At 73.6% G+C, this 57,671-nt stretch carries 49 protein-coding genes (2 of these 49 running past the window's edge); 35 read left to right on the top strand and 14 right to left on the bottom strand.

Annotation, left to right across the window (positions count from 1 at the left end; all coding sequences use genetic code 11):
- The 5 genes from BM237_RS05955 to BM237_RS05935 all read left to right on the top strand — a co-directional run.
- Positions 1-728 carry the 3' portion of an NAD(P)/FAD-dependent oxidoreductase gene (locus tag BM237_RS05955; protein WP_093848435.1) on the top strand. It extends 523 nt beyond the left edge of the window, so 728 of the gene's 1,251 nt are visible here — the last part of the coding sequence; its start codon lies off the left edge, out of view; the stop codon is at positions 726-728.
- A gap of 33 nt (positions 729-761) precedes the next feature.
- Positions 762-1,127, top strand: a complete 366-nt coding sequence (locus tag BM237_RS05950) for an Rv2175c family DNA-binding protein (RefSeq protein ID WP_093848434.1) — start codon at positions 762-764, stop codon at positions 1,125-1,127.
- Positions 1,128-1,262: 135 nt separating this feature from the next.
- Positions 1,263-1,910 (top strand): thiamine phosphate synthase, encoded by a 648-nt coding sequence (gene thiE / locus BM237_RS05945; protein WP_093848433.1) that lies wholly within the window; start codon positions 1,263-1,265, stop codon positions 1,908-1,910.
- A 109-nt stretch (positions 1,911-2,019) separates the two neighbouring features.
- Positions 2,020-2,937 (top strand): methylenetetrahydrofolate reductase [NAD(P)H], encoded by a 918-nt coding sequence (metF, locus tag BM237_RS05940; RefSeq protein ID WP_093848432.1) that lies wholly within the window; start codon positions 2,020-2,022, stop codon positions 2,935-2,937.
- A gap of 22 nt (positions 2,938-2,959) precedes the next feature.
- Positions 2,960-3,928, top strand: coding sequence for a hypothetical protein (locus tag BM237_RS05935; protein ID WP_093848431.1), 969 nt, complete (start codon positions 2,960-2,962; stop codon positions 3,926-3,928).
- A 91-nt stretch (positions 3,929-4,019) separates the two neighbouring features.
- Here the strand turns inward: BM237_RS05935 and BM237_RS05930 are convergent, their stop codons facing one another.
- Entirely contained in the window at positions 4,020-5,531 is a 1,512-nt protein-coding gene (locus BM237_RS05930) for a phytoene desaturase family protein (protein WP_093848430.1), read from the bottom strand.
- Between the two features lie 600 nt (positions 5,532-6,131).
- On the opposite strand from BM237_RS05930, the gene BM237_RS05925 reads away from it, so the two are divergent.
- The 3 genes from BM237_RS05925 (at position 6,132) to BM237_RS05915 (ending at position 8,164) form a co-directional block, all read left to right on the top strand.
- A complete protein-coding gene (locus tag BM237_RS05925) occupies positions 6,132-6,641 on the top strand; it encodes an SAV_6107 family HEPN domain-containing protein (protein ID WP_245793431.1) in 510 nt (169 codons plus the stop codon).
- Positions 6,642-6,747: 106 nt separating this feature from the next.
- Complete coding sequence (locus BM237_RS05920) at positions 6,748-7,530, top strand: methyltransferase (protein WP_093848428.1); 783 nt, start codon at positions 6,748-6,750, stop codon at positions 7,528-7,530.
- Positions 7,531-7,753: 223 nt separating this feature from the next.
- On the top strand, positions 7,754-8,164 hold the full coding sequence (locus tag BM237_RS05915; RefSeq protein WP_093848427.1) for an SCO2097 family morphological protein: 411 nt from the start codon (positions 7,754-7,756) through the stop codon (positions 8,162-8,164).
- Positions 8,165-8,402: 238 nt separating this feature from the next.
- On the opposite strand, the gene BM237_RS05910 is transcribed toward BM237_RS05915, so the two are convergent.
- The 4 genes from BM237_RS05910 to BM237_RS05895 all read right to left on the bottom strand — a co-directional run bounded on the left by BM237_RS05910 (position 8,403) and on the right by BM237_RS05895 (position 13,834).
- Positions 8,403-10,754 carry a transglutaminaseTgpA domain-containing protein gene (locus BM237_RS05910; RefSeq protein ID WP_093848567.1) on the bottom strand — a complete coding sequence of 784 codons (2,352 nt, stop codon included), beginning with the start codon at positions 10,752-10,754 and terminating at the stop codon, positions 8,403-8,405.
- On the bottom strand, positions 10,751-12,136 hold the full coding sequence (locus BM237_RS05905) for a DUF58 domain-containing protein (protein ID WP_093848426.1): 1,386 nt from the start codon (positions 12,134-12,136) through the stop codon (positions 10,751-10,753). Before BM237_RS05905 ends, BM237_RS05910 begins: the two co-directional genes overlap by 4 nt.
- Positions 12,136-13,161 carry an AAA family ATPase gene (locus tag BM237_RS05900; protein ID WP_093848425.1) on the bottom strand — a complete coding sequence of 342 codons (1,026 nt, stop codon included), beginning with the start codon at positions 13,159-13,161 and terminating at the stop codon, positions 12,136-12,138. The genes BM237_RS05905 and BM237_RS05900 overlap by 1 nt, the downstream gene beginning before the upstream one ends.
- Before the next feature lie 142 nt (positions 13,162-13,303).
- A complete protein-coding gene (locus tag BM237_RS05895; RefSeq protein ID WP_093848424.1) occupies positions 13,304-13,834 on the bottom strand; it encodes a beta-class carbonic anhydrase in 531 nt (176 codons plus the stop codon).
- Positions 13,835-14,252: 418 nt separating this feature from the next.
- Here BM237_RS05895 and rsmH point away from each other — a divergent pair, with 418 nt between their 5' ends.
- The 16 genes from rsmH (at position 14,253) to BM237_RS05815 (ending at position 32,430) form a co-directional block, all read left to right on the top strand.
- A complete protein-coding gene (gene rsmH, locus BM237_RS05890) occupies positions 14,253-15,209 on the top strand; it encodes a 16S rRNA (cytosine(1402)-N(4))-methyltransferase RsmH (RefSeq protein WP_093848423.1) in 957 nt (318 codons plus the stop codon).
- Between the two features lie 128 nt (positions 15,210-15,337).
- The gene (gene ftsL, locus BM237_RS05885; protein WP_425443656.1) at positions 15,338-15,649 is read left to right on the top strand and encodes a cell division protein FtsL; all 312 of its coding nucleotides are present in this window, start codon (positions 15,338-15,340) and stop codon (positions 15,647-15,649) included.
- Entirely contained in the window at positions 15,646-17,601 is a 1,956-nt protein-coding gene (locus tag BM237_RS05880; RefSeq protein ID WP_245793430.1) for a peptidoglycan D,D-transpeptidase FtsI family protein, read from the top strand. Before ftsL ends, BM237_RS05880 begins: the two co-directional genes overlap by 4 nt.
- A 25-nt stretch (positions 17,602-17,626) precedes the next feature.
- Positions 17,627-19,345: a UDP-N-acetylmuramoyl-L-alanyl-D-glutamate--2,6-diaminopimelate ligase gene (locus BM237_RS05875; protein WP_425443655.1), complete on the top strand. Its 1,719-nt coding sequence runs from the start codon at positions 17,627-17,629 to the stop codon at positions 19,343-19,345.
- Positions 19,342-20,772, top strand: a complete 1,431-nt coding sequence (locus BM237_RS05870; protein WP_093848421.1) for a UDP-N-acetylmuramoyl-tripeptide--D-alanyl-D-alanine ligase — start codon at positions 19,342-19,344, stop codon at positions 20,770-20,772. Before BM237_RS05875 ends, BM237_RS05870 begins: the two co-directional genes overlap by 4 nt.
- On the top strand, positions 20,772-21,830 hold the full coding sequence (gene mraY / locus BM237_RS05865; protein ID WP_093848420.1) for a phospho-N-acetylmuramoyl-pentapeptide-transferase: 1,059 nt from the start codon (positions 20,772-20,774) through the stop codon (positions 21,828-21,830). Before BM237_RS05870 ends, mraY begins: the two co-directional genes overlap by 1 nt.
- The gene (gene murD / locus BM237_RS05860) at positions 21,827-23,272 is read left to right on the top strand and encodes a UDP-N-acetylmuramoyl-L-alanine--D-glutamate ligase (protein WP_093848419.1); all 1,446 of its coding nucleotides are present in this window, start codon (positions 21,827-21,829) and stop codon (positions 23,270-23,272) included. Before mraY ends, murD begins: the two co-directional genes overlap by 4 nt.
- Positions 23,273-23,324: 52 nt before the next feature.
- Positions 23,325-24,923, top strand: coding sequence for a putative lipid II flippase FtsW (ftsW, locus tag BM237_RS05855; RefSeq protein ID WP_245793428.1), 1,599 nt, complete (start codon positions 23,325-23,327; stop codon positions 24,921-24,923).
- Between the two features lie 6 nt (positions 24,924-24,929).
- The gene (murG, locus tag BM237_RS05850) at positions 24,930-26,024 is read left to right on the top strand and encodes an undecaprenyldiphospho-muramoylpentapeptide beta-N-acetylglucosaminyltransferase (RefSeq protein ID WP_093848418.1); all 1,095 of its coding nucleotides are present in this window, start codon (positions 24,930-24,932) and stop codon (positions 26,022-26,024) included.
- Positions 26,025-26,056: 32 nt separating this feature from the next.
- Positions 26,057-26,953 (top strand): cell division protein FtsQ/DivIB, encoded by an 897-nt coding sequence (locus BM237_RS05845; protein ID WP_093848417.1) that lies wholly within the window; start codon positions 26,057-26,059, stop codon positions 26,951-26,953.
- 276 nt (positions 26,954-27,229) lie between these two features.
- Positions 27,230-28,489 carry a cell division protein FtsZ gene (gene ftsZ / locus BM237_RS05840; RefSeq protein ID WP_093848416.1) on the top strand — a complete coding sequence of 420 codons (1,260 nt, stop codon included), beginning with the start codon at positions 27,230-27,232 and terminating at the stop codon, positions 28,487-28,489.
- A gap of 11 nt (positions 28,490-28,500) precedes the next feature.
- Entirely contained in the window at positions 28,501-29,274 is a 774-nt protein-coding gene (pgeF, locus tag BM237_RS05835) for a peptidoglycan editing factor PgeF (protein WP_093848415.1), read from the top strand.
- Positions 29,271-30,038: a YggS family pyridoxal phosphate-dependent enzyme gene (locus BM237_RS05830; protein WP_093848414.1), complete on the top strand. Its 768-nt coding sequence runs from the start codon at positions 29,271-29,273 to the stop codon at positions 30,036-30,038. The genes pgeF and BM237_RS05830 overlap by 4 nt, the downstream gene beginning before the upstream one ends.
- A 216-nt stretch (positions 30,039-30,254) precedes the next feature.
- The gene (locus BM237_RS05825) at positions 30,255-30,899 is read left to right on the top strand and encodes a cell division protein SepF (RefSeq protein ID WP_093848413.1); all 645 of its coding nucleotides are present in this window, start codon (positions 30,255-30,257) and stop codon (positions 30,897-30,899) included.
- A 67-nt stretch (positions 30,900-30,966) separates the two neighbouring features.
- Positions 30,967-31,251 carry a YggT family protein gene (locus tag BM237_RS05820; protein ID WP_093655225.1) on the top strand — a complete coding sequence of 95 codons (285 nt, stop codon included), beginning with the start codon at positions 30,967-30,969 and terminating at the stop codon, positions 31,249-31,251.
- Between the two features lie 48 nt (positions 31,252-31,299).
- Positions 31,300-32,430, top strand: a complete 1,131-nt coding sequence (locus BM237_RS05815; protein ID WP_093848412.1) for a DivIVA domain-containing protein — start codon at positions 31,300-31,302, stop codon at positions 32,428-32,430.
- Between the two features lie 194 nt (positions 32,431-32,624).
- Here the strand turns inward: BM237_RS05815 and ileS are convergent, their stop codons facing one another.
- The gene (gene ileS, locus BM237_RS05810; RefSeq protein ID WP_093848411.1) at positions 32,625-35,774 is read right to left on the bottom strand and encodes an isoleucine--tRNA ligase; all 3,150 of its coding nucleotides are present in this window, start codon (positions 35,772-35,774) and stop codon (positions 32,625-32,627) included.
- A gap of 522 nt (positions 35,775-36,296) precedes the next feature.
- Here ileS and BM237_RS05800 point away from each other — a divergent pair.
- The 3 genes from BM237_RS05800 to BM237_RS05790 all read left to right on the top strand — a co-directional run bounded on the left by BM237_RS05800 (position 36,297) and on the right by BM237_RS05790 (position 38,731).
- Positions 36,297-37,004, top strand: a complete 708-nt coding sequence (locus tag BM237_RS05800; RefSeq protein WP_093848410.1) for a TraR/DksA family transcriptional regulator — start codon at positions 36,297-36,299, stop codon at positions 37,002-37,004.
- Positions 37,005-37,059: 55 nt separating this feature from the next.
- Complete coding sequence (gene lspA, locus BM237_RS05795) at positions 37,060-37,680, top strand: signal peptidase II (protein WP_245793427.1); 621 nt, start codon at positions 37,060-37,062, stop codon at positions 37,678-37,680.
- Between the two features lie 109 nt (positions 37,681-37,789).
- Positions 37,790-38,731: an RluA family pseudouridine synthase gene (locus BM237_RS05790; RefSeq protein WP_093848563.1), complete on the top strand. Its 942-nt coding sequence runs from the start codon at positions 37,790-37,792 to the stop codon at positions 38,729-38,731.
- Positions 38,732-38,810: 79 nt separating this feature from the next.
- Here the strand turns inward: BM237_RS05790 and BM237_RS05785 are convergent, their stop codons facing one another.
- A complete protein-coding gene (locus BM237_RS05785) occupies positions 38,811-39,941 on the bottom strand; it encodes a mechanosensitive ion channel family protein (protein ID WP_093848409.1) in 1,131 nt (376 codons plus the stop codon).
- A gap of 141 nt (positions 39,942-40,082) precedes the next feature.
- On the opposite strand from BM237_RS05785, the gene BM237_RS05780 reads away from it, so the two are divergent.
- On the top strand, positions 40,083-40,673 hold the full coding sequence (locus tag BM237_RS05780; protein WP_281253898.1) for a dienelactone hydrolase family protein: 591 nt from the start codon (positions 40,083-40,085) through the stop codon (positions 40,671-40,673).
- A 65-nt stretch (positions 40,674-40,738) separates the two neighbouring features.
- On the opposite strand, the gene BM237_RS05775 is transcribed toward BM237_RS05780, so the two are convergent.
- The 3 genes from BM237_RS05775 to BM237_RS05765 form a co-directional block, all read right to left on the bottom strand.
- A complete protein-coding gene (locus BM237_RS05775; RefSeq protein ID WP_093848407.1) occupies positions 40,739-42,397 on the bottom strand; it encodes an alkaline phosphatase D family protein in 1,659 nt (552 codons plus the stop codon).
- A 269-nt stretch (positions 42,398-42,666) separates the two neighbouring features.
- Positions 42,667-43,458: a DsbA family protein gene (locus BM237_RS05770; RefSeq protein ID WP_093848406.1), complete on the bottom strand. Its 792-nt coding sequence runs from the start codon at positions 43,456-43,458 to the stop codon at positions 42,667-42,669.
- A gap of 49 nt (positions 43,459-43,507) precedes the next feature.
- Entirely contained in the window at positions 43,508-44,200 is a 693-nt protein-coding gene (locus BM237_RS05765; protein WP_175540898.1) for a hypothetical protein, read from the bottom strand.
- A gap of 321 nt (positions 44,201-44,521) precedes the next feature.
- Between BM237_RS05765 and dnaE the strand changes: the two genes are divergently transcribed.
- The gene (gene dnaE / locus BM237_RS05760) at positions 44,522-48,064 is read left to right on the top strand and encodes a DNA polymerase III subunit alpha (protein ID WP_093848405.1); all 3,543 of its coding nucleotides are present in this window, start codon (positions 44,522-44,524) and stop codon (positions 48,062-48,064) included.
- 83 nt (positions 48,065-48,147) lie between these two features.
- On the opposite strand, the gene BM237_RS29165 is transcribed toward dnaE, so the two are convergent.
- Entirely contained in the window at positions 48,148-48,321 is a 174-nt protein-coding gene (locus BM237_RS29165; RefSeq protein WP_175540897.1) for a hypothetical protein, read from the bottom strand.
- Between the two features lie 344 nt (positions 48,322-48,665).
- Between BM237_RS29165 and BM237_RS29160 the strand changes: the two genes are divergently transcribed.
- From BM237_RS29160 to BM237_RS05735, 4 genes are all read left to right on the top strand, one after another.
- Positions 48,666-50,090, top strand: coding sequence for an NYN domain-containing protein (locus BM237_RS29160; RefSeq protein WP_175540896.1), 1,425 nt, complete (start codon positions 48,666-48,668; stop codon positions 50,088-50,090).
- A gap of 30 nt (positions 50,091-50,120) precedes the next feature.
- The gene (locus BM237_RS05745; protein WP_425443654.1) at positions 50,121-51,158 is read left to right on the top strand and encodes an ABC transporter ATP-binding protein; all 1,038 of its coding nucleotides are present in this window, start codon (positions 50,121-50,123) and stop codon (positions 51,156-51,158) included.
- Positions 51,155-51,994: an ABC transporter permease gene (locus BM237_RS05740; protein WP_093848404.1), complete on the top strand. Its 840-nt coding sequence runs from the start codon at positions 51,155-51,157 to the stop codon at positions 51,992-51,994. The genes BM237_RS05745 and BM237_RS05740 overlap by 4 nt, the downstream gene beginning before the upstream one ends.
- Positions 51,995-52,070: 76 nt before the next feature.
- The gene (locus BM237_RS05735) at positions 52,071-52,760 is read left to right on the top strand and encodes a hypothetical protein (RefSeq protein ID WP_425443653.1); all 690 of its coding nucleotides are present in this window, start codon (positions 52,071-52,073) and stop codon (positions 52,758-52,760) included.
- A gap of 38 nt (positions 52,761-52,798) precedes the next feature.
- Here the strand turns inward: BM237_RS05735 and ybaK are convergent, their stop codons facing one another.
- The 3 genes from ybaK to BM237_RS05720 all read right to left on the bottom strand — a co-directional run bounded on the left by ybaK (position 52,799) and on the right by BM237_RS05720 (position 55,891).
- Positions 52,799-53,302, bottom strand: coding sequence for a Cys-tRNA(Pro) deacylase (gene ybaK, locus BM237_RS05730; protein ID WP_093848403.1), 504 nt, complete (start codon positions 53,300-53,302; stop codon positions 52,799-52,801).
- A gap of 76 nt (positions 53,303-53,378) precedes the next feature.
- Positions 53,379-54,179, bottom strand: coding sequence for an LON peptidase substrate-binding domain-containing protein (locus BM237_RS05725; protein WP_093848402.1), 801 nt, complete (start codon positions 54,177-54,179; stop codon positions 53,379-53,381).
- Between the two features lie 92 nt (positions 54,180-54,271).
- Positions 54,272-55,891 (bottom strand): oxidoreductase, encoded by a 1,620-nt coding sequence (locus BM237_RS05720; RefSeq protein ID WP_093848401.1) that lies wholly within the window; start codon positions 55,889-55,891, stop codon positions 54,272-54,274.
- 174 nt (positions 55,892-56,065) lie between these two features.
- Between BM237_RS05720 and hisD the strand changes: the two genes are divergently transcribed.
- Positions 56,066-57,400 (top strand): histidinol dehydrogenase, encoded by a 1,335-nt coding sequence (gene hisD / locus BM237_RS05715; RefSeq protein WP_093848400.1) that lies wholly within the window; start codon positions 56,066-56,068, stop codon positions 57,398-57,400.
- Positions 57,397-57,671 carry the 5' portion of a histidinol-phosphate transaminase gene (locus tag BM237_RS05710; RefSeq protein WP_093848399.1) on the top strand. It continues 841 nt past the right edge of the window, so only the first 275 of its 1,116 coding nucleotides appear in the window; it begins with the start codon at positions 57,397-57,399; its stop codon lies off the right edge, out of view. The genes hisD and BM237_RS05710 overlap by 4 nt, the downstream gene beginning before the upstream one ends.

Below are 57,671 nucleotides of genomic sequence, written 5' to 3'. Positions count from 1 at the left end.
TGGAGGCCGCGGACCAGCCGCTGGCCGGAGCGCTGCCGCCGTCCGTCGCGGCCCGGATGCGCGCCTGGTACGAGGAGGCGGGCGCCGAGCTGCGCACCGGGTGCGCCGTCACGGGCGTCGCCGCCGCCGGCACGCCGAAGGACCCGGTGTGCGAGGTGGCGCTGTCCGACGGCTCGGTGCTGACCGCGGGCGCGGTCGTCACCGGGATCGGCGCGCGCCCGGCCACCGACTGGCTGGCGGGCTCCGGCGTGGCGCTGGGCGAGGACGGCGCGGTCCTCGCCGACGAGTACCTGCGCGCCTCCGTCCCCGGTGTCCACGCCGTCGGGGACTGCGCCTCCTACCCGTCGGCCCGCTACGGCCGCCGGCTGCTGGTCCACCACTGGGACAACGCGCTCCAGGGACCGCGCACGGTCGCCTCGGGCCTGGTCGCCGGAGAGGCCGAGACGCCGGTGTACGACCCGGTGCCGTACTTCTGGTCCGAGCAGTTCGGCCGCTTCGTCCAGTACGCGGGCCACCACGCCGGCGAGGACGAGATGCTGTGGCGCGGTGATCCGGCGGACGCGGCCTGGACGGTGTGCTGGCTGCGCGACGGTGTGCTGCGCGCCCTGCTGGCCGTGGGCCGTCCGCGCGATCTGACCCAGGGGCGGAAGCTGATCGAGCGCGGCACGGCCCTGGACCCGGTGCGGGCCGCCGATCCCTCCGTCCCCCTGAAGAGCGCGGCCCGCTAGTGACTGTCGGTGGCAGATGGCAGGCTGGTTCCCGTGAACGAGATTGACGCGAAGACCGATGCTCTCGTCCCGGCCTGGCTCACCCTCCCCGATGTCGCCGACAGGCTCGGCGTCGAGGTGACGCGTGTGCGGCAGCTGGTCAGGGAGGGCCAGCTCATCGCGGTGCGCCGCGGTGAGAACCGGGTGCTCCAGGTGCCCGCCGACTTCATCGGCGAGGGCCGGGTGGTGAAGGGCCTGACCGGGACGATCACGCTGCTCAGGGACGACGGCTTCAGCGACGAGGAGATGCTGGAGTGGCTGTTCACGCCCGATGACACCCTGCCCGGCACCCCGGCGCGGGCCCTGCGGGAGAATCGCGGCACCGAGGTGAAGCGGCGCGCCCAGGCGCTGGCCGTCTGAGCGGCGCGCTCACCGCGGACGACCCGGCCCGGCAGGGCCGGACACGGCGAACCGTACGACCGATCACCGGCGTGCGGGCCCCGGCGCCCACCAGGGCGCCGGGGCCCGCACGCCTCGTTCCGGGGGGATTCCCGCATGGCAGCGACCGCACGCGAGCGGCTCGGCGACGCCCGTCTGTACCTGTGCACGGACGCCCGCCGGGAGCGAGGCGACCTGGCCCAGTTCCTGGACGCCGTGCTCTCCCGCGGCGTCGACATCGTGCAGTTGCGCGACAAGTCCCTGGAGGCCGGCGAGGAGCTGGAGCATCTGGCCGTCCTCGCCGACGCCTGCCGCCGCCACGGGAAGCTGATGGCGGTCAACGACCGGGCGGACGTCGCCCACGCCGCCGGCCCGGACGTGCTGCACCTGGGGCAGGGCGATCTGCCGGTGCCGGCCGCCCGCGCGATCCTGGGCGACGGCGTCCTGATCGGCCGCTCCACCCACACCGAGGCCGAGGTGGACGCGGCGCTGGCAGAGCCGGGCGTGGACTACTTCTGCACCGGCCCCTGCTGGCCCACCCCCACCAAGCCCGGCCGCCCCGCCCCGGGGCTCTCCCTGGTGCGGTACGCCGCGCGGCTGCGGCCCGAGCGGCCCTGGTTCGCCATCGGCGGGATCGACGCCTCCAACCTGGAGCAGGTGCTGGAGGCCGGGGCGCGGCGGGTCGTGGTGGTCCGCGCGATCACCGGGGCGGAGGACCCGGGGGCCGCCGCCGCGGACCTCGCCGCACGCCTGCGGTCGGTCTGAGGCGGCCCCGCCCGGGGCGGGTGTCCACCCACTGGACGGCAAGCGGGCCAAACGGGCATATCGCCCCGGGGATGCGGTGCGTGGCCGGGGCGCCGGTTAGCCTGCCGACATGGCCCTCGGTACCCCTTCCACCAGGACGGATCGCGCGCACACCGTCCGCGAGCTGCTCGCCTCCGGCGAGCGTTCGTACTCCTTCGAGTTCTACGCGCCCAAGACGGAGAAGGGCGAGCGCACCCTCTGGAACGCCATCCGCCGCGTCGAGGCCGTCGCCCCCACCTTCGTGTCGGTGACCTACGGCGCCGGAGGCTCCTCCCGGGAGGGCACCGTGCGCGCCACCGAGCGGATCGCCACCGAGACGACCCTCACCCCCGTCGCCCACCTCACCGCGGTGGACCACTCGGTGGCCGAGCTGCGCAACGTCATCGGCCAGTACGCGGACGCCGGCATCCGCAACATGTTCGCCGTCCGCGGTGACCCGCCCGGCGACCCCACCGGCGAGTGGGTACCGCATCCGCGGGGCATCACCTACGCCGCCGAGCTCGTCCGGCTCATCAAGGAGTCGGGGGACTTCTGCGTCGGTGTGGCCGCCTTCCCCGAGATGCACCCGCGCTCGCCCGACTGGGACAGCGACATCCGCCACTTCGTCGACAAGTGCCGGGCCGGCGCCGACTACGCCATCACGCAGATGTTCTTCTACGCGGACGACTACCTGCGGCTGCGCGACAAGGTGGCCGCGGCGGGTTGCGACGTCCCGATCATTCCGGAGATCATGCCCGTCACGAGCGTGCGGCAGATCGAGCGGTTCGCGAAGCTGAGCAACGCGACCTTCCCTCCGGACCTGGCCGAGCGCATCCTCGCGGTGGAGCACGATCCGGCCGCTGTACGCTCATTGGGAATCGAGTACGCCACGGAGCTGTGCGCGAGGCTGATGTCCGAGGACGTCCCCGGACTCCACTTCATCACCCTCAACCACTCCACGGCGACGCTGGAGATCTACGAGAATCTGGGCCTGCACCGGCGGGGCTAGAAGACGGGGTGGGAGGACGTACATGGGGTGGACGCTCCTCTACATCGCGTTCGGCGTCGTCGCGATCTGGCTGCTGGCCGAGGTGCTGCTGCAGTACAAGGCGAGACTGCGCTGGCGGCTGCTGGCCTTCGGCGGGTTCGCCATGGTGGTCCTCGGGGTGGTGGCGATCTCCTCGGTGCCGCTGTCCCTGACGGTCATCTCGCTCGGCGGAGCGGCCTTCACGGTCGGCCAGACCTTCGTCACCCTCTCCTACCGGCGCGGCTTCACCGCGGGCTGGGCGCTGGGCGGCATGCCCGGCACCAGCAGGCGCCGCCGCGAGGTGCGCCCCATGCCGCCCCAGGACGCCGATCCGCACCTGGAGGTCTCCGGGCTGGAGGTCCACGAGCCGGAGCCCCCCGCGTACAGCCCGGAGCCGCTGCCCGACGACACCGGCGGTTACGGCGTCTACGAGCGCGGCGCCTCCTCCGGGCAGCAGGGGGAGCGGTACGGCGAGCAGGACCGGTACGGCGAGCAGGGACAGCAACCCGCCCACTCCGCCCCGTACACCACCGGCGACTACACGGGCTATCCCGGCTACGAGCAGAGCGGCCAGTACGCCGGGTCGTACGACTACGGCTACGGCGCGGGGGACGGGCAGCAGCAGTACGCCGCCTACTACGACCCGTACGCCGACGCCTCCGGCGGGCCCGCCTACGACGCGCAGGGCGGCCGGGGCGACCAGACCAACCAGAGTAGCCAGGGTTACGCCTCCGACCCCTCCTACGGCGACGGATACGGCACCGGCCACCCCGCCGACCCGTACGCCGGGCAGACTCCGCCCGGCGGGGTCTGGGTGCCCCAGCAGCGCGACTCCGAGCCGCAGCCCGGACAGCCCGGACAGTCCGGACAGTACGCCGAGGACGGCGGGTACGGCGGATACGGCTACGGCGAGGCCGGGTACGACCCGGCCACCGGAGCCGCTCACCCCTACGGCGAGCAGCCCCGCCACTGAGCCGCCCGCCACTGGGCCGCCCGCCACTGAGCCGCCCGGCCGCCCGGCCCGGCTCGTCCCCTCCGGCCGCCCCGGCCTCCGCCCGGCCGCGTCACCGCGATCCGCGCCAGTCGTCCCCCTCGACGATCAGCCCGGCGGCCAGGGCCCCCGACATCCCGGTGTGTGCCAGCCCGCCGCCCGGATGGGCCGAGCCGCCCACCCGGTACAGCCCGGCTGTACCCGTGGAGTTGGCCGCCCGCAGAAAGGCCCCGTCCGCCCCCGCCAGGGCGGGGGCGGGCACCGCGCCGCCGGGCGCCCCGGTCTCCCGCTCGGTGTCGGCCGGGGTGCGCACCTCACGCCACAGCACCCGCCCGCCCAGGCCGAGCCCGGCGGTGTCCGCGGCGGCCAGCGCCTCGTCCGCGGCCCGCTCGGCCGCGCCCGGCGCGGTCCAGTCCACGGCCCCGCCGTCCTCACTCCCCGCGCCGGCCCCGCCGGACGACGGGCCGGCCGCCCCCGCGCGGTGCGGCGGAACGGCCACCGACAGCACCGCCGACTCGCACTCCGCACCGGGGACCAGCGCCGGGTCGCCGGGCCGCAGCACGGTGACGGTGCGAGCCGTCCCGCCCGGCCCGGCGGTGTGCACCACGGTGCGGTGGACGGTCCCCCCGGGCCGGGCTCCGCGCAGCGCGAGCAGCACGGTCAGCCGTCCCGCCGCGTAGCCGGGGCCGCCGTCCGCCGCGCTGGCCCGGCCGCCGTACATCGGCCGGGGGTCGATTCCGCAGACCACGGTGTCCGCGGCCACCCGCGACCCGTCGGCCAGCTCCACCCCGGCGGCCCGGCCGCCCTCCACCGTGATCCGGGACACCGCCGTGCCGAACCGGAACTCCACCCCGCGTGCCAGGCATCGCTGGTACACCGCGTCCGCCAGCGCGCGCATCCCCCCGCCGACGTACCAGGCGCCGAAGGTCTGCTCCAGATACGGCAGGACGGCGGCACTCGCCGGGGCGCGGCGCGGGTCCAGGCCGTGGGCGAGCGCATGGCTCTCCAGCAGCGCCACCAGCCGCGGGTCACGCAGCTCGGCGCGGGCGATCTCGGACAGGAAGGGTGCGCGGCGGCGCAGCAGCCCGCGTCGCGGCGCCGGATACGGGTCGGCGTCGAGCCGGGCGCGGTCGCCGGCGTCGGTCAGCGGCTCCTCCAGCAGCGGGCGCCGGGTGGCCTCCCACGCCCGGCGGCCGCGGCTCAGCAGCTCGCTCCACCGTTCTCCCGCGCCCGCGCCCAGGGCCGTGTCCAGGGCGTCGACCGTGCCCGCCCGGGACCCGCCGGGCAGGAGGACGGACGTGCCGTCGGCGAAGACGTGGCGTACGGCCGGATCCACCTCGGTCAGCGTGACGCACTCCTCCAGCGGCTCGCGGCCGGTCTTGACGAAGAGGTCCCGCCAGACGGCGGGCAGGTACAGCAGCCCGGGACCGGTGTCGAAACCGAATCCCTCCCGTTCCAGGCGGCGCACCGCGCCGCCGTGGGTCCGCGCCCGCTCGTACACCGTCACCCGGTGGCCCGCCACGGCCAGCCTGGCGGCGGCGGCCATGGCGCCCATACCGGCGCCGATCACCACAGTCCGTGCCATGGCCAGGCACTCTAACCGGGGTGCGGTAACAGCTTCGAAGGGCCGTACGCAGTAGATGAGTAGAAGTACCTGAGTCCGGTTCTGAGTAGCCGTACGGATGGTCTTCACCAGGCGTGGACGGCAGAGTCGGAGACGACGGGAACGCGGCGCCGCACCGCCGGCACGGGGCGGCGGAGCGGCGCGGCGGCCGTCTGTAGGGGGAACGCTCGGGGGACACGGGGGACGGGAGCGGGCGGAACGGCGGATCGGCCGGGCCGTCCGCTCCCGCCGTTTCACCTGCTCCCCCGTTCCGCCCGCTCGGCAGCCGCGCCGGCGCGCCGGGAACCTCCTGCGGCCGCCCCTCCGGCCGGAACACCGTCCGGCCCGGCCCGGCCGGCTCCGGTGCCGCCGGTCCCGCGCGGCCTGCCGGGCGCTGTCCCCCGGTACGCCGGACGAGCCCCGACAGGAGGCGTTTGCCCAGGTCGGGGCCGATTGTCAGTGGCGTGCGCAACGATGTTCCCATCGCGATCGCCGGTCGCGATCCGCACGTGCGGACAGCACGGCGGACAGCACGCGAACAGCACAGCCGTGACGGTCATGACGATGACAGGAGGTTCGCAGATGAACGGGCCCCCGGAGGATGTCCACCCCGTGCTGCGCAGGGCGTCGGCCCCGCCCGCCGCACTCGACCTGCTCGCCCAGGCGCGGCGCGGCCTCGACGAGGCGGCGGAGCTGGAGCACCCCAACGACCGGTACGCCACCGCACATCTCGCCGCCCTGCGCACCGCCGCCGCGGTGCTCGCCGTGCGCGGCCGTCCCGAGTCCACCGCACGCGCCAGACGGCGCATACGCAGCGCCTGGGAGGTGCTGCCCGAGGTGGCGCCCGAGCTGGACGAGTGGTGCAGGCTGTTCGCCGCCGGGGCGGCCAAGCGCGCCCGCGCCGAGGCGGGCATCGCCGGCGCGGCCGGCCGGCGCGACTGCGACGACCTGGTACGCGACGCGGGGATGTTCCTGCGCATCGTCGAGCGGATGCTGGTGAGGCAGCCCGTGCTGCCCCTTCCCCGGGATCCGGGGGAGCCGGGGGAGCGCGGCCGCCCGGAAGGCGGGGGGCCGCGGCTGCGAGCGGGCTGAGGTTCCCCGGGGGCGGAGTTCCTCCCCGCGGCCCGGCCGGCCGGGCCGCGGCGGTGACGCAATAGGCTTGGGCCAGCCACGTCCGAGCCGCCTAGGAGCGTCCGCCATGTCCCGCCCCCACGCACACTTCCGCACCGCCGTGGTCTGGGAGGTCCTGCGGGAAGCACTCGACGACCGGGCCGGGGCCGCGGGCCGGGAGACGCTCGACGTCCTGGACACCGGCGGCGGCACCGGCAACTTCGCCGTGCCCGTCGCCCGGCTGGGTCACCGCGTCACCGTGGTGGACCCCAGCCCCGACGCGCTGTTCGCGCTGGAGCGCCGCGCGACGGAGGAGGGCGTGGCCGACCGGGTACGCGGCGTGCAGGGCGACGCGCACGGGCTGTTCGACGTGGCCGAGCGCGGCGGCTACGACGTGGTGCTCTGCCACGGGGTCCTGGAGTACGTCGACGACCCGGCCGAGGGACTGCGCAACGTCGCGGCCGCGCTGCGCCCCCAGGGCGGCACCCTGAGCGTGCTCACCGCCGGACTGGGCGGCGCGGTGCTCGCCCGGGCCCTGGCGGGGCACTTCACCGAAGCCCGCCGGGCGCTGAGCGATCCCGACGGCCGGTGGGGCGGCGGGGACCCGGTGCCCCGGCGCTTCACCCCCGAGCGGCTTGAGTCCCTGGTGGCCGCCAACGGGCTGGAGGTCGGCGCGGTCCACGGCGTGCGGGTCTTCGCGGACCTGGTGCCGGGCGCGCTGCTGGACGCCGAGCCCGGTGCCACGGAGGCCCTGGCGGCACTGGAGGAGGCGGTGGCCGAACTGCCCGCCTTCCGGACCGTCGCGGCGCACCTCCACGTACTGGCGCGTACCCGGGAGGGCGCCGCGCCGTCCGCCGGCGAGGTGCGGTAGGCCACAGGCGACCCGAACGGCGGCTACCCGCCGTATGATCGAAGCACACCAACCGGCATGACGGCGTGGCGGCGGGGGAATGAGAAGCCCGACACCGCCACCCGGCCCCCGGTCCCGGTGGCACGAACTGGCGTAGAGGGGCGGGTTTCACGGGGGCGAATCCCTGCCTATCCTTGAAGGGTCGCATCCGGTCGCCCCCGCGACCGACGAGTAGGAGGACTCCGTGCCGCTCTCTGAGCACGAGCAGCGGATGCTCGAGCAGATGGAGCGAGCGCTGTACGCCGAAGACCCCAAGTTCGCGACAGCGCTCGAGGGAAGCGAGCTGCGCACGTACACCCGGCGACGGGTCTACCAGGCGGTCGCGGGCTTTCTGGTGGGCGTCGCGCTCCTCATGGCCGGGATGGTCGCGAAGCTGGTCATCGTCAGTGTGCTGGGCTTCCTGGTGATGCTCGGCTGCGCAGTCCTCGCGGTGACGGGCTGGCGCAAGACTCCCAAGCCGGGTGAGCAGCCCTCCGCCGACCAGGGTCACGACGCCGGAGGCCGTCCGCATCCGCGAAGGCAGGGCAGGCCGCGCCGCTCGATGATGAACCGTATCGAGGACCGCTGGCAGCGCCGCCGGGACGAGCAGCAGTAACGGTCCGCTCACGCGCTGCCTGCGCCTTCGGCGGTGGGCGGCGCGCACGGCCACCGCGACCCGACAGCGCCGCCGTACCGCCCCCTCCGCACGACCGGCACGACCTGTCAGCCAGGACCGACGACAGCGGGCGGCGGGGGAGACCGGGGATCCCCGGTCTCCCCCGCCGCCCGCTGTCGCGCCCCGGGAGGCCTCCTTCCGCGGGCCGTCGGCAGGCGGCCTCCCGGCTCCCCGGGCCTCAGACCCGCTGCCGCGACGGCCTGACCCGCGCGAGCGCCCGCCGCACCGAGCCGCTCCACCGACCGGCCGAGGCCGACCAGCGCTCCGAGACGGCCCACACCGCCCGTACGGCCGACCGCGGCAGCAGCAGGGCCCGCAGCCGCGCGCCGCGCCCGGCGGCCGCCCACAGCCCGGCCCGCATGAGCCGCACGTCCTCGGCCAGCCCCTGCGCCGACCGCGGCTCGGGGGCGTAGAGCGCCTGCTCGGCCGCCGCGGCCAGCCGGTGCACGGCCCCGGCGGCCTCGCCCTCCAGCCTCCCCAGCCGTACGACGCGTGCCGCGGCCGTCCGCACGGTGGCGGACTCCTGCGGGAGGACGCCCAGGTCCCAGGCGGAGTCGGTCGCCTCCCGCCAGGCGGCGAGCGTACGGACGCCCGGGCCGCCGCCGCCCCCCAGCCGCCGGTGGCGGACCCTGCTCCGCCACAGGGCCGGCAGCGCCAGGATCCCCGCGGCGAGCAGCACCGACGCTGCCACCAGCAGGGCCCTGCCCACCGGGAAGCCGCCGCCGGCGGCCTCGCCGCCGTGCGGGAGGGCCGCCGCGCCGCAGTCCTCCGTGCCCTGCCCCGGGACGCACTCCTCGGACCGCGAGGGCTCCGGAAGAGGCTGCGCGCTGTCGTCCGGGCGCGGCTCGGGAACGTCCGACTGCTCGGGGGAGGGCAGGTCGGGCTGGGTGTACTCCGGCACGCTGCCCCGGCTCGGGGTGGGCTCGAAGCGGGTCCAGCCCACGCCCTCGAAGTACAGCTCCGGCCAGGCGTGCGCGTCCTGCAGTCCCACCGTCATCCCGCCGCTGCCGTCGGACGCCCCGGCCGTGAACCCCACCGCGACCCGCGCCGGGATGTCCAGGGTGCGGGCCATGGCGGCCATGGAGAAGGCGAAGTGGACGCAGAAGCCCTCCCGGTCCTCCAGGAAGCGGGCGATGGCCGCGCTGCCGCTGCCCGCCTTCACCTGGGTGTCGTAGCGGAAGCCGCCCTGGGAGGAGAACCAGTCCTGGAGCCTCACGGCCCGCTCGTAGTCGCCGGCCGCCCCCTCGGTGACGTTCCGCGCCATCTCGGCCACCACGGACGGCAGCGAATCCGGTACGCCGGTGTACTCCTCCATGATCTGCGGCGGGGGCGCCGGGGCCTGCGCCAACTGCCGTGCGGTCGGCCGCACGACCAGACTGTCCACCTCGTACCGCACGCCCCGGGTGGTCTGCCCGCGGTCGCCGACGAGCGTGCGGCCCTCCGGCTCGAAACGCCAGCGCCCGTCGATGCGCACCTCGGCGGCCGGGTACGGCATGGGCAGCCAGTTCTGGGCGTACCAGCCGGCGGCCCGGAACGAGGTGGTGACGCGCTCGGTGGCGACGGACGGCGACAGCCCGGGCACCGGCGGAAGCGGTCGCGGAAGATCGGTGATCCGGCGCTCCGAGGGCTTCCAGGACGTGCCGTCGAACCGGTCCAGCGCCACGATCCGCAGATACATGTCCGAGGTGCTCCCGGCATCGGTGGTGTACGTCAGCACCGTGCGGTTGTCCGGCTGGTTCAGGCTGTCCTGCAGCGCGACCAGCGGATTGACCGCCGAGATCGTGCCGCCGCCGTCCCCCGTGCCCCGCCCCTGGCGCGCGGCGTCCAGCAGCCCGCCGCCCAGCGACGGCAGTACCGCGGGCACCACCAGGGCGATGCCCAGCGCCACCGCGCCGATCCGCCGCCCGGTGCGCACCGGCGGCGGATCGGTGGGGCCGGGCCGTGCGGCACCTGCCCCGCCGCCGAACACCCGGCCCCACCGCGACAGCCGGTCCCGGCCCTCCGCCAGGAGCAGCAGCAGATAGCCGGCGGCCGCGCACAGGAACCACAGCCGGCTCCCCCCTTCCGGGGACAGCCCCAGCAGCGGCAGTCCGGCGGGGGCCGCGGCACGGTACGTCACCGCGAGCAGGTCCACCAGCAGGCCGATGACGACCACGCCGCCCACCAGCAGCAGCCGGATGCCGTCGGTGACCGGGGCCGGGATGGAGTACCGGCCGACGTCCGCGGTGCCCTGTGCCAGCAGCGCGCCGAAGGCCTCGACGGCGTCCGGGCCCGGCAGCACCCCGAGCACGGCGTCGCCGCGGACGAAGACGAAGGTGAGCACCAGCAGCGACACCACCGCCTGCGCCGCCACCGCCGGCGGTCCGGCCGGTGTCGTACGCCGCACCACCGCGCCCACCGCGCTCTGGACGCCCAGCAGCAGGGCGGCCTGGAACAGCCAGCCGGCCGGGGCGACCAGCGGCAGCAGCGCGCACGCCGCCGCCAGGGTGGCCGCCCAGGCACAGAACGCCAGCCGGGCCTGTCCGCTCATCGTCCTCCGCTCCTCGCCGTCCGCCCGGGCGCCCCGCCCGAGGACCGGTCCGCCTGCCGCCACAGATCGGGCAGCGCCTCCCCGGGCACGTACGGCAGCACCGTCCAGCCCGCCTCGCGCAGCAGCCGCTCCCCCTCCCCCTCCTCCTGTGCGGCCGGCTCGCGCAACCCGCGGGGCAGGAGGGCCACCGCGCCTCCCGCGCGCTGCCGCATCCGGCCGGCCAGCGCCGTCTGCTCGCCGTCCAGCGAACCGAGGAAGGCCACCAGCAGTCCCTCGTGCCCGCCACCGCCGCTGCCGCCGCGCAGCACCTCGTACGCCCGCGCCAGGCCCGGTTCGCCGGAGTGCTCCACCACCGCGAGGGTGTCCAGGAGCAGCCCGGCGGTGTCGAGGGCGGCGATGTCGGTACCGGCACCGTCCGGTCCGGGCACCGGTGCGCCGGTGTCGGTCAGCAGCCGTACCGCGTAGCCGCGCTCCAGCAGGTGCACGGCGACCGAGGCGGCTCCCGAGACCGCCCACTCGAACGCCGACTCCGGACCGGAGCCGGCCCAGGCCGCCCGGCGGGTGTCCAGCAGCACGGTGCAGCGCGGCCGCTGCGGCTGCTCCTCGCGGCGCACCATCAGCTCCCCGTGGCGCGCGGTGGAGCGCCAGTGCACCCGGCGCAGGTCGTCGCCGTGGCGGTAACCGCGCGGGATCACGTCGTCGTCGCCGGCCGTGGCCAGGGACCGGTGCCGCCCCTCGCCGAGTCCGGCCGCCTCCCCGGCCAGCCGTACGGGGGGCAGTTCCTCGGTCCGGGGCACGACGGTGAGGGTGTCGTGGGAGCTGAAGGACCGGGTCAGCTCCACCATGCCGAACGGATCCGTCAGCCGCAGCTGCAGCGGACCTATCGGATAGCGTCCCCGCAGGTCGGAGCGGACCCGGTAGGAGACCTCGCGCCGGCCGCCCGGCTCCACCCGGTCCAGGACGAAGCGCGGGCGCGGGCCCAGGACGTAGGGGACCTGGTCCTGGAGCATCAGCAGGGAGGTCGGCAGCCGCGAGACGTTGTCCAGCCGCAGGTGCACGAGGGCCTCCTCCCGGGCGGGCACGCGGGCCGGGGACAGCCGCCGGGAGACCGCCACGCGGTGGCGGGTGCGGTACAGCACGATCACGCAGACCAGGGGCAGTGCGGCCAGCAGCACCCCCACCCGCAGCAGGTCGCCCTGGCCCAGCACGTAGGCGCACACCACCGCGGCCGCTCCCGCGGCCAGGAACGAGCGCCCCCGGGTGGTGAGCCCGGCGAGCGCGGCGCGCAGCGAACCCCGGCGCTCCTGTGCCCACGGACCCCCGTCCGCGCCCCCGTCCGTGCCTCTGCCGGCGTCCGGGGCGGCCGTGCCGGGGCCGTCCATCACAGTTCCCGCTGGGAGGGCCGGCCGTACAGCGGGGGCCGCGAGGTCGCCTCCCGGTAGTTGGACACGGGCACGGGGACGCGCCGCACGATGTCGAGGACGATCTGCTCCGAGACGCGCCCGCCGAGCTGGGCCTGGGCGGTGGGCAGCAACCGGTGCGCCAGCACGGGCACGGCCAGTGCCTGGACGTCGTCGGGCAGCACGAAGTTCCGGCCGGCCAGGGCCGCCGCCGCCTTCGACGCCCGCAGCAGGTGCAGGGTGGCCCGGGGCGAGGCGCCCAGGCGCAGTTCGGGGTGGCTGCGGGTGCCGGCGACCAGATCGACGGCGTACCGGCGGACCGGCTCGGAGACGTGCACGCCGCGCACCGCCTCCACCAGCTTGGCGATCTCGTGTGCGTGGGCGACCGGCTGCAGGTCGTCCAGCGGGGAGATCCCGCCGTGCACGTCGAGCATCCGCAGCTCGGCCTCGGGAGAGGGGTAGCCGATCGACACCCGCACCATGAAGCGGTCGCGCTGGGCCTCCGGCAGCGGGTAGGTGCCCTCCATCTCGACCGGGTTCTGGGTGGCCACCACCATGAACGGGTCGGGCAGCTCGTAGCTGCGCCCGTCGACGGTGACCTGCCGCTCCTCCATCGACTCCAGCAGGGCCGACTGGGTCTTGGGGGAGGCGCGGTTGATCTCGTCGCCGATCACGACCTGGGCGAAGATGGCGCCCGGCTTGAACTCGAACTCCTGGTGCTGCTGGTCGTAGACGCTCACCCCCGTGATGTCGGAGGGCAGCAGGTCGGGGGTGAACTGGATCCTGCGGACCGAGCAGTCCACGGATCTGGCCAGCGCCTTGGCGAGCATGGTCTTCCCCACGCCCGGCACGTCCTCGATCAGCAGGTGCCCCTCGGCCAGCAGCACGGTCAGCGAGAGCCGTACGACCTCCGGCTTGCCCTCGATCACGCTCTCCACCGACCGGCGCACCCGGTCCGCCGTGGCGGTCAGATCGCTGAGATCAGCTCGTTCGTCATAGGTCGTCACCCGGCCCTCCTCGGCCCGCTCACGGGCCGGTCCGCCCCGCGGCGGGCCGACCCATCCCCGAACAACCGGCGCGTCCCCCGCGGGAGGTGCCCGCGGGGGAGAGCCGTCACTCAGGCATTCTTCACTTACACAGCCCCGTGCGTCACGATTCCGGGCCGTTCGCCGGGTCGATCTCCCGGAGCAGGCCTGTGGTGACGTCGAAGACGAAGCCCCGTACGTCGCCGGTGTGCAGCAGGAACGGTGAAGTACGTACCCGCTCCATCGACTGCCGCACGTCCTGGTCGGCGTCCTTGAAGGACTCGACGGCCCACGACGGGCGCTGGCCGACCTCCAGCTCCAGCTCGTGCCGGAAGTCCTCGGTCAGATTCAGCAGGCCGCAGCCGGTGTGGTGGATCAGCACGACGGCGCGCGTACCCAGGGCGCGCTGGCTGATGGTCAGCGAGCGGATGACGTCGTCGGTGACCACGCCGCCGGCGTTGCGGATGGTGTGGCAGTCGCCGAGTTCGAGGCCGAGGGCGGCGTGGAGGTCCAGCCGGGCGTCCATACAGGCGACGACGGCGACCTTCAGCACCGGCCGGGCATCCATTCCCGGGTCGGTGAACTCGGCTGCGTAACGCTGGTTGGCTGAGACGAGGCGGTCGATGACCGGCCCTTCGGAGGAAGACGATGGCATGCCTATGACCGTAACCGCCCCGCCCGGGTCCGGCCCGGAGTGGGGCAGGGCAAAGCCGGTCAACGCGCATGGTGTGTGAGGTAAGCCACACGGGTGGTGCGTGGCCCCCCGTGCGGGTGGAACCGGCCGCCGGGATCCGCGGCACGCCCGCGCGGGGAAGCGGCCGGGACGCGCCTGACCAGTTGGTTGACCGGGGGGACGAGTGGGCTAAAGTGACGCGAAGCGGGAGCCGGGCAAGTGCCGGGCTCCCCTGTCGAACCCCAGAATCCCATGTGCGCGGGCGCGCGTACGGCCGCGTACGGCCCGGCCTCCTCCCGCTCCCGGCCGGCCGGTGCCCCTTCCCCGGCGCCGGCCGCCGGTCTTCCCCTTCACGAGCGGGCGGGGACCAGGCCGTACGGGCCCGCTCAAGGAGAGTCCAGTGAGCACCAACGAGCGGCACGTCCCGGTCATGCTCGGACGCTGTCTGGACCTGCTCGCCCCCGCCCTGCGCGAGCCCGGCGCCACCGTCGTGGACTGCACCCTCGGGCTGGGCGGGCACAGCGAGGCGATGCTGTCGGAGTTCCCGGACGTCCGGCTGGTCGGCCTGGACCGGGACCCGGCCGCGCTGGGGCTGGCCGGCGAGCGCCTGGCCCGCTTCGGCGACCGGGCCACCCTGGTGCACGCCGTCTACGACGAACTGCCCGAGGTGCTGGAGCGGCTCGGCGTGCCGCGCGTCCAGGGGGTCCTGTTCGACCTCGGTGTCTCCTCCATGCAGCTCGACGAGGCCGAGCGCGGTTTCGCGTACTCCAGGGACGCGCCGCTGGACATGCGGATGGACCAGAGCAGGGGCGTCGGCGCCGCGGAGGTCCTCAACACCTACCCGCCCGGCGAGCTGGTGCGCATCCTGCGCGCCTACGGCGAGGAGAAGCAGGCCAGGCGGATCGTCTCCGCGATCGTGCGCGAGCGCGAGAAGGAACCGTTCGCCGGCAGCGCCCGGCTGGTCGAGCTGATCCGCGAGGCGCTGCCGCAGGCGGCCAAGCGGACCGGGGGCAATCCCGCCAAGCGCACCTTCCAGGCGCTGCGCATCGAGGTCAACGGCGAACTGGCCGTGCTGGAGCGGGCGCTGCCGGCGGCCGTCGCCGCGCTGGCGGTGGGCGGCCGGATCGCCGTCCTGTCCTACCACTCGCTGGAGGACCGCCTGGTCAAGCAGGTGCTCGCCGCGGGCGCCACCAGCACCGCGCCGCCGGGGCTGCCGGTGGTCCCCGAGCGCTACCAGCCCCGGCTGAGGCTGCTGACCCGGGGCGCGGAGCTCCCCGCCGAGGAAGAGGTCGCAGAGAACCGCCGCGCCGCCCCCGCCCGGCTGCGCGGCGCCGAGCGCATCCGGGAGGAGCCCTGAAGGACACGCCGAAGGCCGCACCCCGGGCCACCGGAAGACCGGCCTACCCGACACCCCAGCAGCGGCTGGCGCGGCTGGCGCGACTGGTCCCCGCGGGCGACCCCTCCGCGCCGGCCCGCGCTCCCTTCGTGCTGCTGGTGGTCCTGCTGCTCGGCTCCGGGCTGCTGACCCTGCTGCTGCTCAACGCGTCCGTCAACCAGGGGTCCTTCGAACTGAGGGAGCTGGAGAAACGGGCCGGGGAGCTGGCCGACGAGGAACAGGCGCTCCAGCAGGAGCTGGACTCATTCTCCGCGCCGGACGCACTGGCCGAACGGGCCCGGGAGCTGGACATGGTGCCCGGCGGGAACCCGGCCTTCATCCTCCGGGACGGCACCGTCCGGGGCGCGCCCGAACCGGCCCCCGCCGCACCCGGGGGGCCCGAGGGGGAGGACACCCCGTGAGCGAGCGCCCCCAGCGTCCCCGCCGTACGCGGCCCGCCCCGCGTTCCGCCGCCCCGCGTTCCGCCGCGTCCCGTTCCGCCCGTGAGCCACGGCCCGCCGCCCGCGCGCCCAGGCCGAGGCCCAGGCCGGGCACCGTACGGCTGGGCAGCCCCCGGCCCCGGCTGAGGCTTTTCGGCGTTCTGCTGGCCCTGGTGATGCTGGCCTTCACCGTGCGGCTGTTCCAGGTGCAGGCCGTGGACGCGAGCACCTACGCCGCCAAGGCCGACGTCAACCGCTACATCACCGTCCCGCTCGCCGCCGAGCGCGGCACCGTCACCGACCGCGACGGCGTCGCCCTGGCCACCACGGTCGACGCGTACGACATCACCGCCGACCCCTATCTGTTCACCCCCGAGCAGACGAAGGTCCCCGACGCGCCGGCCCAGGCGGCCGAGCTGCTCGCCCCCGTCCTCGGCGTGGACGAGAAGACGCTCACCGAGCGGCTCTCCCGGGAGGGGACCCGCTACGTCCTCCTGGCCCGGCAGCAGTCCCCGCAGGTCTGGCGGCAGATCACCGACCTCAAGCGCGTGCTGGCCGGACGGCAGCGCGCCGGCGGGGGCCACCACGTGCTGGCCGGGGTGTACTCCGAGGAGCACGCCAAGCGGGTCTACCCGGGAGGGGAGCTCGCGGCCGCCGTGCTCGGCTTCGTCAACTCCGAGGGCGAGGGCCGCGGCGGCCTGGAGGCGAAGTTCGACAAGGTGCTGGCCGGGAAGGACGGCAAGATCACCTACGCCCAGTCCGGCGGCCGCCAGGTGCCCACCGCCGGCGAGCACGAGCAGCCCGCGCGCCCCGGGTCGGACGTGGAGCTCACCCTCGACCGCGACATCCAGTGGGCCGCGCAGAGCGCAATCGAGGAGCAGGTCGAGAAGTCCGACGCGGACAGCGGCTACGTGATCGTCCAGGACGTCCGCAGCGGCGAGATCCTCGCCATGGCCGACGCGCCCGGCTACGACCCGGGCGACCTGTCCACGGCCAGCGCCTCGGCGCTGCGCAACGGCGCCGTGGAGGACGCCTACGAGCCCGGCTCCACCAGCAAGGTGATGTCCATCGCCGCGGTCCTGGAGGAGGGCGCGGCCACCCCGGGCACCCATGTCGTGGTGCCCAACCGGCTGCCGCGCGCGGACCGCAGCTTCGCCGACGACGTCGACCACCCCACCTGGTACCTCACCCTCAACGGGGTGCTCGCCAAGTCCAGCAACATCGGCACCATCCTGGCCGTCGAGCAGCTCGGCGACACCCAGGCGGAGGCCAACCGGATCCTCCACTCCTACCTGCGCGAGTTCGGCATCGGGCGGAGGAGCGGGCTGGACTTCCCCGGCGAGACCCCCGGCATCCTCGCCGACCCCGGGGACTGGAACGCCTCGCAGCAGTACACCATCCCCTTCGGACAGGGCCTGTCGATCAACGCCGTCCAGGCGGCCTCGGTCTACTCCACCGTCGCGAACGGGGGCGTACGCGTCGAACCGTCCCTGGTGCGCGGCACCACCGGGCCCGACGGGGAGTGGAAGCCCGCGCCGAAGCCGCAGCGCAGCCGTGTCGTCAGCGAGAGGACCGCCACGACGCTCGCCACCATGCTGGAGTCGGTGGTGGCGGACATGGAGGGCACCGGCACCACCGCGCGCATCCCCGGCTACCGGGTGGCGGGCAAGACCGGCACGGCCAACCGGGTGGACCCCGAAACGGGCCGCTACAACGGCTACACCTCCTCCTTCGCCGGATTCGCCCCCGCCGACGCGCCCCGCGTCACCGTCTACTGCGCCGTGCAGAACCCCAAGAAGGGCAGCTACTTCGGCAGCCAGGTGTGCGGCCCGGTGTACCAGCAGGTCATGAAGTACGCGCTCAAGGCCCTGCGGATCCCCCCGACCGGCGCCGAGCCCCCGCGTCTGCCCGTCACCTTCGACCCCCGGGACTGACCCGGGAACCGACCGGAAAGCGACCGTGAGAACCATCGACGACCTCCCCCGCAACAGCCCCGGCGCCACCGGCGGCGCGCCCGGCACACCAGGCCCCTCGCTTCGCGGCGGCCCCGGAACGGCGGGTACGCTCACCGCCGTGCCACACGCTGATCAGACCCCATCCCTGCCCGCCCCGCCCCGCCCGGAGCGGGTCCGTCCCGTACCGCTGGCGGAGCTGGCCCGGCGGCTGGGGGTCGCGGCCCCCGAGGGCGACGCGGCCGTCACCGGCATCACCCACGACTCGCGCGCCGTACGCCCCGGCGACGTCTACATCGCGCGTCCGGGCGCCCGCTTCCACGGCGCGGACTTCGCCGTCCAGGCGGCCCGCCTGGGCGCCGTCGCGGTGCTCACCGACCCCACGGGCACCGAGCGGGCCGCCGCCACCGGTCTGCCGGTGCTGACGGTGGACGAGCCGCGCGAGGTGACGGGCGACCTGGCCGCCGCCATCTACAGCGAGCCGGGCCGGGACCTGCTGCAGATCGGCATCACCGGCACCTCCGGCAAGACCACCACCGCCTACCTCATCGAGGGCGGGCTGCGTGCGGCGGCGAAGGAGGGAGAGCCGACCGGGCTGATCGGCACGGTCGAGTCCCGCATCGGCGACGAGCGGATCAAGTCCGAGCGCACCACCCCGGAGGCCACCGAGCTCCAGGCGCTGTTCGCCGTGATGCGCGAGCGCGGGGTGCGCTCCGTGGCCATGGAGGTCTCCAGCCACGCGCTGGTGCTGGGCCGGGTGGACGGCTGCGTCTTCGACATCGCCGTCTTCAACAACCTCAGCCCCGAGCACCTGGACTTCCATCCGGACATGGAGGACTACTTCCGGGCCAAGGCGCAGCTGTTCACCAAGGCCCGCTCCCGCGCCGGAGTGGTCAACATCGACGACGAGTACGGGCAGCGGCTGGCCGCCGGCGTCAGCGAGGTCCCCGTCACCACCTTCTCCGCCGAGGGTCACCCGGACGCCGACTGGCGCGCGAGCGACGTGGAGATCGGCCCGCTCGGCTCCACCTTCACCGTCATCGGACCGGACGGCGAGACGGCCCGCGCCAGTGCCCCCCTGCCCGGCCCGTTCAACGTCGCCAACGCGCTCGCGGCCATCACCGCTCTGGTCGCCGCCGGGATCGACCTGAAGACCGCGGCCGAGGGCGTCGCGGCGGTGCCCGGCGTACCGGGCCGTCTGGAGCGCGTGGACGCCGGCCAGCCGTACCTGGCGGTCGTGGACTACGCGCACAAGCCCGACGCCGTCGACTCCGTGCTGCGCGCCCTGCGCAAGGTCACCGAGGGCCGGGTGCACGCGGTGCTCGGCTGCGGCGGCGACCGCGACCCGCACAAGCGCCCCGCCATGGGCGCCGCGCTGGCCCGGCTGGCCGACACCGCCGTCCTGACCTCCGACAACCCGCGCTCGGAGGATCCGCTGGCCATTCTCGCCGCCATGCTCGCGGGCGCGGCGGAGGTCCCGATCCACGAGCGCGGCACCGTGCTGGTGGAGGAGGACCGGGCCGCGGCCATCTCGGCGGCCGTAGCCCGGGCCGAGCCCGGGGACACGGTGCTGGTGGCCGGCAAGGGCCACGAGGTGGGCCAGGACATCGCCGGGGTGGTCCGCCCCTTCGATGACCGCGAGGTGCTGCGCGAGGCCGTCGAGCAGGCCATGGCCGCCCGGCGGAACGCGGCGGGCGACGGGGACAGCGGGGAGAGCGCGCCGTGATCCCGCTGACCCCCACAGAGATCGCCGGCATCGTCTCGGGCCGGGTCCACGACATACCGGACCCGGAGCCGACCGTCACCGGTCCCGTGGTCAAGGACTCCCGGGAGGTGCGCCCCGGCGCGCTCTTCGTCGCCTTCGGCGGGGCCCGGGTGGACGGCCACGACTTCGCCGCCCGCGCCGTCGCCGACGGTGCGGCGGCCGTGCTGGCCGCCCGGCCCGTCGGTGTGCCCGCGATCGTCGTCGACGACGTGGAGGCCGCCCTGGGAGCCCTGGCCCGCCACGTGGTGCGGCGGCTGGGCACCGCCGTCGTCGCCCTCACCGGCTCCGCCGGCAAGACCAGCACCAAGGACCTGATCGCCCAGCTCCTGCGGCGGCTGGGCCCGACCGTCTTCACCCCCGGCTCGCTCAACAACGAGATCGGTCTGCCGCTGACCGCGCTGAGCGCCGAGGAGGGCACCCGCCACCTCGTGCTGGAGATGGGCGCCCGAGGCATCGGCCACATCCGCTACCTGACCGGACTGACCCCGCCGCGCATCGGCGTGGTCCTCAACGTCGGGTCCGCGCACATCGGCGAGTTCGGCGGCCGGGAGCAGATCGCCCTGGCCAAGGGCGAGCTGGTGGAGTCCCTCCCCCCGGCGGACGAGGGCGGCGTCGCCGTCCTCAACGCCGACGACCCCCTGGTGCGTGCCATGCGCGCCCGCACCGAGGCACGCGTCCTCCTCTTCGGCGAGGCCGAGGAGGCCGACATCCGTGCCGAGAATGTCCGTCTCACCCCGAAGGGGCAGCCCGCCTTCACCCTCCACACCCCCACCGGGTGCAGCGATGTGACCATGCGCCTGTACGGTGAGCACCACGTGTCGAACGCGCTCGCCGCGGCCGCCGTAGCCCACGAGTTGGGCATGCCCGCCGACGGGATCGCCACCGCGCTCTCCGAGGCCGGCACGCTCTCCCGCTGGCGGATGGAGGTCACCGAGCGCTCGGACGGCGTGACCGTCGTCAACGACGCCTACAACGCGAACCCCGAATCCGTGCGGGCCGCGCTCCGTGCGCTCGCCGCCATGGGCAAGGGGCGTCGCACGTGGGCGGTGCTCGGCGAGATGGCCGAGCTCGGCGAGGAGTCGCTCGCCGAGCACGACGCGGTCGGACGGATGGCCGTCCGGCTCAACGTCAGCAAGCTCGTGGCGGTCGGCGGCCGGGAGGCCCGCTGGATCGACATGGGCGCCAAGAACGAGGGTTCGTGGGGTGAGGAGTCGGTGCACGTGTCCGACGCGCAGGCGGCAATCGACCTGTTGCGCGACGATCTGCGGCCGGGGGATGTCGTGCTGGTGAAGGCCTCCAGGTCGGCCGGCCTGGAGAAGGTGGCGCTCGCGCTGGTCGAGGGCAGGGGTCTGTCCGCCGAAGGCAGGGGAGAGGTCGCCGGCCGATGATGAGGCAGATCCTCTTCTCCGGGGTCATCGGGCTCTTCCTGACCCTGATCGGCACTCCGCTGCTGATCAAACTGCTGGCCCGCAAGGGCTACGGGCAGTACATCCGCGACGACGGCCCGCGGGACCACCACAGCAAGCGCGGCACCCCCACCATGGGCGGCATCGCCTTCATCCTGGCGACCCTGATCGCCTACGCCCTCACCAAGGTCGTCACCGGCCAGTCGCCGTCGTTCTCCGGCGTGCTGGTGCTGTTCCTGATGGCGGGCATGGGCCTGGTCGGCTTCCTCGACGACTACATCAAGATCGTCAAGCAGCGCAGCCTGGGCCTGCGCGCCAAGGCCAAGATGCTCGGCCAGCTCATCGTCGGCATCGCCTTCGCGGTGCTGTCGCTGAACTTCGCCGACGCCCGCGGCCAGACCCCGGCGTCCACCAAGCTCTCCTTCACCGAGGACTTCGGCTGGTCGATCGGGCCGGTGCTCTTCGTCGTCTGGGCGCTGTTCATGATCCTGGCGATGTCCAACGGCGTGAACCTCACCGACGGCCTGGACGGTCTGGCCACCGGCGCCTCGGTGATGGTCTTCGGCGCCTACACCTTCATCGGGGTCTGGCAGTACCAGGACTCCTGCGCCATCACCGGCAGCCCGAGCTGCTTCGAGGTGCGTGACCCGCTCGACCTGGCCGTCGTCGCCTCCGCGCTGATGGGCGCCTGCTTCGGCTTCCTGTGGTGGAACACCTCGCCCGCCAAGATCTTCATGGGCGACACCGGCTCGCTGGCGCTGGGCGGCGCGCTGGCCGGTCTGGCCATCGTCTCCCGCACCGAGCTGCTGCTCGCCCTGCTCGGCGGCCTGTTCGTCCTCATCACCATGTCCGTCGTCATCCAGGTCGGCTCGTTCCGGCTGACGGGCAAGCGGGTCTTCAGAATGGCGCCGCTCCAGCACCACTTCGAGCTCAAGGGCTGGAGCGAGGTGCTGGTCGTGGTCCGCTTCTGGATCATCCAGGGCATGTGCGTGATCGTCGGAATCGGCCTGTTCTACGCCGGCTGGGCGGCCGGGAAATGACGCGCGGCCACGTCGGCGAGGAGTTCGCCGGGAAGCACGTCACCGTCGCCGGCCTCGGCGTCTCCGGGATCCCCGCCGCGCGCGTACTGCGGTCCCTGGGCGCGGAGGTGACGGTCGTCAACGACGGCGAGGACGAGCGCGCCCGGCGGCAGGCCGCCGAACTGGAGGAGCTGGGGGCCGCGGTGCGCCTCGGCGACGGGGCCACCCTGCCCGAGGGCACCGAACTGGTCGTCACCACACCCGGCTGGCGGCCGGACAAGCCGCTGTTCGCGGCGGCCGCGGCCGCCGGGGTGCCGGTGTGGGGCGACGTGGAGCTGGCCTGGCGGCTGCGCGGCCCCGGCGCCGCGCCCTGGCTGGCCGTCACCGGCACCAACGGCAAGACCACCACGGTGCGGATGCTCGCCTCCATCCTGGAGGCCGCCGGGCTGCGCACCGCGGCGGTCGGCAACATCGGCGTCTCGCTGCTGGACGCGGTCCTGGGCGGCGAACCGTACGACGTGCTCGCGGTGGAGCTGTCCAGCTACCAGCTCCACTGGTCCACCTCGGTGCGCCCCCACTCGGCCGCGGTGCTCAACCTGGCGCCCGACCACCTCGACTGGCACGGCTCGATGGAGGCGTACGCCGCCGACAAGGGCCGTATCTACGAGGGCAACGAGGTCGCCTGCGTCTACAACACCGCCGACCCCCGCACCGAGGAACTGGTGCGCCGCGCCGACGTGGTGGAGGGCTGCCGGGCGATCGGCTTCACCCTCGGCGCCCCCGCTCCGTCCCAACTCGGCGTCGTGGACGGCGTACTGGTGGACCGGGCCTTCGTCCCCGACAGGCGCAGGCAGGCCCAGGAGCTGGCCGAGGTCGCGGACGTCGACCCGCCCGCCCCGCACAACATCGCCAACGCCCTGGCCGCCGCGGCCCTGGCCCGCGCCTACGGCGTGGAGCCGGGAGCGGTACGCGACGGCCTGCGCGCCTTCCGGCCCGACCCGCACCGCATCGAGCATGTCGCCGACGTGGAGGAGGTGGCCTACGTCGACGACTCCAAGGCCACCAACACCCATGCCGCCGAGGCGTCGCTGAACGCCTACGACCCGGTGGTGTGGATCGCCGGGGGGCTGGCCAAGGGAGCCGTCTTCGACGAACTGGTCGCCGGGTCCGCGAAGCGGCTGCGCGCGGCGGTGCTGATCGGCGCGGACCGCCACCTGATCCGTGAAGCGCTGGCGCGACACGCCCCGGATGTCCCGGTCGTCGATCTCGGCCGGACCGACACTGGGGCGATGGCGGCGGCGGTCGGCGAGGCCGCCCGGCTGGCCCGCCCGGGGGACACCGTCCTGCTGGCTCCGGCCTGCGCCTCGATGGACATGTTCACCAACTACCACGCGCGCGGGGAGGCCTTCGCCGCCGCGGTCCGCGACCTGGCCGCGGACCGCCCCGCGGCGCGGGAGCGATAACCCGCCGGTCCCCGCGCCGCGGACCGGCGGCCGGGGAGACAGGAGGGGACGGATGACGGCCGAGCGACCCGTACCACCCGCGGCGGCGACCGCCGCCGGCCCGGTGGGCCGTGTCCTGGCGGCCATCGCCGCGGTCGTACCGGCCGCCTCGGCCGTACCCGCCCGGCCCGCCCCGGCGGCGGCGGGTACGGCCGTGACGCCGCCGGGGCGCCCGGGGCACGGCGCCGTGCTGCGCGAGACCCAGCGCTCCCGCCCCGGCCCCCGCGCGGCGCGCCCGGGCAGCCCGCGCGCCCCCCGCCCGGCCCCCGCGCCCCGGACGCCCGGCACCGGACGATCCGCGCCCCGGGGCGCCCCGGGGCGCCCGGGAAGCCCGGGACGCGGCCCGCGCCGTGCCGCGGACGGCGCCCGCGGGCTGTACCTGCGGGCGAAGCACGCCTGGAACCGGCCGCTGACCGCCTACTACCTGATCCTCGGCGGCAGCCTGATGATCCTCGGCCTCGGCCTGGTGATGGTCTTCTCCGCCTCGCAGATCGAGGCGCTGGGCTCCGGGCTGCCCTCCGCCTACTACTTCCGCAAACAGCTGCTGGCCGCCGTCCTGGGCGGCGTTCTGCTGCTGGCGGCCGCCCGGATGCCGGTGGCCCTCCAGCGCGGGCTGGCGTACCCGCTGCTGGCCGTCTCCGTCTTCCTGCTCTGCCTGGTCCAGGTGCCGGGGATCGGGCATGAGGTCAAGGGCAACCAGAACTGGATCCAGCTCGGCGGTCCCTTCCAGTTCCAGCCCAGCGAGTTCGCCAAGCTCGCCCTGGTGCTGTGGGGGGCGGACCTGCTGGCGCGCAAGGGCGACAGACGGCTGCTGAACCAGTGGAAGCACATGCTGGTGCCGCTCGTCCCCGTGGCCTTCCTGCTGCTCGGCCTGATCATGCTGGGCCGGGACATGGGTACCTCGCTCATCCTCGCCGCGATCCTCGTCGGACTGCTCTGGCTGGCCGGCGCGCCGCTGCGGCTGTTCGCCGGGGTGCTCGCCGTCGCCGGGGCGCTGGGAGCGCTGCTGATCGCGACCAGCGGCAACCGGATGGCCCGGTTCGCCTGCCTGGGCGCCACCGATCCCGGCCCGAACGACCAGTGCTGGCAGGCCGTCCACGGCATCTACGCCCTGGCGTCGGGCGGATGGTTCGGTACGGGACTGGGCGACAGCATGGAGAAATGGGGACAACTGCCCGAACCGCACACCGACTTCATCTTCGCCGTGACCGGGGAGGAACTCGGCCTGGCGGGGACGCTGCCGGTGCTCGCCCTTTTCGCCGCTCTAGGCTATGCGGGTATCCGCGTGGCCGGACGCACGGAGGACCCCTTCGTCAGGTACGCCGCGGGAGGTGTGACCACCTGGATCACGGCCCAGGCCGTGGTCAACATCGGTGCGGTGCTCGGCCTGCTGCCGATCGCCGGTGTCCCGCTCCCGCTGTTCTCCTACGGAGGTTCCGCCCTGCTGCCGACGATGTTCGCCGTCGGGCTGCTGATCTCCGCCGCGAGATCGGAACCCGCCGCGAAGGCGGCACTGGCCATGCGGCAGCCTGCTGTGAGAAAGAAGCTGGCTGGGGTGAGACGGAAGACGACGGGACGGAGCGCCGTACGGCGCCCGTCCGGAGAGCGGTGAAATTCGGTGCATGTCGTACTCGCCGGTGGGGGGACCGCCGGCCACATCGAGCCCGCGCTCGCCCTCGCGGACGCCCTGCGCAGGCAGGACCCGACCGTGGGGATCACGGCACTCGGCACGGAGCGCGGACTCGAGACCCGGCTCGTCCCGGAGAGGGGCTACGAGCTGGAGCTGATCCCGGCCGTGCCCCTGCCGCGCAAACCCACTCCCGAGCTGATCACCGTGCCGGGGAGGTTGCGCGGCACCATCAAGGCCGCGGAGCAGGTCCTGGAGCGGACCAAGGCCGACTGCGTGGTCGGCTTCGGCGGCTACGTGGCGCTGCCCGGCTACCTCGCGGCCAAGCGGCTCGGAGTGCCGATCGTCATCCACGAGGCCAACGCCCGCCCGGGCCTGGCCAACAAGATCGGCTCCCGCTACACCGGCTATGTCGCCGTCTCCACCCCGGACAGCAAGCTGCGCAACGCCCGCTACGTCGGCATCCCGCTGCGCCGCTCGATCGCCACCCTGGACCGGGCGGCGATGCGCGCCGAGGGGCGGGCCGCCTTCGGCCTCGACCCCGGCCTGCCCACCCTGCTGGTCACCGGCGGGTCCCAGGGCGCCCGGCGGCTCAACGAGGTCGTCCAGGCCATCGCCCCGAACCTCCAGCGCTCCGGCGTCCAGATCCTGCACGCGGTCGGCCCGAAGAACGAGCTGCCGCAGGTGGACAACATGCCCGGGATGCCGCCCTACGTCCCGGTGCCGTATCTGGACCGGATGGACCTGGCGTACGCCGCGGCCGACATGATGCTCTGCCGCGCGGGCGCGATGACGGTCGCCGAACTGTCGGCCGTCGGACTGCCGGCCGCCTACGTCCCGCTGCCGATCGGCAACGGTGAACAGCGGCTGAACGCCCAGCCGGTGGTCAAGGCGGGCGGCGGGCTCCTCGTCGACGATGCCGAGCTGTCGCCGGAGTGGATCCAGTCCAACGTCCTGCCGGTGCTCACCGACCCGCACCGGCTGTACGACATGTCGCGGGCCGCCGCCGAGTTCGGGCGCCGGGACGCCGACGAACTGCTGGTCGGCATGGTGTACGAGGCGATCGCGGCACACCGCCGGGGCTGAGGCCGCAGGCGGGACGCGGGAGAGCAGGGAGCGTGGCCGGACGGACGACGGCCGCCGGGCGAGGCGGCCGCGACCAGCGTGACCGGCGCGGGCCGTCGGCGGGCTCGGGCCCGCCGACGGCCCCGCCGGCGGGCCGGTGGCCCCGGCGTTTCCGCGCGCCCCGCCTTCCGGAGGGCCGCGGGCGCCGCCGCCTGCTGCTCGCCCTCGCACTCGGCCCGGCGCTGCTGATCGGCGGCCTCGCCCTGTGGCTGCTCTACGGCTCCGCGTGGCTACGGGTGGAGGGCGTCACGGTCGCCGGCCGGAGCGTGCTGACGGAGCGGCAGATCCTCGACGCCGCCGACATCCCCCTCGGAGACCCCCTGGTCTCGGTCGATCCCGGCGAGGTGGAGCGGCGGCTGCTGGAGGCGCTGCCGCGGATCGACTCCGTGGAGGCGGCCCGTTCCTGGCCGCACGGTGTGGAGTTGACGGTCAGGGAGAGAAAAGCCGTGGTCGTGATGGTGCAAGACGCCCGGAACGGGGAAGGCGGGGGGGACGAGGACGGCACGAGGGGGCGGCGCTATGCCGAGGTGGACGACGAGGGGGTGCTGTTCGGCACGGTCGCCGAACGGCCCGCGGGCGTCCCCCTCCTCGCGCTGGACCTCGCCGGATCCCCCAGCGGGCACCGCTTCGGGCCCGCCAGGATGCGCCAGGAGGCGGTCGGGGTCGCCGCGGCCCTCCCCGAGCGGGTACGCCGCGACACCCGGACCATCCGGGTCCGCTCCTACGACTCCATCACCCTGGAGATGAGCGGCGGGCGCACGGTGGTGTGGGGGAGCGGTGAGGACAGCGACGCGAAGGCCGGATCGCTCACCCTGCTGATGAAAGCCGCCGACGATGCGGAGAGATTCGACGTGAGCGTTCCCGGCGCACCTGCGGCGTCAGGGAGTTGACGCACGTACGTGCAGGCCAGCACCCTGGTTGGCTACCGCGTTGCCTGATCACATAGGGTGAGAAGAAAAACGGGAGGTTCGGCGTGTTCATTGAACGCGAACCACTTGTCGACCTAGTGTCCGTTCCAAAGAATCCGAGGAACGACAGACATTGGTAACCCTAAACTTGAACGTTAGGGTTCGGGTCGGCGTCCGAACCGTCCCACTCGGCATAGGTCGGCGCACCGCAACCATCGTGGAGCGGCGACACGTAACTCGAGGCGAGAGGCCTTCGACGTGGCAGCACCGCAGAACTACCTCGCAGTCATCAAGGTCGTCGGTATCGGCGGCGGTGGCGTCAACGCCATCAACCGGATGATCGAGGTCGGTCTCAAGGGCGTCGAGTTCATCGCGATCAACACCGACGCACAGGCCCTGCTGATGAGCGACGCCGACGTCAAACTCGACGTCGGCCGCGAGCTCACCCGCGGCCTTGGCGCCGGCGCCAACCCCGATGTCGGCCGCAAGGCAGCCGAGGATCACCGGGAGGAGATCGAGGAGGTCCTCAAGGGGGCCGACATGGTCTTCGTCACCGCCGGAGAGGGCGGCGGCACCGGCACCGGCGGCGCGCCCGTCGTCGCGAACATCGCACGTTCTCTGGGCGCCCTCACCATCGGCGTCGTCACCCGCCCGTTCACCTTCGAGGGCCGCCGCCGGGCCAACCAGGCCGAGGACGGCATCGCGGCCCTGCGCGACGAGGTCGACACCCTCATCGTCATCCCCAACGACCGGCTGCTGTCCATCTCGGACCGCCAGGTGAGCGTGCTCGACGCGTTCAAGTCTGCGGACCAGGTGCTGCTGTCGGGTGTCCAGGGCATCACCGACCTCATCACCACCCCCGGCCTGATCAACCTGGACTTCGCGGACGTCAAGTCCGTGATGTCCGAGGCCGGCTCGGCACTCATGGGCATCGGCTCGGCGCGCGGCGACGACCGCGCGGTGGCCGCGGCCGAGATGGCGATCTCCTCGCCGCTGCTGGAGGCGTCCATCGACGGCGCCCGCGGCGTGCTGCTCTCCATCTCCGGCGGCTCCGACCTCGGTCTGTTCGAGATCAACGAAGCCGCCCAGCTGGTGAGCGAGGCCGCGCACCCCGAGGCGAACATCATCTTCGGCGCGGTCATCGACGACGCCCTCGGCGACGAGGTCCGGGTCACCGTCATCGCGGCGGGCTTCGACGGCGGGCAGCCGCCGGCCAAGAACCGCGACAAGGTGCTCGGTTCGTACGCCGGAGGCAAGGAGGAGGCGCCGGCCGCTCCGCGTCCGGCGCCCTCCGAGCCCGACCGCCCGTCCTTCGGCGGGCTCGGCTCGGTCACCCCGCGCGAGGAGGAGCCCTCCCCGGCCGTCCCGCTGGCGGACTCCCCGTCCGCCTACGGCTCGGGTTCCTCCTCGCCGCTGTCCGGTGAGACCGGCCCGTCCACCGCCCCGCAGGTTCCCCCGGCCCGTCCCTACCAGGACGGTTCGGCCGAGGAACTCGACGTGCCCGACTTCCTCAAGTAGGCACCACGAGCGTGATAGGACAGCACGACATCGTCAGCGGCGCGCACTTCGCCACCACCGACAGGTGGGGCGGGGTGAGCGCCGCTCCGTATGGCGAACTCAACCTCGGCGGCGCGGTCGGGGACGACCCCGGCGCCGTGAGGACCAACCGGGAACTGGCGGCGAGGACGCTCGGCCTCGACCCGGCCGCGGTGGTCTGGATGAACCAGGTGCACGGGCGCGACGCGGCCGTCGTCACCGGGCCGTGGCGCGGCGGCGACGCGCCGTGCGTGGACGCGGTCGTGACCGCCCGTCGGGGCCTGGCCCTGGCCGTGCTGACCGCCGACTGCGTCCCCGTGCTCCTCGCCGACCCCGTCGCGGGAGTGGTGGGAGCCGCGCACGCCGGGCGGCCCGGGCTGGTCGCCGGGGTCGTTCCGGCGGTGGTCGAGGCGATGGGGTCTCTCGGCGCGGACCCGGCCCGCACGGCCGTCCGCATCGGCCCCTCGGTGTGCGGGGGCTGCTACGAGGTGCCGGAACGGATGCGCGAGGAGGTCGCGGCCGCGGTGCCCGAGGCGTACGCCACCACGAGGCGGGGCACCCCGGCGGTCGACGTCGCGGCCGGGGTACGCGCCCAACTGGCCCGCCTCGGTGTGCCGGAGCCGCCGGCGCGGCAGGTCTGCACGATGGAGTCCCCGGACCACTACTCGTACCGCCGGGAGAGGACCACCGGGCGGCTGGCCGGTTACGTATGGCTGGAGGCTCCCGCCGACGGGGCGGAAGAGGCTGACGGGGAGGCCGCCGCGTGACAGATCGCAGAACCGACCACGGCGCGGACCACGGCGCCGGCCACAGCGCGGACCGCGGAGCCGAACTGGCCGCGAACCTCGCCCGGGTGGAGGAGCGCATCACCCGCGCTTGTGTCACCGCGGGGCGCGCGCGCGAGGACGTGACCCTGGTCGTCGTCACCAAGACCCGCCCCGCCGACGATGTGCGGCTGCTGGCCGGGCTCGGGGTGCGGCATGTGGCGGAGAACCGGGACCAGGAGGCGGCGCCCAAGGCCGAGACCTGTGCGGACCTTCCCCTCACCTGGCACTTCGTGGGGCAGTTGCAGACCAACAAGGTCCGGTCCGTCGCCCGCTACGCCGACTTCGTGCACTCGGTCGACCGGCCCCGGCTGGTCGGCGCGCTCTCCTCGGCCGCCGAGCGCGAGGGCCGGCGGATCGGCTGCCTGCTGCAGATCGCGCTCGACCGGGAGGCGGGTGCGGCCGGCGGGCGCGGCGGCGTGGCGCCGGAGGAGGTGGGGGAGTTGGCCGAGGAGGTGGCCGCCGCCCCCGGCCTCCGGCTCGCGGGTGTGATGACGGTCGCACCTCTGTCCGGACCGTACGCCGGAAGACCGGGAGCCGCTTTCGAGCGGCTGGGGGAGATCTCGGCCGCCCTGCGGGCGAACCACCCCGCCGCGGACATGGTCTCGGCGGGGATGAGCGGGGACCTGGAGGAGGCGGTGGCGGCCGGGGCGACACATGTGCGTATCGGCAGTGCGGTACTCGGAGTACGACCCGGGCTCCGGTAACGTCGCCAAACAAGTCGGACCACAGCAGAAAATATGGTCATTCCCGCCCAGTGTGGATGACCGCGTGGGCTCAGGGGCACCGGTGACGGAGTCTTGGGTTTGGGGGCCTCCCCGTCGGAGGCACCGGAGGCAGAATGGGGTCTCCCCGCCGCAGGCAGGAGACGGGGCCTCCCCGCCGATGGCCGGGGAACCACCACAGAGCGGAGGACGCAGAGAATGGCCGGCGCGATGCGCAAGATGGCGGTCTACCTCGGCCTCGTGGAGGACGATGGATACGACGGCCCGGGGTTCGACCCCGACGACGAGTTCGAGCCCGAGTCGGAGCCCGACAGGGACCGGCGGCACCAGGCGCACCAGCCTGTGGCAGCCCCCGTGGCGAAGTCCGACGGGGAGCAGGAGCCCGAGGAGCCGGTGCGGGTCGTCCACCCCCCTGCCCACCGGGAGCGGGAGCGGGCTCCTGCGCTCGCCGCCGAAAACGGACGGCACGGGAGGATTGCCCCCGTGTCATCCATCACACCCGAACGCCAGAACCTGGAGAAGAACGCGCCGGTGATCATGCCCAAGGTCGTGTCCGAGAGGGAGCCCTACCGGATCACCACACTGCACCCCCGGACGTACAACGAAGCCCGTACCATCGGGGAACACTTCCGGGAGGGCACTCCGGTGATCATGAATCTGACCGAGATGGACGACACGGACGCGAAGCGTCTGGTCGACTTCGCGGCAGGTCTGGTGTTCGGTCTCCATGGGAGTATCGAGCGGGTGACACAGAAGGTCTTCCTCCTGTCTCCTGCTAACGTCGATGTCACGGCGGAGGACAAGGCCCGCATCGCAGAGGGCGGGTTCTTCAACCAGAGCTGAGAGTCAGTGCAACCGGACGGGACGGCCGACGGGCCGGACGCGACCAAAGGGGAGAGGGAAGCGCACGATGGGCGTCGTACAGCAGGTGGTCCTCATTGTGCTGCAGGTCTTCCTGGTCGTACTGATCTTCCGCCTGGTGATGGACTACGTCTTCATGTTCGCCCGCTCATGGCAGCCCGGCAAGGCGATGGTGGTCGTCCTGGAGGCCACCTACACTGTCACTGATCCGCCACTCAAGCTGCTGCGGAGGTTCATACCGCCGCTGCGCTTCGGGGGCGTGGCGCTCGACCTGTCCTTCTTCGTACTGATGATCATCGTCTACATCCTGATCAGTGTCGTGGCCAGGCTGTGAGCGATACGGTCTTGCCGATATGCCGATGACTTACGTTGAGGTGAAGAGATGCCGCTGACCCCCGAGGACGTGCGGAACAAGCAGTTCACAACCGTCCGCCTGCGAGAGGGCTACGACGAGGACGAGGTCGATGCCTTCCTCGACGAGGTCGAGGCCGAACTGACGCGTCTGCTCCGGGAGAACGAGGATCTGCGCGCCAAGCTGGCCGCCGCGACGCGGGCCGCCGCGCAGAACCAGCAGCAGGGCATGCGCAAACCCGAGCCCCAGCAGCAGCAGGAACGGCCGGGTCCCGTCCCCGCCGCCATATCAGGACCGCAGCCGGTCCCGCCGGGGCAGATGGGCGGTCCGCCCCAGCTGCCCGGCGGTGCGCCGCAGCTGCCGGCAGGTCCCGGCGGGCACGGCCCGCAGGGCGGTCCGATGGGTCCCGGTCCGATGGGCCCCGGCGGTCCGGGCGGCCCGGGTGGTCCCGGCCCGATGGGCGGCCACGGTGGTCCCGGTGGTCCCGGTGGTCCGGGCATGCACCAACAGGGCCAGGGCCAGGGCCAGGGGCCGGGCGGCGACAGCGCGGCCCGCGTGCTGTCGCTGGCTCAGCAGACCGCGGACCAGGCGATCGCGGAGGCCCGTTCGGAGGCCAACAAGATCGTCGGCGAGGCGCGCAGCCGCGCCGAGGGCCTGGAACGGGACGCCCGTGCCAAGGCCGACGCGCTGGAGCGGGACGCACAGGAGAAGCACCGCGTCGCGATGGGCTCGCTGGAGTCCGCCCGCGCCACGCTGGAGCGCAAGGTCGAGGATCTGCGCGGCTTCGAGCGTGAGTACCGCACCCGCCTGAAGTCGTACCTGGAGAGCCAGCTCCGCCAGCTGGAGAACCAGGCCGACGACTCCCTGGCCCCGCCGCGCACCCCGGCCACGGCCTCGCTGCCGCCGTCCCCCTCGATGGCATCGGCGGGCGCACCGGGCGGCGGCACCATGGGCGGCCATCAGTCCATGGGCGGCCCTGGCGGCGGTCACGGCGGCCACGGCGGCCACAACCAGGGCGGTGGTCAGACCTACGGCGGGCAGCAGCAGATGTCCCCGGCGATGACCCAGCCGATGGCCCCCGTACGGCCGCAGGGTCCGCAGCCGATGCAGCAGGCGCCCTCGCCGATGCGCGGCTTCCTCATCGACGAGGACGACAACTGACGCAGCCGCGGTAGGCGGCGGGCGAATCGGATCGGCATATCGCAGAGGGCCGGGCCCGGGATCGAAGATCCCGGGCCCGGCCCTCTGGTGTTTCCGTCTCGTCCGGCTTCTCCGTCCGGACCGGACCCCGGCGGCCCGGCGCACCGGTGCCCCGGGCCGGCAGGCGGTCCGGGGCACCGGCTACGGCCGGGCGGTCACACGCGGCGCAGCCGGAACACCAGGGACAGCGACTCGTCCTCGAACGGTTCCCCGAAGGACTCGTCTCCCGCACCCTCCGCGTAGTCCGTCGCCAGGACCTCGTCCGCGATCAGGGACTGGTGCTCGGCCAGTGCGCGGGCGACCTCCTCGTCGTCCGACCGCCACCGCAGGGCGATCCGGTCGGCGACGTCCAGGCCGCTGTTCTTGCGCGCCTCCTGGACCAGCCGGATCGCGTCACGGGCGAGTCCCGCCCGCCGCAACTCCGGGGTGATCTCCAGGTCCAGGGCGACCGTGGCGCCGGTGTCGGAGGCCACCGACCAGCCCTCGCGCGGGGTCTCGGTGATGATGACCTCCTCCGGGGAGAGCGCGATGGTCTCGCCGTCGACCTCCACCGCCGCCGTACCGGCGCGCAGCGCCGCCGACAGGGCCGCCGCGTCCGCCTCGACGATGGCCTTGGCGACCGGCTGGGTGCGCTTGCCGAACCGCCGGCCCAGCGCCCGGAAGTTGGCCTTGGCGGTGGTGTCCACCAGAGAGCCGCCGACCTCGGACAGGGAGGCGAGCGAGGTGACGTTCAGCTCCTCGGCGATCTGCTCGCGCAGGTCGTCGCTGAGCAGCTCGAAACCCTGAGCCGCCAGCAGCGCACGGGACAGCGGCTGCCGGGTCTTGACCCCCGACTCCGCGCGCGTGGCCCGGCCCAGCTCCACCAGCCGTCGCACCAGCAGCATGTCGCGGGACAGATCCGGGTCGACGGCGGACAGATCGGCCTCGGGCCAGTCGGCCAGATGCACGGAGTCCGGCGCACCGGGAGCGACGGGGACGACCAGGTCCTGCCAGACCCGCTCGGTGATGAACGGCACCAGCGGGGCCATCAGCCGGGTGACGGTCTCCAGCACGTCGTGCAGGGTGCGCAGCGCCGCCGCGTCACCCTGCCAGAAGCGGCGCCGGGAGCGGCGCACGTACCAGTTGGACAGATCGTCCACGAAGGTGGACAGCAGCTTGCCGGTGCGCTGGGTGTCGTAGGCCTCCATGGCCTGGGTGCACTGGTCGACCAGGGCGTGCAGTTCGCTGAGCAGCCAGCGGTCCAGCAGCGGGCGCTCGGCGGGGGCCGGGTCGGACCCGGACGGCGCCCAGCTCGAGGTGCGGGCGTACAGGGCCTGGAAGGCGACGGTGTTCCAGTAGGTCAGCAGGGTCTTGCGGACGACCTCCTGGATCGTGCCGTGCCCGACGCGCCGCGCGCTCCACGGGGAGCCGCCGGCGGCCATGAACCAGCGCACCGCGTCCGCGCCGTGCCGGTCCATCAGCGGGATGGGCTCCAGGATGTTGCCCAGGTGCTTGGACATCTTCCGGCCGTCCTCGGCGAGGATGTGGCCCAGGCAGACGACGTTCTCGTAGGAGGAGCGGTCGAAGACGAGCGTGCCGACCGCCATCAGGGTGTAGAACCAGCCGCGGGTCTGGTCGATGGCCTCGGAGATGAACTGCGCCGGGTAGCGCTTCTCGAAGACGTCCTTGTTGCGGTACGGGTAGCCCCACTGTGCGAAGGGCATCGAGCCCGAGTCGTACCAGGCGTCGATGACCTCCGGGACGCGGACGGCCGTCAGCGAGCAGCCCTCGGCGGTGCAGCCGAAGACGACGTCGTCGATGTACGGGCGGTGCGGGTCCAGGCCGGACTGGTCGGTGCCGGTCAGTTCCGACAGCTCCGCCAGCGAGCCGACGCAGGTGAGATGGCCCTCCTCGCAGCGCCAGATGGGCAGCGGGGTGCCCCAGTAGCGGTTGCGGGACAGCGCCCAGTCGATGTTGTTGTCCAGCCAGTCGCCGTAGCGGCCGTGCTTGACCGACTCCGGGAACCAGTTGGTCCGCTCGTTCTCCCGCAGCAGCTCGTCCTTGATCGCGGTGGTGCGGATGTACCAGGACGGCTGGGCGTAGTAGAGCAGCGCGGTGTGGCAGCGCCAGCAGTGCGGGTAGCTGTGCTCGTAGGGCAGGTGGCGGAAGAGCAGGCCACGGGCGTCGAGGTCGGCGACCAGCGCTTCGTCGGCCTTCTTGAAGAACTGCCCGCCGACCAGCTCCAGGCCCTCCTCGAAGGTGCCGTCGGGCCGGACGGGGTTGACCACCGGAAGCCCGTAGGCCCGGCAGGTGAGCAGGTCGTCCTCGCCGAAGGCGGGGGACTGGTGGACCAGACCGGTGCCGTCCTCGGTGGTGACGTACTCGGCGTTCAGGACGAAGTGGGCGCCCTCGATCTCCACCAGGTCGAACGGGCGGCGGTAGGCCCAGCGCTCCATCTCGCGGCCGGTGAAGGTCTGCCCGGTCGCGCTCCAGCGCTCGCCCAGCGCCTTGGCCAGCAGCGGCTCGGCCACCACCAGCTTCTCGGCGCCGTCGGTGGCCACCACGTAGGTGACGTCGGGGTGGGCGGCCACGGCGGTGTTGGACACCAGCGTCCAGGGCGTGGTCGTCCACACCAGCAGCGAGGCCTCGCCGGCCAGCGGGCCGGAGGTCAGCGGGAAGCGGACGTAGACCGAGGGGTCCACGACGGTCTCGTAGCCCTGCGCCAGCTCGTGGTCGGACAGGCCGGTGCCGCAGCGCGGGCACCAGGGCGCCACGCGGTGGTCCTGGACGAGCAGGCCCTTGCCGAAGATCTCCTTCAGCGACCACCACACGGACTCGATGTAGCCCGGGTCCATCGTCCGGTAGGCGTCGTCCATGTCGACCCAGTAGCCCATCCGGGTCGTCAGCTCGGCGAACGCGTCGGTGTGCCGGGTCACCGACTCGCGGCACTTGGCGTTGAACTCAGCGATGCCGTAGGCCTCGATGTCCTGCTTGCCGTTGAAGCCCAGCTCCTTCTCCACCGCCAGCTCCACGGGCAGGCCGTGGCAGTCCCAGCCGGCCTTGCGCGCCACGTGGTAGCCGCGCATGGTACGGAAGCGGGGGAAGACGTCCTTGAAGACCCGGGCCTCGATGTGGTGGGCGCCGGGCATGCCGTTCGCGGTCGGCGGGCCCTCGTAGAACACCCACTCGGGGCGGCCCTCGGACTGCTCCAGGCTGCGGGCGAAGACCTTGTTCTCGTGCCAGAAGTCCAGCACGGCGCGCTCCAGGGCGGGGAGATCGACCTGGGCGGGCACCGGACGGTACCGGGGCGGGGGCTGCGGGCTCATGGTGAGCTTCCTCCAACGGACGTGGTGACTTCCGCCGGAGGGACGAGACCGTCGCCAGTCGGCGCCGGTGCCCGCGGTACCACCCTCCTTGGCGCCGGACGCGTACGCGGGTACGTGTCCACCGCCCTCTCATTGGTGCGGCGATGCCGGTTCTACTCGCCGCCCGTCGCGCCGCGTGCTGTGGCCGCGTGTGCGCGGGGGCTTTCCTCCGGCGGCTCCGGGGTGATCTTCACGCCGCGCTCGCCCCCGGGCTCACACCGTCCCCGGGTCGCTCGTGGCCGCATACGGACGCTACTCGTCCCCTTCGACGCCTCTCGCTCAGCCCAAGTGTAAGGGTGCCCCCAATGGGGGCTGACCGGTTTTCGGTCCGCGGTGCAGGGCAGAACGCTTCGCGAGGGCGCGGCGCCGCACCCCGGGAAGCGGGAGCGGACCGGCGTGCCCTGTTGCCGCACGATCGGTGCCGATTTATCGTTCCGGTCACGATTCATACATAGGATCACAATATGTGAAGGGGTCGCGGCCATGGTGGCGAGGGAGTCCGCAGCGAGGAGGGCACGAGCCGCGCGGGAGCCCGCCGAGAACCCCGAGCACCCCGAGAGCGCCGAAGCCCCCGAAACCGCCGCGAGCGCCGGGGACACCGCGAGTACCGGGAAGAAGAACTCCGGAGGGAAGTCCGCCGCGAAGAGGGCGGCGGCGAGCACGGGCGCCGCAAGGGCGGCCGGCAGGAAGACAGGAGCCGAGACGGTGGTTGCCAAGAAGTCCACGACGGGAGCGCGGGCCGCCGGGCACGCCGCCCCGGTCCCCCCGGCGCGTACGGCCGCGGCCACCGCCGCCCCCGACGAGCTGGTCGTACGGCCCGGAGAGGAGCCCTGGACCGCGCAGGAGGTGGAGGAGGCGCGCGCGGAGCTGTCCTCGGAGTCCGAGCGGCTGCGGGTGGAGATCCACGCCGCGGAGGAGGCCCTCGACGGCCTGATGCGGGACTCGGCCGACGGGGCCGGGGACGACCAGGCCGACACGGGGACGAAGAACATCACGCGCGAGCACGAGATGGCCCTGGCGGAGAACGCCCGCGAGATGCTCTACCAGACCGAGCGCGCCCTGGACCGCCTGGAGGCCGGGACGTACGGCGTCTGCGAGAACTGCGGCAAGCCCATCGGCAAGGCGCGGATGCAGGCGTTCCCCCGGGCCACGCTCTGTGTCGAGTGCAAACAGCGGCAGGAACGCCGCTGACCGCTGCCGCCCGCTGCCGCCCGCCGCCACCCTGGTGTGACGTACCCTGCATCACGTGACAGAGGTGGAACGGGCCGGCGAGCAGCCGGGCGAGGCGCAGACCGAGACCGAGACCGTGGACACAGCCGCCGGCCGGGCCGCGGCCGAGGCCGGCGGCGGACCCGGGAGCGACGATGTGCCGGCCCCCCGCGGCCGGCGGCGGACCGTGGAACTCGCCATCGTGGCGGCCGTCGCCTACGCCCTGGACCTGATCACCAAGATTCTCGTGGTCGAGAAGCTGGAGGGCCACGACCCGATCGAGGTGATCGGCACCTGGCTGCGGTTCCAGGCCGTGCGCAACCCGGGCGCGGCCTTCGGTATCGGCGAGGCCCTCACCATCGTCTTCACCGTCATCGCGGCGGCCGTGATCGTGGTGATCGCGCGGATCGCCCGCAAGCTCTACAGCACTCCCTGGGCCATCGCGCTCGGACTGCTGCTGGGCGGGGCCCTGGGCAACCTCACCGACCGGGTCTTCCGCTCGCCCGGGGTCTTCCAGGGCCATGTGGTGGACTTCATCGCGCCCGCCCACTTCGCCGTCTTCAACCTGGCCGACTCGGCGATCGTCTGCGGCGGGGTACTGATCGTGCTGCTGTCCTTCCGGGGCCTGGACCCCGACGGGACCGTCCACAAGGACTGACCGGAGCCGGCCGCGGCGGGCCTCCCCCGGCCCGCCGGGAGAGCCCCACCGGATGCGCGCCCCCGCCCGCCGGGCGGGGGCGCCGCGCGCTTCCGGCATACTCGACCGGGTGAGCCAGCTTCCCGAGATCCGCACCCTGCCCGTACCCGACGGCCTGGAGGGCGAGCGCATAGACGCGGCCCTGGCCAGGATGTTCGGCTTCTCCCGTACGAAGGCGGCCGAGCTGGCCGCCACGGGGAAGGTCCGGCTCGACGGCGGCGAGGTCGGCAAGTCCGAGCGGGTGCGCGGCGGAGCCTGGATCGAGGTCGAGATGCCCGCGCCGCCCGCACCGGTGAAGGTGGTGGCCGAGCCCGTGGCGGGCATGGAGATCGTGCACGACGACGACGACATCGTGGTCGTCGCCAAGCCGATCGGCGTGGCCGCCCATCCCAGCCCCGGCTGGAGCGGCCCCACCGTGATCGGCGGGCTGGCCGCCGCCGGCTTCCGCGTCTCCACCTCGGGCGCGGCCGAGCGGCAGGGCATCGTGCACCGGCTGGACGTGGGCACGTCCGGCCTGATGGTGGTCGCCAAGTCCGAGCGCGCCTACACCCTGCTCAAACAGCAGTTCCGCGAGCGAACGGTCGACAAGCGCTACCACGCGCTCGTCCAGGGCCACCCCGACCCGCTCAGCGGCACGATCGACGCGCCCATCGGGCGGCACCCCGTCCACGACTACAAGTGGGCCGTCACCGCCGACGGCAAGCCGTCGGTCACCCACTACGACCTCGTCGAGGCGTTCCGGGCCGCCAGTCTGCTCGACATCAAGCTGGAGACCGGCCGCACCCACCAGATCCGCGTCCACATGGCCGCCCACCGGCACCCGTGCGTCGGCGACACCACCTACGGAGCCGATCCGACGCTGGCCAGGCGCCTGGGACTGACCCGGCAGTGGCTGCACGCGGTACGACTGGGCTTCGAGCACCCGGCGGACGGCCGCTGGACGGAGTTCTCCAGCGACTACCCCGACGACCTGCAGACCGCCCTGGACCGGATCCGGGCCGAGAGCGCGTAGCACGTACGCCGCGGGCCCGCGGCGTACGTCCGAGGCGTACACCGCGGCCCCGCGGACCCGTGCCGGGTCGGCCCGTGTCTCAGCCGGGCTTGCGCGCGTCCGGTATCCCCGGCCGTCCGCCGTTCGCCCGGCCGTCCACGCCCGTCTCCTCCCGCTCCGGTCCCGGCTCGAAGACCGGGGCCGGGGCCGCCTGCGCGGTGGTGACGCGGGGCAGGGCGTAGGGGTGCTCCCGGTGGAGCCAGGTGATCAGCCCTTCGCGGACCTCGCAGCGCAGCGTCCAGATGTCGTCGGGGGTGCGCGCCGTCATCGTCGCGCGGACCTCGACCGTGGTGGGCGTGGAGTCGGTCACCACCAGGCCGTGGCTGCGGCCGTCCCAGGCGTCGCTGGCACGCACGAGCTCCTCGGTCTTCCGCCGGATCTCGGCGATCGGCGCCGAGTGGTCCAGGTGGAGGTAGACGGTGCCGGTCATCTGCGGGTTGCCGCGGGTCCAGTTCTCGAAGGGCTTGCTGGTGAAGTAGGACACCGGCATGGTGATCCTGCGCTCGTCCCAGGTGAGGACCACCAGGTAGGAGGTGGTGATCTCCTCCACCGTCCCCCACTCGCCGTCCACGATCACCGTGTCGCCGATGCGCACCATGTCGCCGAAGGCGATCTGCAGGCCGGCGAAGAGATTGCCCAGCGTGGACTGGGCGGCGATACCGGCGACGATGCCCAGCACACCGGCGGAGGCCAGCATGGAGGCGCCCAGCTTCTCCATCGCGGGGAACTGCAGCAGCATCGCCGCGCCGGCGATCACGGTGACCACCGCCGTGGCCAGCCGCTTGATCAGCGTCAGCTGGGTGCGCACCCGCCGCACCCGTGCCGCGTCATGGGCGATTCCGGCGTACCGGGAGTAGGCCGTCTCCACGACGGCGGTCAGCACACGCAGCATCAGCCACGCGGCGGCCCCGATCATTATCAGGTTCAGCCACAGGTCGACGGCCTTCTGGTGGTCCCTGGCCAGGTGCGTCTCGTCCGAGAAGGCGTTGAGCAGACCGACGAAGACCACCGCCTGAAGCGGGACCCGGCCGCTGCGCAGCAGACCCCACAGCGGAGTCTCCGGATGCCGGGCGTCCATGCGCCGCAGCGCGCGGTCCACCGCCCAGCCGACGGCGAACGCCAGGGCGATGGCGCCGCCGAAGACGATCAGCGGTCGCAGCACGTTCTCCATGGTGGTGTGAACTCCTCGTCAGGACTCCTGGGGATGGAAAAAGGACCCCACCGACCGTACCTGGCACCATGGGAGGACTCCGCCTCCCGGCGCGGCGCCGTGACGTGGATCATGAGGATGACCTGCTAAGGAAGTGACACCGTGCCCACCGTTGTGATGTTCCACTCCGCCTACGGGCCGCGCCCCGCCGTCGAGGAGGCGGCCGTCAGGCTGAGGGAGGCCGGGCACGAGGTCCACACCCCCGACCTGTACGGCGGACGGACGGCCCGGACGGTCGAGGAGAGTATGGCGATCAAGGACGGGATCGGCCGCGACGAACTGCTGAGGAGGGCCGTCGCCGCCACCGCCCCGCTCTCCGAGCGCGGGGTGGTGTACGCCGGGTTCTCCCTGGGCGGTGCGATCGCCCAGAACCTCGCGCTCGCCGACACCCGTGCCCGCGGACTGCTGCTCCTGCACGGCACCTCCGACATTTCCGAGGACGCGGCCGTCGACGACCTGCCCGTGCAGCTCCACGTGGCCGACCCCGACCCGTTCGAGCCGCACGACTGGCTGAACGCCTGGTACCTGCGGATGCGGCGGGCGGGCGCGGACGTAGAGGTGCACCGCTACCCCGGGGCCGGGCACCTGTTCACCGACCCCGGCCTGCCGGACCACGACGAGGAGGCGGCCGAGCGGACCTGGCGGACCGCACTCGGCTTCCTGGCTGAGCTGGAGGAGCCGGCGAGCCGCTGACCCCACCGGCCGCCGGACCGTGTGCGGGAGGCCCCGGGCCCCGGGGCCTCCCGCACACGGCGGGGTCAGCGCACGGGGTCCTCCGCGCGCTCCACCCGCTGTGTGCCCGAGCGGGTCCGGTAGGAGCGCACATGGACGGCGGACGCCCGCGGGTCGGTCTTGTCCGACAGCGCGTAGTAGTCCATCTGGGTCCGCTCGGAGTCCACGTCGAGGACGCCGTAGCCGTGCGAGTCCATGTCGAGCCATCTGGTGTGCCGGTTGGCGGCGCGTATGGCGGTCTCCGCGACGGAGGAGACGGTGTGCGGCGGCACCCTCAGGATGTCGTCGATGTTGTCGGAGGTGACGGAGGTGACCACGAACTCCGTGGCGACCGGCCGCTGGAGCGGATAGGTCGCGGCCCGCAGGGGCACGTCGTTGGCGAAGGCCATGTGGATGTCGCCGGTGAGGAAGACGGTGTTGCCGATGCCGCGGTCGCGCAGATGCGTCAGCAGCTCGCGGCGGTCGTCGGTGTAGCCGTCCCACTGGTCGACGTTGACGGCCAGGCCCTCGCGGGGCACGCCGAGCAGTTCGGCCAGCGGCCCGAGCAGGTACGCCGGCACGGAGCCGAAGGCCATCGGGGAGATCATCACCGAGGTGCCCACCAGATGCCACCGGGCGCCGGAGGAGGCCAGGGAGGACTTCAGCCAGTCCAGCTGCGCGCGGCCGGTGATGGTGCGGTCGGGGTCGTCCACGTCGCCGCTGCCGATGCCCGCCTGGCGGTCGCGGAAGGAGCGCAGGTCGAGCAGGTGGAGGTCGGCGAGGTCACCGAAGCGCAGCCGCCGGTAGACGGTGCCCTCGACGGAGGGGCGCACGGGCATCCACTCGAAGTACGCCCGGCGCGCGGCTCTGGCGCGCGCCTCCCAGTCGCCCTCCGCGCCGGGGGTGTGGTTCTCCGCACCGCCGGACCAGGCGTCGTTGGCCGTCTCGTGGTCGTCCCAGATCGCGATCACTGGGTGCGCGGCGTGCAGCGACTGGAGATCGGCGTCGCCCTTGTAGTGGGCGTGGCGCTGCCGGTAGTCGGCCAGGGTGACCGTCTCGTGGGCGGGGCGCATCTCGCGGACGACCCCGTCCTTGAGCGGGTACTCGCCCTTGCCGTACTCGTAGATGTAGTCGCCCAGGTGGAGGACGGCGTCCAGGTCGGCACGGGCGGCGAGGTGGCGGTAGGCGGAGAAGAAGCCGCTCTCGTAGTGGGAGCAGGAGACCACCCCGAAGCGGACGCGGTCCGCGGCCGTTCCGTCGGCGGGCGCGGTGCGGGTGCGGCCTGTGGGGGAGAGGACGCCCCCGGCCGAGAAGCGGTAGTGGTACCCGGTGGCCGGGCGCAGCCCGCGCACATCGGCCTTGACGGTGTGGTCGGCCTCCGCGGTGGCGGTGGTGCGGCCGGAGGCGACGACGCGGGTGAAGGCGCGGTCCTCGGCGACCTCCCAGGTGACCTCCACGGGCGCGCCCAGCCCGGAGCCGGGCGTCGCGTCGGGGGTGGGGGTGACCCGGGTCCACAGCAGGACGCCGTCGGGCAGTGGGTCGCCGGAGGCGACGCCGTGGGCGAAGGCCGGGCCGTCCGCGGCCCGGGCGCGCTGCGGGGTGCTCAGCGGCAGCAGCGTGGCGCCGGCGGCGGTCGCGGCGGTGGCCGCGACGACCGTGCGCCGCGTGGGGGCAGGGGTGTGGGATGTGGTGTGGGTGTCGGTCACGGCCGCAGATGTTACGTGCCGGTAGGGCTACGGGACAGGGCGCCGGAAAGAGTTCGCCCACTGGTCGAGCGGTGTTGTCCTGAAAGCGCGGTGAGCCGGACCGGGCCGCGCCCGGTGGCACCGTGCCGGGGCACGCAGCACCGCCGCACCGCCGCACCGCCGTACGGACGGAGCGGCCGCCGGTGCGCCGCCTCTCGCGGCGGACCGGCGGCCCGGTGCGGCCCGGCGCCGGCGGCACCACGACGGGTGCCGCCGGGCTGTCGGCCGACTCACTTGACGCCGAGCTTCTCCAGTTCGGCGGGAAGCTTGCTGACCTCGACGTCCTTGCCGTCGATCCGGACGGTCGGGGTGCCCTGGACGCCGGCCTCGTTGAAGCTGTCGATCATCTCGAGCGCCCACTTGTCGTAGGTGCCCTTCTCGACGGCCGTCTCGAACTCCTTGTTGTCCTTGAGCGCGTCGACGTTCTCGGCGACCTTCAGTAGATAGTCGTTGTCGGCGAACTTGTCCTCGTTCTCCGGCGGGTGGTGCTCGGCCGAGTACAGCAGGGAGTGGTACTCGCTGAACGCCTCGGTGCTCACGTCCAGCGCGGCGCCCAGGGCGCTGGTGGCGTTCTTGGAGCCGTCGCCGCCGAAGTTGCCGTCGATGATGCTGCCGAGGTGGATCTGCAGCTTGTACTTGCCGTCCTCGGCGCCCTTCTTGACCGTCTCGCCCAGGGCCTGCTCGAAGTTGGCGCAGGCGGGGCAGCGCATGTCCTCGTAGACGTCGATCGTCTTCTTGGCGTCCTTGTCGCCGATGAGGACGATCGTGCCGTTCTTCCCGGAGGAGTTGGCCGGCTTCACCAGCTTCTTGTCCGCCGCGTCGGCCCAGGACTTGTCACTGCCGCCGTCGTCCATGTTGGCGACGGCGAAGCCGATGCCGCCCGCGACCGCGAGGATCGCCAGCACCGAGCCGCCGACGATCGCCTGGCGGCGCAGCTTGTCCTTCTTGGCCTGCTTCTCCCGCTCGGCCCGCAGCCGCTCGCGGGCGGCGCGCTTGGCTTCCTGGCTGTTGCGCTTGCTCATGGGGGTGTGTTCTCCGTGTCCGGTACGTGATGGGTGGGGACGGTGGTGCTCAGGCGGCGAGGGCCGCGGAGCACGGAGGTCCGCGCCGTACCACGGAGTGGGTCAGCACAGGGAGCGCGCGGCGCGCGCGGGTGCGGTGGGCGGGGCGCGGCACACGGCCGCAGGACTCGCCGGCCGCGCTCCGGGCGTCCGCGGCCAGCAGCAGCGGCCGGAAGACCGCCGCAGCGGCGGCGCGCAGCAGCCGGGAGAGTGCCGCGTCGCCCCGGTGCAGCCAGGCGGCCGCCGTCAGGCCGACGGCCACATGCGCGGCCAGCAGCAGCCACGGGGCGGCCGGGTGGGCGGCCACGGGCAGCGGGGACGTGTCGGAGGCGGTCATCCGCGCCAGCGGGGTGCCGAAGTCGCCTCCCGCGCACAGCAGGTCCAGGCCGACCGCGCGCAGCGGCCCGGCCACCGGGCCGCCGGCCTGCCCGTAGCAGGCGTGCTGGCCGGTGGTGAAGACGGTGTCGGCGGCCAGCTCCAGCGGCACCAGCAGCGCGGCGATCGCCCGGAAGCCCCGCTCGCGTCCGGCGAGGGCGAAGGCGATCACGAACACCGTCGCGCCGACCGCCAGGAGCGGCGGATACGGCAAGGGGCCGGCCGAGAGCAGCACATGGGCGCCCGCGGACAGCACGAGGCACACAGCGGTGAAGACCGCGGCGCGCACCGCCCGGATGCCTGTGTCGGTGAAGCCGGTCCTGCTCATCGCTGCCGAGTGTGCCACGGGCTCCGCTAAGAAGTGCCTAAAGAGCGTGGGCCGGGTGAGGATCGCAACACGACCGATGCCCGCGGCCGCGGGTGCGGGCGGTGTGACCTGTGTGGCACCGGGGATCTCACGGCGGGGGCGCACGGGATCCCGTGAGGGCTCGCGGGGGGCGCGGCGGCGGCCCGGCGCGGGGCGGCCCGGCGGGGACACGCGGCGGGGCCCGGCGCACCCGCCGGGCGGCGGCTCCCACCGGCCCCGGGACGTAGACTTCGGACCCGTTCAGGGAACCGCCGCACGCCCGCTTGTTGGAGGACATCCGCCGTGGCCAAACCGCCGTTCACACACCTGCACGTACACACGCAGTACTCCCTGCTGGACGGTGCGGCGCGGCTGAAGGACATGTTCGAGGCGTGTCAGGAGATGGGCATGACGCACATCGCCATGACCGACCACGGCAACCTCCACGGGGCCTACGACTTCTTCCAGCACGCCACCAAGGCCGGCGTCACGCCGATCATCGGCATCGAGTCCTACGTCGCCCCGCAGTCGCGGCGGTACAAGCGGCGCGTCCAGTGGGGCCAGCCCCACCAGAAGCGCGACGACGTCTCCGGCTCCGGCGGCTACACTCACAAGACGATCTGGGCCTCGAACAGGGCGGGCCTGCACAACCTCTTCCGGCTCTCCTCGGACGCCTACATGGAGGGCTTCTTCGTCAAGTGGCCCAGGACCGACCGGGAGATGATCGCCGAGTTCTCCGAGGGCCTGATCGCCTCCACCGGCTGCCCCTCGGGCGAGGTGCAGACCAGGCTGCGGCTCGGCCAGTTCGACGAGGCGCTCAAGGCCGCCTCCGACTACCAGGACATCTTCGGCAAGGACCGCTACTTCCTGGAGCTGATGGACCACGGCATCGACATCGAGCGCCAGGTCCGCGACGGGCTGCTGGAGATCGGCAGGAAGCTGGGCATCCCCCCGCTGGTCACCAACGACAGCCACTACACCTACTCCCACGAGGCCGAGGCGCACGACGCGCTGCTGTGCATCCAGACCGGCAAGAACCTCTCCGACCCCGACCGCTTCCGGTTCAACGGCGCCGGCTACTACCTGAAGTCCACGGAGGAGATGTACGCCATCGACTCCTCCGACGCCTGGCAGGAGGGCTGCCGCAACACCCTCCTGGTCGCCGAGCAGATCGACACCGACGGGTGGTTCGAGAAGCGGGACCTGATGCCCCGCTTCCCCGTGCCCGAGGGCCACACCGAGGAGTCCTGGTTCCGTGAGGAGGTCCGCCGGGGCATGGCCCGCCGGTACTCCGGCAACGTCCCCGAGGACCGGCAGCAGCAGGCCGACTACGAGATGGACGTCATCGTCCAGATGGGGTTCCCCGGCTACTTCCTGGTCGTCGCCGACTTCATCATGTGGGCCAAGAACAACGGCATCGCCGTCGGCCCCGGCCGAGGCTCCGCGGCCGGCTCGATCGTGGCGTACGCCATGGGCATCACCGACCTCGACCCGATCGAGCACGGGCTGATCTTCGAGCGGTTCCTCAACCCCGAACGCGTCTCCATGCCCGACGTCGACATCGACTTCGACGAGCGCAGGCGCGGTGAGGTCATCCGCTACGTGACCGAGAAGTACGGCGCCGACAAGGTCGCCCAGATCGGCACCTACGGCACCATCAAGGCGAAGGCCGCGATCAAGGACTCCGCCCGGGTGCTGGGCTACCCGTACGCGATGGGCGACCGCATCACCAAGGCGATGCCCGCCGACGTCCTGGGCAAGGGCATCCCCCTGTCGGGCATCACCGACCCCAAGCACCCCCGCTACAACGAGGCGGGCGAGATCCGGGGGATGTACGAGAACGAGCCGGACGTGAAGAAGGTCATCGACGCCGCGCGCGGCATCGAGGGCCTGGTGCGGCAGATGGGCGTGCACGCCGCGGGCGTGATCATGTCGAGCGAGCCGCTGATCGACCACGTGCCGGTCTTCAGCCCCAAGAACGACGGCGCGGTGGTCACCCAGTGGGACTACCCCACCTGCGAGTCGCTCGGCTTGCTGAAGATGGACTTCCTGGGCCTGCGCAACCTCACGATCATGGACGACGCCGTCAAGCTGGTGAAGGCCAACAAGGGCGTCGACATCACCCTGCTCGACCTCACACTGGACGACCCCAAGACCTTCGAGCTGCTCCAGCGCGGCGACACCCTGGGCGTCTTCCAGTTCGACGGCGGCCCCATGCGCTCCCTGCTGCGCATGATGAAGCCCGACAACTTCGAGGACATCTCCGCGGTCTCGGCCCTGTACCGGCCCGGCCCGATGGGCATGAACTCCCACATCAACTACGCGCTGCGCAAGAACGGGCAGCAGGAGATCACCCCGATCCACCCGGAGCTGGAGGAGCCTCTCAAGGAGGTCCTCGACATCACCTACGGCCTGATCGTCTACCAGGAGCAGGTGCAAAAAGCCGCCCAGGTGCTCGCCGGGTACAGCCTCGGACAGGCCGACCTGCTGCGCCGGGCGATGGGCAAGAAGAAGAAGGAGGTCCTGGACGCCGAGTTCGTCAACTTCCAGAAGGGCGCCCGGGAGAAGGGCTACTCCGACGAGGCCATCCAGGCCGTGTGGGACGTGCTGGTGCCCTTCGCCGGATACGCCTTCAACAAGGCGCACTCCTCGGCGTACGGACTGGTCTCCTACTGGACGGCCTACCTCAAGGCGAACTACCCGGCCGAGTACATGGCCGCCCTGCTGACCTCGGTGCGCGACGACAAGGACAAGTCGGCGGTCTACCTCAACGAGTGCCGCCGCATGGGCATCAAGGTGCTGCCGCCGGACGTCAACGAGTCCGAGGCGAACTTCACCCCGCGCGGCGACGACACGATCGTCTTCGGGCTGACGGCCGTGCGCAACGTCGGCCAGAACGTGGTGGACTCCATCGTCGCCTGCCGCAGGGCCAAGGGGAGGTACACCTCCTTCCCCGACTTCCTCGACAAGGTCGACGCGGTGGTGTGCAACAAGCGCACCGTCGAGTCGCTGATCAAGGCCGGCGCCTTCGACGAGCTGGGCCACACCCGCAAGGGCCTGACCGCGCACTTCGAGACCATGATCGACAACGTGGTGCAGGTCAAGCGGAAGGAGGCCGAGGGACAGTTCGACCTCTTCGGCGGGATGGGGGAGGAGTCCTCCGACAGCGGCCCCGGCTTCGGCATGGACGTGGAGTTCTCCCCCGAGGAGTGGGACAAGAGCTACCTGCTCGCCCAGGAGCGGGAGATGCTCGGTCTCTACGTCTCCGACCACCCGCTGTTCGGGCTCGAACACGTACTGTCCGACAAGACGGACGCGGCGATCTCCCAGCTCACCGGCGGTGACTTCTCCGACGGCTCGATCGTCACCATCGGCGGGATCATCTCCGGCCTCCAGCGGAAGATGACCAAGCAGGGCAACGCCTGGGCGATCGCCACCGTGGAGGACCTGGCGGGCTCGATCGACTGCATGTTCTTCCCCGCCACCTACCAGCTCGTCTCCACCCAGCTCGTGGAGGACGCGGTGGTCTTCGTCAAGGGGCGCCTGGACAAGCGCGAGGACATCCCCCGGCTGGTCGCCATGGAGCTGATGGTCCCCGACCTGTCGGACGCCGCCTCCGACGCGCCCGTCACCATCACCATCCCCACGGTCAAGGTCACCCCGCCGCTGGTGGAGAAGCTGGGGGAGGTGCTCACCCACCACCGCGGCTCCACCGAGGTGCGGGTCAGACTCCAGGGCGGCCGCAAGACGACGGTGCTGCGCCTGGACCGGCACCGGGTCACCGCCGACCCCGCGCTCTTCGGCGACCTCAAGGCGCTGCTCGGCCCCTCCTGCCTGGCCGGCTGAGGCGGGCCGCAAACGCGACGGGACGCCCCGGTCCTTGCCGGGGCGCCCCGTGCGGTGACCGCCGCCGTGCGCGGCGGCCGGTGTCAGTTGTGGCCGAAGCGCCTGCGGTGCTTGCGTGCCACGTCGGCGGGGGTGCCCGGTGCGGCCGGCTGTGTCCGCGCCATCCGCTCGGCGGTGGTCCTCGACTGCTCCTGCGTCTCCTCGGCGGTGGTGCGCCCGCCGCGCCGCTCACGAGCTTCCTTCTTGTGCTTGCCCATGGTCGCCTCCTGTGCGGATCCCAAAACGATGGGCCGCGCCCAGCGTCGCACGCGTCCGCACAGCGCGCATGTCGGGCGACAGCCCTCGGTAGCCGCCCCTTTTCGGTGGGAGAGCGGTGGGAGAGCAGTCGGAAAGCGGTCGGAAAGCGGTGCCTCCCGCACGGTGGACACCGCCTCCCGCCACGCCGAAGATCGAGCCGGAGCCCATAAGCCCTGTACGGTCGGGCAGACTCGAAACAGACTCGAAGGAGCGGGGCCGGGGCGAACGCGCCGCGGCCGCGTCAGACGTCACCGGCCCCGGCGGCCGTACCGGTCGTGCCGGTCGTACCGAGAGTGGGTGGAGCGTGGACCGCTGCGTCGTCCTGGTGGACGCCGGATACCTTCTGGGCGCCGCCGCGAGCCTCCTGGCGGGCGAGCCCGCGCGCTCCCGGATCACCGTGGACCACTCCGTGCTCATCCAGGGGCTGCGCGAGCGCGCCGAGCTGGACACCGGCTGCCGGCTGCTGCGCATCTACTGGTTCGACGGCGCCCCCGACCGGGTGCCCCAGCCCGAACACCGGCGGCTGCGGGTGATGCCGCGTGTGACGGTACGGCTCGGTGCCCTCACCCGCAGCGAGGGGCGGTGGGCGCAGAAGGGCGTGGACGCCGCCATGCACGCCGAGCTGACGGAGCTGGCCCGCAACCGCGCCTGCTCCGACATCGTGCTGGTCACCGGGGACGGCGACCTGCTGCCCGGGCTGATGTCCGCCAAGGAGCACGGCGTGGCCGTCCACCTGTGGGCGGTCCAGGCGGCCGACGGCGACTACAACCAGTCCGAGGACCTGGTGGCCGAGGCCGACGAGCGGCGCGTTCTGGACCGCGCCTGGATCACCCGCGCCGTACGGGCCAGGGACCTGACCGGGGTCTGCCCGCCCCAGCAGCCCGAGATCGCCGCCATCCTCTCCGCCCCGCTGCCCGAGCCCGCCCCCTCCGGCGGGAGCGGCCCGGCCACCGCCTCCGGCGGTACGGGCGTCCCCGCGCCGGACACCGCGGGCACGGCACCCGCGGTGGACACCGCAGGTGCCGGGAGCGGTGCCGCTCCGGTCCCGGCACCGGCCCCGGCCCCCGGCGGGAACGGTGTCGCGGCCCCCGTCGCCGGGGAGTTCGGCGAGAAGACGGCCCGGGAGCCCGCCGAGGGGCTCGCCGCCGGCCCCGGGGACGGCCTCGCGGAAGACCTCGGGGAAGGGCTCGCGGGAGGGGAGGGGCGGGCCGCCGACACCGGCCACGGCCGGGGCGTGCCCACCCCCAAGGACCTCGCCGGGCTCGGCAGGCCCGCCGCGCACCCCCACAACGCCTCCTCCGCGCCCGCCGGCGCCACCCTGCGCTGGTCCTCCGACAAGGGCTGGATCGACCGGGGCGCCGCCCCCGAGTCCACCGAGGCCGCCGCCCTGCCGATGCTGGCCCAGCTCACCACCGCCGAGCAGCGCTGGGCCGACCGCGAGGAGGACATCACCACCGTCAGCGGCGACCCCTTCGAGGTCGGCCAGGTCTTCGCCCGCCGCTGGATCGAGCGGCTGGGGTCCACCGCCCGTCTGAGGACGCTGTCGGGGGAGTACCCCCGCATCCCGCACCGCATCGACGGCGAGCTGCTGCGCTACGCCGCCCGCTTCGGCCTGCTGGCGCACAAGGACGACCAGATCGACGAGCAGGACCGCTACGCGATCCGCGCGGGCTTCTGGCGCGAGGTCGACGCCCGCACCGCGGGCGAACGCGCCCCCGCCGCGGAGTGAGTCCGCGCCGGGCGCGTACCCTCGTAGCTCGTGAGTACGGGCACTGGGCAGGCGGTGGGCGACGCGGTGGACAGCGTGGAGACGCCGGCGGAGACCGCCGTACGCGTCCACGACCTGGTCAAGACCTACCCCGCCCGGCGCGGCCGCCGCGGCGCCCCCGCCACCGCCGCCGTACGGGCCAGCGACAACGTCAGCCTGACCGTCCGGCGGGGCGAGGTCTTCGGCCTGCTCGGCCCGAACGGCGCCGGGAAGACCACCCTGGTGCGGCAGCTCACCGGGCTGCTGCGCCCCGACTCCGGGCGCGTCGACGTCCTCGGCCACGATCTGGTCCGTCATCCGCGGCGGGCCGCGCGGCTGCTGGCCTACCTCGGCCAGGAGTCCACCGCGCTGGACGAGCTGACCGTGGCACTGGCCGCCGAGACCACCGGGCGGCTGCGCGGTCTGGACGCGGCGGCCGCGCGGCGGGAGAGCGGCGAGGTCCTGGAGGAACTGGGGCTCGGCACGATCGCCTCACGCCCCCTGAAACGGCTCTCCGGCGGCCAGCGGCGGCTGGCCTGTGTGGCGGCGGCGCTGGTGGGGGAGCGGCCCCTGCTGGTGCTGGACGAGCCGACCACCGGCATGGACCCCGTCGCGCGGCGCGCGGTGTGGGCGGCGGTCGACCGGCGGCGGGCCGAGCGCGGGGCCACGGTGGTCCTGGTGACCCACAACGTCATCGAGGCCGAGCTGGTGCTGGACCGGGTCGCGGTGATGGACCGCGGCCGGGCGGTCGCCTGCGGCACCCCGGCCGGCCTGAAGTCCATGGTCGGCGAGGACGTACGGCTGGAGCTGGTGTGGCGCGACCGGCCGCCGCTGGAGGTCCCCGAGGTCGCGGCGCTGTGCCCGGACGCCGCGGAGACGGGCCGCCGCTGGACGCTGCGGCTGCCCCCCGAGGAGGCGCGCGCGGCGGTCGCCGCCGTCACCGGCGGCCCGGCGTTCGCCGCGCTGGACGACTTCACCCTCGCCACGCCGAGTCTGGAGGACGTCTACCTGGCACTGGGAGGACACACGGAAGGTCTGGTGAAGGCGTGAGCACGGCCGTGGCGAGGACCCGGCGGGAGGCCCCGGGAGCCGCCGGAACCCGCGAGGAGGCGGAAGGGGCGAAGGCCGCCCCGCTCGCCCCGGGCGCGAGACTGTGGCCCGCCCTGGGCGCCGTCTACCGGGCGCAGCTCTCCAGGGCCCGGGTGGCCCGCATCCCGCTGCTGTTCGTGGCGACCTTCCAGTCGGTCGGGATCATGGTCCTGATGCGCGGGGTCGTCGACGGCGGCCCCGGACAGGAGGCGCGGGCGGTGGTGGCCGGCTCCAGCGTGCTGGTGGTCGCCTTCGTCGCGCTCAACCTCCTCGCCCAGTACTTCGGCCAGCTGCGCGCCTCCGGGGGCCTGGACCACTACGCCACCCTGCCGGTGCCGCCCGCCGCGGTGGTGCTGGGCACGGCGGGCGCGTACGCCTCCTTCACGGCGCCCGGCACGGCGGTCACCGCGGTGGCCGGCTGCCTGCTCTACGGGCTTCCGCTGGACGGACTGTGGCTGCTGGCGGCGGTGGTGCCGCTGGCCGGAGCGGCGCTCGCCGGACTCGGCGCGGCTCTCGGCCTGCTCGCGCCCCGCCAGGAACTCGCCACGCTCTGCGGACAGCTGGGGATGTCGGCGGCCCTGCTGCTGGGCGTGCTCCCGGCCGGAGGTCTGCCGGAACCGGTCCGGCTGCTGCGGGACCTGCTGCCCTCGACGTACGGCGTGGAGGCGTTGGCCGCCGTCCTCGGGCCCCGGCCGCACTGGGACCGGGTGGTCCTCGACCTGGGAGTGTGCGCCGCCGTCGGAGCCGTGGCACTGGCCGCCGCCGCCTGGGCGTACCGCCGGGCCGCGGTGCGCTGACCGCCGCCCGGGCCGGGTGATCGCCGTGTGCGGTACCGCCCGGCGGGCCGGGGGCCGGACCTGGCACGATGGCAGGGTGACCGCACCGACGCCTCCTTCCCCGGACCACGGCTCGTCCCAGTCGCCCCCGCCCTACGACCCGTGGGTGAGCGCCCCGCGCGGCAAGGACCCCGGCGAGAACCCTGTGGAGGGCGGGGACGGCGGCGCCCCGGCCGGACGGGAGGTCCTCGAAGCCGCGGCGGTGGCGGTGGCCGTGGCGGTCCTGGGAGTGGCGCTCGGGCTGCTGTGGTTGTGGCTGGCCCCCAGGGTTCCGCTGATCTCGGACGGCACGGCCGTCTACCTCAAGAACTCCGAGGGCGAGGAGACGGTCGGCGCCGACGGCACGTTCGTCCTGCTGGCCCTGGGCGTCGGCGCGCTGAGCGGGGCCGCGGTCTTCCTCGCCCGGCGCCGCGGCGGCGTTGGCGTGGTGATCGGCCTGGCGGCCGGCGCGCTGGCCGGCTCGCTGCTGGCCTGGTGGCTGGGCGTGCAGCTCGGCCCGGACCAGGACGTGGTCGCCCAGGCCGGGGCCGTGGGCGAGGGCAGGGTCTTCGACGCCCCGCTGGAGCTCCACGCCAAGGGGGCGCTGCTGGCGTGGCCGCTGGCCGCGCTGGGGGTCCATCTGGCGCTCACATCCCTGTTCGGCCCCCGGGACCCCGAGCCGGCACACCCGCTCCACCCCGGGTGGGGGCCGCCGCCGGGCGGCGCGGAGGACCGGCCGGGAGCGTAAGGCCCCTGCCCCCGGCGGCCGGTGCGGTTCCGGAACGGCTACCGGGAGCGGGCGATCGGCGCCGTCACCGCTCCTGTGAGCTTCACCAGGTCGGCGGGGGCCAGCTCGATCTCCAGCCCCCGGCGCCCGGCCGAGACGCAGACGGTGGGGCGCCCCTCGGCCGAGGCGTCCACCACCGTCGGCAGCGCCCTGCGCTGGCCCAGCGGGGAGATCCCGCCGCGCACATAGCCCGTGGCGCGCTCGGCGGCGGCCGGGTCCGCCATCGCGGCCCGCTTGCCGCCGGCCGCCGCGGCCAGCGCCTTGAGGTCCAGCGAGCCGGAGACGGGGACGACCGCCACGGTCAGCGTGCCGTCGACATCCGCGACGAGCGTCTTGAACACCTGCTCCGGGTCGAGCCCGAGGGCCTCGGCGGCCTCCTCCCCGTAGGAGGCGACGGCCGGATCGTGCTCGTAGGAGTGGAGGGCGAAGTCCACGCCCGCCCTCGTGGCGGCCACCGTCGCCGGGGTGCCCCCGGAACCCGTCTTCTGCTTCTTCCTGGCCATTCTCGCCGTGCCTCGCGTCGGTCGGTACTGGTGTGCGGTCGCCGTTCCCCGGCGGCGCGCCGGTTTCCGGGCGGCGTCAGTTCGGGCTGGTCGGTACGCGGGTGAGGTCCGCCGCGGGAACGGACGGGAGCCTGCCGATCAGCGCCGTCTCGCGCCTGAGGATCCTCAGCTCCTCGGCCAGCCGGGTGGCGGTGTCCGGAGCCTGCAGGAGCCGCTGCCTGGTCGGAGTGTCCAGGACGGTGGCGGCGGCCACCAGGTACGACACCACCGACGGCTCGTCCGGCAGCTCCTGGCCGCCGGCCAGGGTCCTCTCCCGTGCGCCGGCGAGCTGCTTCTGGTAGGCGCGGAAGGCCCGCAGCACGCCGGAGGCGAGCGCACCCGCCCCCTCGCCGCCGTCCTCCGCCAGCTCCTCGACCTCGCCGACCAGATACGGTCCCGAGGCGTCGACGGACAACAGCCGGAAGCGGGTGGTGCCGGTGGCGAGCACCTCGTAGCCGCCCCCGTTCCCGCCGGCCCGATCCCCGTCGTCGTCCCCGTCCTCGCCGGCCTCCTCGCCGTCGCCTGAGCGCTCACGGATGGACGTGGCGTCGGCGACGCAGCCCACCGTGTGGAAGGCGCGCATCGGGTCGGGGCCGAAGCCCGCGGCCGGCCCGGCGGCGGCCTGCGCCGTGGGGTCCGGCATCCCGACCGCGGTGGGAGCGACCTCCCGGCCGTCCCGGATGGCGACCACCCCGAAGCGGCGCGGTGCGTTCTCGGGGATCTCCAGCAGGTCGCGCATGAGGGCGCGGTACCGCTGCTCGAAGATGTTCAGCGGCAGCACCAGCCCCGGGAACAGCACGGTGTTGAGGGGGAAGATCGGTAGGCGCGTGGTGGTCACAGCCGCAGCCTACGGCCTCCCCGCGGCGGGGCGCCCCGTCCCCCGCCACCCGCCCGCCGCACGCGCCCGCCGCGTCCGGCCGCCTGGCGCGCTCACTGACGCCTCAGCAGCCGGGTGGCCCCGGCCGCGACCGTGGTGGCCAGCACCCAGCCGAGCATGATCAGAGCCGCGGCCGTCCACTGATAGGCCCCCGCGGGCTTCCAGTGGCTGTCCTGCCCCAGGTTGATCACCGGCAGCAGCAGGTCCAGGACGTACAGCGGGGCGTTCCAGTGCGGCGACTCCCCCGGTTTGAGCGGGGCCGGCGGCCGCCGGGCGAACAGCACCGCGCCCGAGGCCCACAGCACCGCCATCCACAGGGCGGCCTGGCCCGGCCGGTAGCCGTAGGCGACCGTCCAGTCCTGCAGGTAGCCCCACAGCTTGGCGGCCAGCGGCAGCGTCTCACGGCGGCGGCGCTGCTTGGCCAGCAGCACCGCGCGCGCGTCCGCGTCCTCCCCGCTGTTGCGCATCACCGCCGCGAGCTGCTCGTACGGCTCCGGGGCGTACTCCGGTGTCGCCGTCTCCAGCCACCGCAGCCGCTGGGCGAGGGTGAAACGGCCGCGCGGGATCAGGTTCTGGTAGGTGAACCCGGCCATCCACAGCCCCTCGCCCACCGGCCAGCTCTCCACTCTGTCCACCAGGTTGTCCACGGTCGCCCCGGCGAGCACCACCCGGCCGCCGCCCGGCCGCTCGGGGGTGAAGCACAGCTCCGGGGTCTGGACGCGGCGCAGCGACAGCTCCTGGTCGCGCCGGAGGTCGAAGCGGGCGTCGTCCAGCACCAGTGAGTCCCCGAACTTCCCGTCGTCCAGCTTCACCCCGCCGGTGCACTCGAAGCGCTTGACGCGCCGCACCATGTGGCTGTGCTCGTCCGGAGGAGGCCAGGAGGTGCCGCCCGGCGGAGTGGTGCCGTGGACGACCGGCAGCCGGCGTGGCCCGGAGGAGGCGAAGTGGGCGAAGTGCTCCACGGTCATCTGCGGCGCGTACAGCGCGTACTGTCCGCTGCCGCCGCGCAGGACGCTGCCGTACATGAACAGCGAGCCGCCGATCTCCGCACCGCGCAGGCCCACCTCCCCCTGGGCGAACATCAGGCTGGCCTGGAGGTCCTGGGCGACCTGGATCCCGTCGGCGGAAAGCGACCGCACGCGCTCCCCGCAGCCGACCGTCATCTCGTTGAGCATCAGGTCCGTGCCTATGGAGGCGTCGGTGAGCCGGACGCCGCCGGGGATGGTGCAGCGCGGCAGGTGGAGATCGCCCTCGGTGCTCATCCGGGCGGCCTCCAGCCTGGGTATATGGCAGTCGATCATGCGGGCGGTGACCAGCCGGCACTCGTGCAGCAGCACCTCCTGCTCGAAACGGCACTGCCGGAACTCGAAGTACGGCTCGACCGTCCCGCCGGACAGGTCCAGCTTCCCCGTCACATACACACCGGTCAGCTGCAGGGACGTGACACGCCCGAGCAGCGGCGGCGGACCGTGCAGCAGGAGCAGGGCGACGACGCGGGCCCGCACCGTCCGCTGCGGCCCCCACTCGTGGTCGCCGTTCGGGTCGTCCAGCTCCGCCTCGCCCGAGCGCAGATCGTGCTCGCTGCCGTTGCGGAAGGCCTGCCACATGCCCCACTCCGCGGTGGTCAGCCGGATACCGGGCGGCGGATCCCCGTTGTTCGGAACATCACTCACGACGTGTCCCCCAAGTCACAGATGGCACTGCGTGACGGTCAAGACGCTATCGGTCAGCACTGACATCTGAATGCCCTCTCCAGGCCCACCCGTACCGCGTATCACGCACTGATACGGAGCGCCGGGCACCGGATCGCGTCTGAGACACTGGGACACGTGCTTCGATCCGTATCCATGACCCGACTCGACCTGCGCGGACGCGACCTCGCCGCCGCCGGGGTCGAGCGGGAGCTGCTGCCCCGAGCCGAACTCGACGTCGAGGCCGCCCTGGAGAAGGTGCGGCCGATCTGCGACGCGGTGCACCATCGCGGCACGGCCGCGGTGATCGAGTACAACGAGCGCTTCGACGGCGTGCGGCTGGAGCGCGTACGGGTTCCGGCCGAGGCACTGGACAAGGCGCTGGCCGAGCTCGACCCGGCGGTGCGGGCGGCGCTGGAGGAGTCCATCCGCCGCGCCCGGATCGTCCACCGCGACCAGCGGCGCACCGACTCCAACGTCCGCGTCGTCCCCGGCGGCACCGTCACCGAGCGGTGGGTGCCGGTCGAGCGGGTGGGCCTGTACGTGCCCGGCGGCCGGGCCGTCTACCCGTCGTCCGTGGTGATGAACGTCGTGCCCGCGCAGGAGGCCGAGGTCGGTTCGCTGGCCGTCGCCTCGCCGCCGCAGAAAGGCGTCCCCGGACACTGGGCGGCCGGGCTGCCGCACCCCACGATCCTGGCCGCCTGCGCCCTGCTGGGCGTCGACGAGGTGTACGCCGCCGGCGGCGCCCAGGCGATCGCGATGTTCGCCTACGGCACCGAGGAGTGCGCGCCCGTCCAGCTGGTCACCGGCCCCGGCAACATCTGGGTCGCCGCGGCCAAGCGCCTGCTCAAGGGCCGCATCGGCATCGACTCCGAGGCCGGCCCCACCGAGATCGCCATCCTCGCCGACGACACCGCCGACGCCCGCCACGTCGCCGCCGACCTGATCAGCCAGGCCGAGCACGACACCCTGGCCGCCGCCGTCCTGGTCACCCCCTCCGAGGCGCTGGCCGACGCCGTCGACGCCGAGCTGACCAGTCAGGTGGCCTCCACCAGGCATCAGGAGCGCATCGCCGAGGCGCTGGCCGGGAGGCAGTCCGGCACCATCCTGGTGGACGACCTGGACCAGGGCCTGGCGGTGGTGGACGCCTACGCCGCCGAGCACCTGGAGATCCAGACCGAGGACGCCGCCGCCGTCGCCGCCCGGGTCCGCAACGCGGGCGCGGTCTTCGTCGGCCCCTGGGCCCCGGTCTCGCTGGGCGACTACTGCGCCGGCTCCAACCACGTACTGCCCACCGGCGGCTGCGCCTGCCACTCCTCCGGGCTGTCCGTGCAGTCCTTCCTGCGCGGCATCCACGTCGTGGACTACACCCGCGACGCGCTGGCCGACGTGGCCCACCACGTGGTCACCCTGGCGGAGGCCGAGGACCTGCCCGCGCACGGGGCGGCCCTCAAGGCGAGGTTCGACTGGAAGGTGCCCCAGGGAAAGTGACCGGCATCGACGACCTGCCCATCCGGGACGAACTGCGTGGCAAGTCCCCCTACGGGGCGCCGCAGCTGGACGTGCCCGTACGGCTGAACACCAACGAGAACCCCCACCCGCTGCCCGAGGCGCTGGTGGCCCGCATCGCCGAGCGCGTCGCCGAGGCCGCCCGCGAGCTCAACCGCTACCCCGACCGCGACGCGGTGGAGCTGCGCGGCGAGCTGGCCCGCTACCTGACCCGCACCGCCGGGCACGAGGTCACCGCGGAGAACGTCTGGGC

This window comes from Streptomyces mangrovi, assembly GCF_900114215.1.
Lineage (GTDB): Bacteria > Actinomycetota > Actinomycetes > Streptomycetales > Streptomycetaceae > Streptomyces > Streptomyces barkulensis.
This window is presented reverse-complemented; position numbering and strand designations above follow the sequence as displayed.

Bases quoted from the DNA above. Each gene is read 5' to 3' on its own strand.
- BM237_RS05825 (WP_093848413.1), top strand. From the start codon at position 30,255: ATGGCCGGCGCGATGCGCAAGATGGCGGTCTACCTCGGCCTCGTGGAG.
- ileS (WP_093848411.1), bottom strand. From the start codon at position 35,774: ATGAGCCCGCAGCCCCCGCCCCGGTACCGTCCGGTGCCCGCCCAGGTC.
- thiE (WP_093848433.1), top strand. From the start codon at position 1,263: ATGGCAGCGACCGCACGCGAGCGGCTCGGCGACGCCCGTCTGTACCTG.
- BM237_RS05905 (WP_093848426.1), bottom strand. From the start codon at position 12,136: ATGGACGGCCCCGGCACGGCCGCCCCGGACGCCGGCAGAGGCACGGAC.
- BM237_RS05765 (WP_175540898.1), bottom strand. From the start codon at position 44,200: ATGAGCAGGACCGGCTTCACCGACACAGGCATCCGGGCGGTGCGCGCC.
- BM237_RS05910 (WP_093848567.1), bottom strand. From the start codon at position 10,754: ATGAGCGGACAGGCCCGGCTGGCGTTCTGTGCCTGGGCGGCCACCCTG.
- BM237_RS05820 (WP_093655225.1), top strand. From the start codon at position 30,967: ATGGGCGTCGTACAGCAGGTGGTCCTCATTGTGCTGCAGGTCTTCCTG.
- mraY (WP_093848420.1), top strand. From the start codon at position 20,772: ATGAGGCAGATCCTCTTCTCCGGGGTCATCGGGCTCTTCCTGACCCTG.
- ybaK (WP_093848403.1), bottom strand. From the start codon at position 53,302: ATGGCCAGGAAGAAGCAGAAGACGGGTTCCGGGGGCACCCCGGCGACG.
- BM237_RS05935 (WP_093848431.1), top strand. From the start codon at position 2,960: ATGGGGTGGACGCTCCTCTACATCGCGTTCGGCGTCGTCGCGATCTGG.
- BM237_RS05800 (WP_093848410.1), top strand. From the start codon at position 36,297: ATGGTGGCGAGGGAGTCCGCAGCGAGGAGGGCACGAGCCGCGCGGGAG.
- BM237_RS05920 (WP_093848428.1), top strand. From the start codon at position 6,748: ATGTCCCGCCCCCACGCACACTTCCGCACCGCCGTGGTCTGGGAGGTC.
- BM237_RS05925 (WP_245793431.1), top strand. From the start codon at position 6,132: ATGAACGGGCCCCCGGAGGATGTCCACCCCGTGCTGCGCAGGGCGTCG.
- metF (WP_093848432.1), top strand. From the start codon at position 2,020: ATGGCCCTCGGTACCCCTTCCACCAGGACGGATCGCGCGCACACCGTC.
- BM237_RS05770 (WP_093848406.1), bottom strand. From the start codon at position 43,458: ATGAGCAAGCGCAACAGCCAGGAAGCCAAGCGCGCCGCCCGCGAGCGG.
- BM237_RS29165 (WP_175540897.1), bottom strand. From the start codon at position 48,321: ATGGGCAAGCACAAGAAGGAAGCTCGTGAGCGGCGCGGCGGGCGCACC.
- BM237_RS05895 (WP_093848424.1), bottom strand. From the start codon at position 13,834: ATGCCATCGTCTTCCTCCGAAGGGCCGGTCATCGACCGCCTCGTCTCA.
- murD (WP_093848419.1), top strand. From the start codon at position 21,827: ATGACGCGCGGCCACGTCGGCGAGGAGTTCGCCGGGAAGCACGTCACC.
- hisD (WP_093848400.1), top strand. From the start codon at position 56,066: ATGACCCGACTCGACCTGCGCGGACGCGACCTCGCCGCCGCCGGGGTC.
- ftsW (WP_245793428.1), top strand. From the start codon at position 23,325: ATGACGGCCGAGCGACCCGTACCACCCGCGGCGGCGACCGCCGCCGGC.
- BM237_RS05785 (WP_093848409.1), bottom strand. From the start codon at position 39,941: ATGGAGAACGTGCTGCGACCGCTGATCGTCTTCGGCGGCGCCATCGCC.
- BM237_RS05930 (WP_093848430.1), bottom strand. From the start codon at position 5,531: ATGGCACGGACTGTGGTGATCGGCGCCGGTATGGGCGCCATGGCCGCC.
- BM237_RS05815 (WP_093848412.1), top strand. From the start codon at position 31,300: ATGCCGCTGACCCCCGAGGACGTGCGGAACAAGCAGTTCACAACCGTC.